This is a genomic window from Psychrobacter sp. CMS30, assembly GCF_904846565.1.
GTDB classification, from domain to species: Bacteria; Pseudomonadota; Gammaproteobacteria; order Pseudomonadales; family Moraxellaceae; genus Psychrobacter; species Psychrobacter maritimus.
In genome coordinates this window covers 1-57,671 of the sequence record NZ_CAJHBF010000005.1, presented here as the reverse complement: position 1 = coordinate 57,671, position 57,671 = coordinate 1, and the positions used below count along the sequence as shown (strand labels likewise).

General features: G+C 44.2%; 42 protein-coding genes and 2 pseudogenes (1 of these 44 running past the window's edge). 23 read left to right on the top strand and 21 right to left on the bottom strand.

Translation table 11 applies throughout. The features are described 5' to 3' along the window. From JMX94_RS04000 to JMX94_RS03985, 4 genes are all read left to right on the top strand, one after another. Window positions 1–950, top strand: the 3' portion of a protein-coding gene (locus tag JMX94_RS04000) for an acyl-CoA dehydrogenase family protein (RefSeq protein ID WP_374220396.1). Its footprint begins 301 nt before the window's first position; 950 of the gene's 1,251 nt are visible here — the last part of the coding sequence; its start codon lies beyond the left edge, outside the window; it ends in the stop codon at window positions 948–950. A gap of 111 nt (window positions 951–1,061) precedes the next feature. After that, window positions 1,062–2,345 carry a phosphotransferase family protein gene (locus JMX94_RS03995; protein ID WP_201563434.1) on the top strand — a complete coding sequence of 428 codons (1,284 nt, stop codon included), beginning with the start codon at window positions 1,062–1,064 and terminating at the stop codon, window positions 2,343–2,345. Between the two features lie 91 nt (window positions 2,346–2,436). Then, window positions 2,437–3,192, top strand: a complete 756-nt coding sequence (locus JMX94_RS03990; RefSeq protein ID WP_201563432.1) for a histidine phosphatase family protein — start codon at window positions 2,437–2,439, stop codon at window positions 3,190–3,192. A gap of 263 nt (window positions 3,193–3,455) precedes the next feature. Next, window positions 3,456–4,325 carry an SDR family oxidoreductase gene (locus JMX94_RS03985; protein WP_201563430.1) on the top strand — a complete coding sequence of 290 codons (870 nt, stop codon included), beginning with the start codon at window positions 3,456–3,458 and terminating at the stop codon, window positions 4,323–4,325. Window positions 4,326–4,579: 254 nt separating this feature from the next. On the opposite strand, the gene JMX94_RS03980 is transcribed toward JMX94_RS03985, so the two are convergent. The 5 genes from JMX94_RS03980 to JMX94_RS03960 form a co-directional block, all read right to left on the bottom strand. Continuing rightward, window positions 4,580–6,280: an AMP-binding protein gene (locus JMX94_RS03980; RefSeq protein WP_201563428.1), complete on the bottom strand. Its 1,701-nt coding sequence runs from the start codon at window positions 6,278–6,280 to the stop codon at window positions 4,580–4,582. A 749-nt stretch (window positions 6,281–7,029) separates the two neighbouring features. After that, window positions 7,030–8,727: an AMP-binding protein gene (locus JMX94_RS03975; protein WP_201563426.1), complete on the bottom strand. Its 1,698-nt coding sequence runs from the start codon at window positions 8,725–8,727 to the stop codon at window positions 7,030–7,032. Window positions 8,728–9,132: 405 nt separating this feature from the next. Beyond that, window positions 9,133–9,921 (bottom strand): iron export ABC transporter permease subunit FetB, encoded by a 789-nt coding sequence (gene fetB / locus JMX94_RS03970; RefSeq protein ID WP_227673509.1) that lies wholly within the window; start codon window positions 9,919–9,921, stop codon window positions 9,133–9,135. A gap of 26 nt (window positions 9,922–9,947) precedes the next feature. Continuing rightward, on the bottom strand, window positions 9,948–10,745 hold the full coding sequence (locus JMX94_RS03965; protein WP_201563424.1) for an ATP-binding cassette domain-containing protein: 798 nt from the start codon (window positions 10,743–10,745) through the stop codon (window positions 9,948–9,950). A gap of 20 nt (window positions 10,746–10,765) precedes the next feature. After that, the gene (locus JMX94_RS03960; RefSeq protein ID WP_201563422.1) at window positions 10,766–11,359 is read right to left on the bottom strand and encodes a hotdog domain-containing protein; all 594 of its coding nucleotides are present in this window, start codon (window positions 11,357–11,359) and stop codon (window positions 10,766–10,768) included. 319 nt (window positions 11,360–11,678) lie between these two features. Between JMX94_RS03960 and xthA the strand changes: the two genes are divergently transcribed. The 3 genes from xthA to JMX94_RS03945 all read left to right on the top strand — a co-directional run bounded on the left by xthA (window position 11,679) and on the right by JMX94_RS03945 (window position 14,749). Then, the gene (xthA, locus tag JMX94_RS03955) at window positions 11,679–12,503 is read left to right on the top strand and encodes an exodeoxyribonuclease III (protein WP_201563420.1); all 825 of its coding nucleotides are present in this window, start codon (window positions 11,679–11,681) and stop codon (window positions 12,501–12,503) included. Window positions 12,504–12,644: 141 nt separating this feature from the next. Further along, on the top strand, window positions 12,645–13,868 hold the full coding sequence (gene argJ / locus JMX94_RS03950; RefSeq protein ID WP_201563572.1) for a bifunctional glutamate N-acetyltransferase/amino-acid acetyltransferase ArgJ: 1,224 nt from the start codon (window positions 12,645–12,647) through the stop codon (window positions 13,866–13,868). 482 nt (window positions 13,869–14,350) lie between these two features. Then, complete coding sequence (locus JMX94_RS03945) at window positions 14,351–14,749, top strand: DUF4377 domain-containing protein (protein WP_183617989.1); 399 nt, start codon at window positions 14,351–14,353, stop codon at window positions 14,747–14,749. 88 nt (window positions 14,750–14,837) lie between these two features. Here JMX94_RS03945 and JMX94_RS03940 read toward each other — a convergent pair whose 3' ends face one another. Beyond that, on the bottom strand, window positions 14,838–16,271 hold the full coding sequence (locus JMX94_RS03940; RefSeq protein WP_201563418.1) for an L-serine ammonia-lyase: 1,434 nt from the start codon (window positions 16,269–16,271) through the stop codon (window positions 14,838–14,840). A 650-nt stretch (window positions 16,272–16,921) separates the two neighbouring features. On the opposite strand from JMX94_RS03940, the gene JMX94_RS03935 reads away from it, so the two are divergent. Further along, window positions 16,922–18,241 carry a solute carrier family 23 protein gene (locus tag JMX94_RS03935; protein WP_374220395.1) on the top strand — a complete coding sequence of 440 codons (1,320 nt, stop codon included), beginning with the start codon at window positions 16,922–16,924 and terminating at the stop codon, window positions 18,239–18,241. Window positions 18,242–18,319: 78 nt separating this feature from the next. After that, window positions 18,320–18,490, top strand: a complete 171-nt coding sequence (locus JMX94_RS03930; protein ID WP_201563414.1) for a hypothetical protein — start codon at window positions 18,320–18,322, stop codon at window positions 18,488–18,490. Window positions 18,491–18,525: 35 nt separating this feature from the next. On the opposite strand, the gene JMX94_RS03925 is transcribed toward JMX94_RS03930, so the two are convergent. Further along, window positions 18,526–19,458 carry a DMT family transporter gene (locus JMX94_RS03925; protein WP_201563412.1) on the bottom strand — a complete coding sequence of 311 codons (933 nt, stop codon included), beginning with the start codon at window positions 19,456–19,458 and terminating at the stop codon, window positions 18,526–18,528. Window positions 19,459–19,774: 316 nt separating this feature from the next. Between JMX94_RS03925 and JMX94_RS03920 the strand changes: the two genes are divergently transcribed. Beyond that, window positions 19,775–20,809: a WG repeat-containing protein gene (locus tag JMX94_RS03920; RefSeq protein WP_227673508.1), complete on the top strand. Its 1,035-nt coding sequence runs from the start codon at window positions 19,775–19,777 to the stop codon at window positions 20,807–20,809. Window positions 20,810–20,938: 129 nt separating this feature from the next. Here JMX94_RS03920 and JMX94_RS03915 read toward each other — a convergent pair whose 3' ends face one another. Next, on the bottom strand, window positions 20,939–21,985 hold the full coding sequence (locus tag JMX94_RS03915) for an alpha/beta fold hydrolase (RefSeq protein ID WP_201563410.1): 1,047 nt from the start codon (window positions 21,983–21,985) through the stop codon (window positions 20,939–20,941). Window positions 21,986–22,013: 28 nt separating this feature from the next. After that, the gene (locus tag JMX94_RS03910) at window positions 22,014–22,178 is read right to left on the bottom strand and encodes a rubredoxin (RefSeq protein ID WP_183618001.1); all 165 of its coding nucleotides are present in this window, start codon (window positions 22,176–22,178) and stop codon (window positions 22,014–22,016) included. Window positions 22,179–22,521: 343 nt separating this feature from the next. Between JMX94_RS03910 and JMX94_RS03905 the strand changes: the two genes are divergently transcribed. Further along, the gene (locus JMX94_RS03905; RefSeq protein WP_201563408.1) at window positions 22,522–23,091 is read left to right on the top strand and encodes an adenine phosphoribosyltransferase; all 570 of its coding nucleotides are present in this window, start codon (window positions 22,522–22,524) and stop codon (window positions 23,089–23,091) included. A gap of 86 nt (window positions 23,092–23,177) precedes the next feature. Here JMX94_RS03905 and JMX94_RS03900 read toward each other — a convergent pair whose 3' ends face one another. After that, a complete protein-coding gene (locus tag JMX94_RS03900) occupies window positions 23,178–23,672 on the bottom strand; it encodes a hypothetical protein (RefSeq protein WP_201563407.1) in 495 nt (164 codons plus the stop codon). A 154-nt stretch (window positions 23,673–23,826) separates the two neighbouring features. Then, on the bottom strand, window positions 23,827–24,768 hold the full coding sequence (locus JMX94_RS03895; RefSeq protein ID WP_201563405.1) for a transaldolase: 942 nt from the start codon (window positions 24,766–24,768) through the stop codon (window positions 23,827–23,829). A 572-nt stretch (window positions 24,769–25,340) separates the two neighbouring features. Between JMX94_RS03895 and pheA the strand changes: the two genes are divergently transcribed. The 6 genes from pheA to JMX94_RS03865 all read left to right on the top strand — a co-directional run bounded on the left by pheA (window position 25,341) and on the right by JMX94_RS03865 (window position 32,574). Then, on the top strand, window positions 25,341–26,522 hold the full coding sequence (pheA, locus tag JMX94_RS03890; RefSeq protein WP_201563403.1) for a prephenate dehydratase: 1,182 nt from the start codon (window positions 25,341–25,343) through the stop codon (window positions 26,520–26,522). Between the two features lie 124 nt (window positions 26,523–26,646). Next, complete coding sequence (gene hisC / locus JMX94_RS03885) at window positions 26,647–27,789, top strand: histidinol-phosphate transaminase (RefSeq protein ID WP_201563401.1); 1,143 nt, start codon at window positions 26,647–26,649, stop codon at window positions 27,787–27,789. A gap of 119 nt (window positions 27,790–27,908) precedes the next feature. Further along, window positions 27,909–30,251: a bifunctional prephenate dehydrogenase/3-phosphoshikimate 1-carboxyvinyltransferase gene (locus JMX94_RS03880; protein ID WP_227673507.1), complete on the top strand. Its 2,343-nt coding sequence runs from the start codon at window positions 27,909–27,911 to the stop codon at window positions 30,249–30,251. 344 nt (window positions 30,252–30,595) lie between these two features. Then, window positions 30,596–31,558 carry an EamA family transporter RarD gene (rarD, locus tag JMX94_RS03875; protein ID WP_201563399.1) on the top strand — a complete coding sequence of 321 codons (963 nt, stop codon included), beginning with the start codon at window positions 30,596–30,598 and terminating at the stop codon, window positions 31,556–31,558. An 82-nt stretch (window positions 31,559–31,640) separates the two neighbouring features. Then, complete coding sequence (gene folB, locus JMX94_RS03870) at window positions 31,641–32,051, top strand: dihydroneopterin aldolase (protein ID WP_201563397.1); 411 nt, start codon at window positions 31,641–31,643, stop codon at window positions 32,049–32,051. Then, window positions 31,999–32,574 (top strand): 2-amino-4-hydroxy-6-hydroxymethyldihydropteridine diphosphokinase, encoded by a 576-nt coding sequence (locus JMX94_RS03865; protein ID WP_227673506.1) that lies wholly within the window; start codon window positions 31,999–32,001, stop codon window positions 32,572–32,574. The genes folB and JMX94_RS03865 overlap by 53 nt, the downstream gene beginning before the upstream one ends. A gap of 104 nt (window positions 32,575–32,678) precedes the next feature. Here the strand turns inward: JMX94_RS03865 and JMX94_RS03860 are convergent, their stop codons facing one another. After that, window positions 32,679–33,413: a glucose 1-dehydrogenase gene (locus JMX94_RS03860; RefSeq protein ID WP_201563395.1), complete on the bottom strand. Its 735-nt coding sequence runs from the start codon at window positions 33,411–33,413 to the stop codon at window positions 32,679–32,681. Between the two features lie 159 nt (window positions 33,414–33,572). On the opposite strand from JMX94_RS03860, the gene JMX94_RS03855 reads away from it, so the two are divergent. After that, a complete protein-coding gene (locus tag JMX94_RS03855) occupies window positions 33,573–34,118 on the top strand; it encodes a DUF924 family protein (RefSeq protein WP_201563393.1) in 546 nt (181 codons plus the stop codon). 108 nt (window positions 34,119–34,226) lie between these two features. Here JMX94_RS03855 and cysE read toward each other — a convergent pair whose 3' ends face one another. From cysE to JMX94_RS03815, 8 genes are all read right to left on the bottom strand, one after another. Beyond that, on the bottom strand, window positions 34,227–35,132 hold the full coding sequence (gene cysE / locus JMX94_RS03850; protein WP_201563391.1) for a serine O-acetyltransferase: 906 nt from the start codon (window positions 35,130–35,132) through the stop codon (window positions 34,227–34,229). Between the two features lie 161 nt (window positions 35,133–35,293). Continuing rightward, window positions 35,294–35,737, bottom strand: coding sequence for a YtoQ family protein (locus tag JMX94_RS03845; protein ID WP_201563389.1), 444 nt, complete (start codon window positions 35,735–35,737; stop codon window positions 35,294–35,296). 149 nt (window positions 35,738–35,886) lie between these two features. Further along, window positions 35,887–36,804, bottom strand: coding sequence for an RNA methyltransferase (locus tag JMX94_RS03840; RefSeq protein ID WP_201563387.1), 918 nt, complete (start codon window positions 36,802–36,804; stop codon window positions 35,887–35,889). Next, complete coding sequence (locus JMX94_RS03835) at window positions 36,804–37,181, bottom strand: Hpt domain-containing protein (RefSeq protein WP_201563385.1); 378 nt, start codon at window positions 37,179–37,181, stop codon at window positions 36,804–36,806. Before JMX94_RS03835 ends, JMX94_RS03840 begins: the two co-directional genes overlap by 1 nt. 55 nt (window positions 37,182–37,236) lie before the next feature. Beyond that, window positions 37,237–40,956, bottom strand: coding sequence for a DNA polymerase III subunit alpha (dnaE, locus tag JMX94_RS03830; protein WP_201563383.1), 3,720 nt, complete (start codon window positions 40,954–40,956; stop codon window positions 37,237–37,239). A gap of 321 nt (window positions 40,957–41,277) precedes the next feature. Further along, window positions 41,278–42,525: an FAD-binding oxidoreductase gene (locus tag JMX94_RS03825; RefSeq protein WP_201563381.1), complete on the bottom strand. Its 1,248-nt coding sequence runs from the start codon at window positions 42,523–42,525 to the stop codon at window positions 41,278–41,280. A gap of 214 nt (window positions 42,526–42,739) precedes the next feature. Then, window positions 42,740–44,704 (bottom strand): gamma-glutamyltransferase, encoded by a 1,965-nt coding sequence (ggt, locus tag JMX94_RS03820; RefSeq protein ID WP_201563379.1) that lies wholly within the window; start codon window positions 44,702–44,704, stop codon window positions 42,740–42,742. A 266-nt stretch (window positions 44,705–44,970) separates the two neighbouring features. Further along, complete coding sequence (locus JMX94_RS03815; protein ID WP_227673505.1) at window positions 44,971–45,519, bottom strand: Spy/CpxP family protein refolding chaperone; 549 nt, start codon at window positions 45,517–45,519, stop codon at window positions 44,971–44,973. A gap of 342 nt (window positions 45,520–45,861) precedes the next feature. On the opposite strand from JMX94_RS03815, the gene JMX94_RS03810 reads away from it, so the two are divergent. The 5 genes and pseudogenes from JMX94_RS03810 (at window position 45,862) to JMX94_RS13525 (ending at window position 56,115) form a co-directional block, all read left to right on the top strand. Next, window positions 45,862–46,563: a response regulator transcription factor gene (locus JMX94_RS03810; RefSeq protein ID WP_201563377.1), complete on the top strand. Its 702-nt coding sequence runs from the start codon at window positions 45,862–45,864 to the stop codon at window positions 46,561–46,563. A 14-nt stretch (window positions 46,564–46,577) separates the two neighbouring features. Beyond that, complete coding sequence (locus tag JMX94_RS03805) at window positions 46,578–48,119, top strand: cell wall metabolism sensor histidine kinase WalK (protein ID WP_227673504.1); 1,542 nt, start codon at window positions 46,578–46,580, stop codon at window positions 48,117–48,119. A 313-nt stretch (window positions 48,120–48,432) separates the two neighbouring features. Beyond that, window positions 48,433–51,135, top strand: a pseudogene (locus JMX94_RS13535) (ESPR-type extended signal peptide-containing protein); the annotation flags it as partial. A 540-nt stretch (window positions 51,136–51,675) separates the two neighbouring features. Further along, window positions 51,676–51,763, top strand: a pseudogene (locus JMX94_RS13530) (hypothetical protein); the annotation flags it as partial. Between the two features lie 50 nt (window positions 51,764–51,813). After that, window positions 51,814–56,115, top strand: a complete 4,302-nt coding sequence (locus tag JMX94_RS13525; protein ID WP_374220394.1) for a YadA-like family protein — start codon at window positions 51,814–51,816, stop codon at window positions 56,113–56,115. Between the two features lie 261 nt (window positions 56,116–56,376). Here JMX94_RS13525 and JMX94_RS03795 read toward each other — a convergent pair whose 3' ends face one another. Continuing rightward, complete coding sequence (locus JMX94_RS03795) at window positions 56,377–57,240, bottom strand: universal stress protein (RefSeq protein ID WP_201563371.1); 864 nt, start codon at window positions 57,238–57,240, stop codon at window positions 56,377–56,379. Window positions 57,241–57,671 lie beyond the last annotated feature (431 nt).

The window sequence follows — 57,671 nt, the reverse complement described above, 5'->3', positions numbered from 1 at the left end:
ACTGTAATGCGCCTGATAGCGGCAACATGGAATTGCTATGGCGTTATGGCACACAGGAGCAGCAAGACAAGTGGCTCACGCCGATATTAGAAGGTAAAACGCGTTCAGTATTTTGTATGACTGAGCCTGATGTTGCCTCAAGTGATGCGACCAATATGCAAGCGACTGCTGTCGTCGATGGTGACGAGATTATCATTAATGGTAGCAAGTGGTGGTCATCAGGTCTGGGTGACCCTGCGGTTGATGTCTTGATTGTCATGGCCTATACCCCTGATGACACTAAAGACCGTCATCATCAGCACTCGATGGTTTTAGTGCCAGCTAAAACGGCAGGCGTCAATATCGAGCGTATGCTAAAAGTATTTGGTGACTATGATGCACCGCACGGGCATGGTGAAGTTAGCTTTAATGATGTACGTGTGCCCGTCAGTCACTTTATCGGTGGACCGGGCATGGGCTTTGAGATTGCGCAAGGTCGCTTAGGGCCAGGTCGTATTCATCATTGCATGCGTTGTATTGGCGCTGCTGAGAAGTCGCTAGAGCTGGCCGTCAAACGCGGCATGGAGCGTACAGCTTTTGGTAAGCCACTGCTACAATTGGGCGGTAACTTTGAGCGTATCGCTGAGGCGCGTATTAAGATTGATCAAGCACGCTTATTGACACTATACGCGGCGCAGAAAATGGACGCCCAAGGTACCAAGGCAGCACTCACAGAAATCTCTGCGATTAAAGTCGTTGCACCAACGGTATTACAAGAAGTGGTCGACATGGCGATTCAAATCCACGGTGGTATGGGCGTTTGCCAAGATACCATGTTGCCGTCCTTTTATGCTCAAGCTCGAGCGCTACGTCTAGCCGATGGTCCTGATGAAGTACATAAAACCATGATTGCGAAACTAGAGCTTAAGCGTCAAGGTTTTAGTCGTTCGTCGAAACCTGCTAAATCGTAATATAACGTTAAAATACCATCTCTAAAAATTCACTATTAATCAGTTAATAGTGAATTTTTCATCACTGTAATTATTGATAAAAATAACTGACCACACGATAAGGAACATCTTATGGCAACTGACAATCATGCCAACAATACTGACAATGACGATCAAACACTTAATAAAGTCTTAGATAAAGGCGGCGAAGTGCGAGAGGGCGAAGAGCTTGATGCACAAGCAGTCAGCAATTGGCTACGCGAGCAAGGGGTTGATATAGAATGCGAGCCAACGGTTACTCAATTCTCTGGCGGTGCTTCAAACTGGACTTACCGGCTGCAATATGAAGGCGAAGGTAAGAGCCAAGACCTTATTTTACGCCGTCCGCCAAAAGGCACCAAGGCTAAGTCAGCGCACGATATGGTACGTGAATATACCGTGCAAAAAGCCTTAAAAGATGCTTATCCTTATGTGCCAAAAATGGTCGCGCTATGTACTGATGAAAATGTCATCGGTGCGGACTTTTATGTCATGGAGCGCATGGAAGGTATCATTCCTCGTGCCAATTTGCCAAAAGGCATCGATTTAGATGTAGAGCAGACGCGCGCTTTATGTACCAATGTCATTGATGCGTTGGTTGACTTACATCAAGTCGATTATAAAAAGCATCCTGACTTGGTCAACCTTGGACGCGGTGAAGGTTACTGCGAGCGCCAAGTAACTGGTTGGGATAAGCGTTATGTCAAGGCCAAAACGCCAAATGTACCAAGCTTTGGCTTAGTTCGTCAATGGCTAGGCAAGCACACACCCGCTGATAGTAAAACCTGCTTGATTCACAATGACTGGCGCTTTGATAATGTGATTTTGGATGCTGCTGATCCGACTAAAGTCATTGGTGTACTCGATTGGGAAATGGCGACTTTGGGCGATCCTTTGATGGATTTGGGTAGTGCATTGGCTTATTGGGTCGAAGAAGATGACAATATAATCATGCAGCAGTCACGCCGTCAGCCAACACATTTAGAAGGTATGATGACCCGTGATGAAGTGGTTGACTACTACCTGGAGCAATCGGGTCTTAAGATAGACAATTGGACGTTTTATGAAGTGTTTGGTCTGTTCCGTTTAGCAGGTATCGTGCAGCAAATTTACTATCGTTATTATAATAAACAAACCACCAATCCAGCGTTTAAGAACTTTTGGCTCATCGTCCATGTACTACACGCCAAATGTCTCAAGCTGATTGCGCAGTACGAAGGTGAGGCGTTATTCAATACTTATGTACAGCCACAATTAAAAGAGATTGGTATCGACGCTGCTACGATTGAGCAATTGCCAGCTCCAGTACAAAAAGTGGTCAAAGGTATTTTACCAAAAGGCTATTTTGCTAAAGCGCCGCAATCATCAGATGAGTAACTGTTTATTTTTTATAAATAAACTGTAGAGAATCTGTAGAAAACGGCAGGTTAAAACGGCATGTAAAAATTATGATAAAAGGCAGTGTTTTATGACAACCATCCTTCTGGCCCGTCATGGTCAGGCGTCCTTTGGACAAGAAAATTACGATCAGCTCTCAAAGCTTGGCGGTATGCAAGCGCAAATGCTCGGTCAACACTATGCAAGCACGCAGCGCCGCATCGATGCGATTTTCACTGGTAGCTTGGTCAGGCAACAAGACTCTGCACGGCATTTTTGGGAGCGTTATCAGTCGTCTGTGGCTGATACTGAAAAGCCTTACACGCCTGCAATCGATATGAATCAGCCTGATAGCTATGTACTGCCACAATTTGATGAATTTAATCATAAAGATGTGTTAATAAAATCCAATCCGGCTTTTGGCAATCGCGCGGCAATCGCGGCTGAGATTGCGCAAGCAGAAGTGCCTGCTACGCGGCTAGCTGAGCTGTTTGATACCGCGATGCAGCGCTGGCATGCAGGTGATAACGATAGTGACTATATCGAGAGCTGGGTGCAGTTTAGTGAGCGAGCAAAGCAAGCGCTTGAGCAAGTGCGTCTGCAAGTTGCTAACTTACAGTTGGGTCGTGATGATACAGTGCTGGTCTTTACCTCGGGCGGTATCATCGCTGCTATCACCGCGCAGTTATTGCAACAAGGCAGTTCAACCGCTTATCAAATCAATAAAAGCTTGGTCAATACTGGTGTGACGTCTCTTACGCTTAAAAATGAGCGTACGCGCTTATTGTCTGTCAATGAATATAGTCATCTGTTTTCTGAAGGCAAGCGCTTTGTGACGTGGCGATAAAAAAGAAATGGGTAAAATATTAAAGCCATCAGTAAAAAGCCAATTAAAAACATCATAAAGCGGTTACTTTAAATAGGTAGTCGCTTTTTATGACTTGGATTTAAAATCATTAAGTAGCATCGTTAAAATGCTTTAGTTTTATGGCGCTGTAAATTGATTGCGTGTTTGGTTTACGGTATAAGTGCTAAACTTATTATATAAATTTACGCTATGATAGACAATTGACGTCATTTTGTATTGATACCAACAGGATAGGATAGTCCATGAAAAATACCTTGATAAATTTGGTCACCAACAGCGCCAAACAAAGTAAAAATCAGCTATTTAGTGCGATTCAACCAGCTCGTTACTTAAAAGGCTTGAACGAGCAGCAAGTTGGACGTGGTAAAACGATTTTAATCACCGGTGCCAGCTCAGGATTGGGCGAGGGCATGGCAAGATTGTTTGCTAAACTCGGTTATAACCTTGCGATTTGTGCCCGCCGTACCGAGCGTTTAGAAAATTTAAAAGCAGAATTATTGGCTCAATATCCTGATATTCGTGTCGAATATCGAGTCTTAGATGTCAGCGATTACGATGCAATTTTTACAGTGTTTGATGCCTTTGCAGCGGATTTTGGTCATATCGATCGCGTGGTGGTGAATGCCGGTATCGGCGACAGTCGCCGTATTGGTAAAGGGCGCTTTGATACCAACCGCCGTACCGTTGAGATTAACTTTGTCTCTGCGCTCGCGCAATGTGAAGCGGCGATGAATATCTTCCGTGCACAAAATAGCGGTCATTTAGTGGCGATATCAAGTATGTCAGCGATGCGCGGCTTGCCTAAGCATTTGACCGCTTATGGCGCAAGTAAGGCGGGCTTGGCGCATTTAGCAGAGGGTATCCGGGCTGATATGCTCTTAACCAAGCTGCCGATTCAAGTGTCCACCATTTATCCAGGCTATGTGCGCACCGAAATCAATGAGAATGCCAAACCTTTACCGTTTGAAGTCGATGCAGAGACAGGCACGACAGCAATCGTTGCCGCGATTGAGGCAAGAGTAAACGAAGCTTGTGTACCAAGCTTACCGTGGTCGATTGTCGGTCAAGCCATGAAGCATTTGCCCTTACAAGTGGTTAATAAGGTCAGCTGATATCAGTTATAGTGAGTGAAAAGTAATATAGATACGTCAGGCACTGCTGATATCAATTTTTCTTGCTTGCTGTGCCTGCGCAGACAGAGGCTACAAAAAATTGATATCAGCAATACCGTAGCGTTTTTAGAATATTTTGACTATATTTTGCTAGTTATGCTAGAAACAGTACAGACAGAATTAAAACAACAAAAAGCCCGCTATATTTTATATACCGGGCTTTTATTACTGTTGAAAATTTTAAGTCTTCAGTGCTACAAGGTTTGTGGATTGTCTAGCATATGTTTTTCACGCAGTTTTTGGCGTAGTATTTTGCCAACATTGCTCTTTGGTAGCTCGCTGACAAATTCGATATGGCGTGGGCATTTGTAGCCCGTTAAATTGTCAATAGCGAACTCTTTGATGTCACTTTTGGTGACATTTTTATCAGCAGGCACGATATAGATTTTAACCGCCTCACCTTGGTGATCATCAGGAATGCCGATGACTGCACATTCAACAATCCCTTTACAATCAAGCATAACTGACTCGATTTCATTAGGGAAAACGTTAAAGCCTGAGACCAAAACCATGTCTTTTTTGCGATCAAGTAGGGTGATATAACCCTTTTCATCCATACTCACAATATCGCCCGTACGGAAGTAACCATCTTTGGTAAAGTCATTGGTATTGTCTTTATTAAAATAGCCTGACATGACGTTCGGACCTTTGATACACATATCACCCGCCTGATTGTAGCCGACCGGTTCATCATTTTCATTGACCACGATAATGTCGACGCTAGGACCCGGGATACCAATAGTGCCATTAAACTTGCGGTCAGTAATGACGTTGTTGGTGCCAACTGCCACACACTCCGTCATACCCCAACCTTCAACCATTGGACAGCCAGTCACCTCTAACCAGCGCGCTGCTGTTTGTTCGGTCGCTGCCATGCCGCCTGCCTGCGAGATACGTAGCGAGCTAAAATCTAAGTCTTTAAAGTTCGGCTGATCAAGCAATCCTTTAAACAAGGTATTAACCGCAGGAAAAATATGGAACGGTTGTTTTGATAAAGTTTTGATAAACCCAGGCATGTCACGTGGATTGGGTACCAATATAAAGGTATAACCTGAACGCATACCGAGTAGGCTCAGCATAAAGGCAAAAATATGATATAGCGGTAACGCCATCACCATATTGATATAAGCCTCGTTAATATCTGAGGTAATCGGGCGATACCAAGCTTCCGACTGCATCGCAGCGGCAACGACGTTGCGCTGAGTTAATATAGCACCTTTAGACAAGCCTGTCGTACCGCCGGTATATTGCAAAATAGCTTTGTGTTGCAAAGCCGTTTTTGGTGCTTGGAAAGGTAAGTTTTTGCCTTTTTTTAGCACATCAGGGAATTTGGTGACGTTGTATTTAGGATCGTTAAGATTGTACTTCGGCACCAAGCGTTTGACCTGACGGATAACGGTATTCACCAAAATACCTTTTAAACCCATCATATCGCCCATTTTTGATAGGACAATACGCTTGATATCTGTCTCTTCAATGACTTGCTCAAGCGCTTGCGCAAAGTTATCAACCACAAAGATAACCTGAGCGCCAGAATCATTTAATTGATGGCGCAGCTCACGACCGGTATAGAGAGGGTTGATAGGCGTACAAACGTAGCCTGCACGCAAAATACCAATCATCGTTGGCAGATATTGCGGCACGTTTGGCATCATAAGTGCCACGACACTGCCTTTAGGAATACCTTGCCCTTGTAGCCATGCGGCAACGGCAAGCGAGGCTTGATCAACATCACCATACGTGTGGGTCACACCCATACAGATCGTCATAGGGTGCATACGAAAGCGATTAAAGCACTCTTCATAGAGCTCTATAAGACTTTCGTATTGATCAGGATTGATGGTATTTGGTACGTTTTCTGGATATTGAGCAAGCCAAGGCTTATCAGTGGTCATACTTAGCGTCCTTAAATGTGCGATAAGTTAAGGTTCTATAAAAAAGTAGTCACGTCCCTGTCAACAATACCATCATCGCCCTATCATCGATGGATTGCCGAGTGTTATCCTATTTATTCACAGACTGCTAAAATACGGTGGCCTTTATACAAATATCATGAATTACAAGATTATTTAATTAAAAAATATTTAACTACCAAGCATTAGCTCCTAAGTAGATTAAATGGCTAGTGAGTGCTGTTGATGCTAAAGGTAGTACTGCAAAAGGTAGTACTGAAAAAATATCACATCCAGACAAGGTTAGTCGATTAACCTCAGTTGAAGAGACTATCAATATCATTTAACAAGACCATTTAATAAATAATAGCGTAACATATTTTCGCAATACATTAACATAACTGCAATTGAGTCTGTTATTCCTATACAAGAACTTGTTAGTTTATAATTCAGTTTGATAAAATAAAAAAACTGTGTTGCAAGCTAAAATAGACAAGTGGTTGTTAATATAAGATGAAAGGGCAGTCAAATAATATAATACATAGTACTACAAATATAAGTCATTAATTTTACTAAAAACGTCCTAAAAACATTCTTAATGTCATCTTATTTTAGCTAACTGAACAGTTACAAAGCGTAAGGTCTTAGTAGTAAAGAAGAATAATTAAAGCATAAAAAAAGCGCCCTATAGTGAAGATAGGGCGCTTTTTTTATGACTTTTTTATGACTAAGATATTGAACTTTTACCTTAATTAGCGCTGTGGATTATCAGCGATATGTTTCTCACGCAGCTTTTGACGCAGTACTTTACCCACATTACTTTTTGGTAATTCAGTCACAAATTCGATATGACGCGGGCATTTATAACCCGTCAAATTATCTAAAGCAAACTCTTTAATCGAGTTTTTAGTGACATTGTTATCAGCAGGAATAACATAGATTTTGACGGCCTCGCCTTGACGCTCATCAGGAATGCCAATCACAGCGCAATCAATAATCCCTTCACAATCCAGCATGACGGATTCAATCTCGTTCGGGAAGACATTAAATCCTGAGACCAAAATCATGTCTTTTTTACGGTCTAATAGTCTAAAGTAGCCTTTGTCATCCATGCTGACGATATCGCCAGTACGGAAATAGCCATCTTTCGTAAAGTCATCACTACTATCTCTATTCAGATAGCCTGAGGTGACATTGGGCCCTTTGACGCACATCTCGCCAGCTTGGTTGACGCCAACACGATTGCCTTCATCATCGATGATGATGACATCAACGCTCGGGACAGGAATGCCAATCGTGCCATTAAACTTACGGTCAGTAATGACGTTTGCAGTACCAACGGCCACGCCTTCAGTCATACCCCAACCTTCAATCATGGGGCAGCCGGTCGTTTCGAGCCAGCGTGATGCTGTTTGTTCGGTCGCCGCCATACCACCTGCTTGCGAGATACGCAGTGAGCTAAAATCAAGGTCTTTAAAATTTGGATGATCGAGTAACCCTTTAAACAAGGTATTAACCGCAGGGAAGATATGGAACGGCTGTTTTGATAAGGTTTTGATAAATCCGGGGATATCACGTGGATTGGGTACTAGGATAAAGGTATAGCCTGCACGCATACCAAGCGAGCTCAGCATAAAGGCAAAAATATGATATAGCGGTAGTGCCATCACCATATTAATATAAACCTCATTAATCTCTGAGGTAATAGGACGCGTCCAAGCTTCTGACTGCATGGCTCCTGCGACGATATTACGCTGAGATAAAATGGCACCCTTAGATAAGCCCGTCGTACCACCGGTATATTGCAAAAAGGCTTTTTGATCCAATGACATCTTTGGCTTTTGGAAGGGCAGGTTTCGGCCTTTCTTTAGCACATCAGGAAACTTGGTCACTGCATGCTTAGGGTCATTGAGCTTGTATTTGGGCACCAAGCGTTTGACCTGACGGATAATGGTATTTACTAAAATACCTTTTAGACCCATCATATCGCCCATTTTTGATAAGACAATATGTTTGATATTGGTCTCATCAATGACTTGCTCGAGTGCTTGCGCAAAATTATCGACGACAAAGATAGCTTTCGCACCGGAATCATTTAGCTGATGGCGGAGCTCGCGCCCAGTATAGAGAGGGTTGACTGGCGTACAGACATAACCTGCGCGCAAAATACCAATCATCGTTGGCAGATATTGCGGCACGTTTGGCATCATCAGTGCAACCACGCTCCCTTGAGGAAGTCCTTGCGCCTGTAGCCAAGCGGCAACCGCAAGCGATGCTTTATCAATGTCATCATAAGTATGGGTCACACCCATACAGATACTCATTGGATGCAGACGAAAGCGGTCAAAGCACTCTTCATAGAGCTCCATGATGCTGCCATATCTATCTGGATCGATAGTTTTAGGCACACTCTTAGGATATTGGGCAAGCCAAGGTTTATTCAACGTCATAGTCAGCGTCCTGGAAGTTCAATTAGGTTTCTATCGTTAAGCAGTCATATCCGTGTCAATAAAAAAATCAGCGCTGACTTAAAACAATTGCCGCTGAGTTCGATAATATCCTTATCTATTGACGGACTACCAATTTCTGTTACTGTTGTTCAGTTTTGATGAATGATAAAAGCATTGGTCTTAAATAAATATGGTCATCTTAAAAAGTGACACTCAATTTTAAAGCGTTTTTACCAATTATTCGCAACTAAAAAATAATGTATCGTCCATATAATGATACATTTAAGCAATACATTAGCATGAATCTAAGTAAAGGTAATATTAGCATGAGCGTACTGGCCAGTACATATAAAATGCGGATAAATAAATTTATTCATTATGCAATAAAAGGATGACCAACGGTCGTTATGGTAGGATGAACTGCTGTTTTTTATTAAAAAATCGCCGATAAATGAGTAAAGCGCTTATCGTACAGCCAAGGGTGCTACTGACGCAGATTAAAAACATCGTTACAATCTGATAACGCACAGCTTGGGTGGGGTCGGCACCGGCAAGTATTTGCCCAGTCATCATACCCGGTAAGCTGACAATACCGACAACCAGCATCGAGTTTAGGGTGGGCGTCATGCCATTGATGATAGCCGCTCGTATTTGTTCGTGCACCGCTTCAAATGGTTTGGCAGAAAGGCTTAGCATCATCTCGATGCGCCCTTGTTGCCCATGGAGGTTTTCGATAAGCTGATTGCTGGTCAGGGAGATGGCGGTTAAAGAGTTACCGAGTATTAAGCCCAGTATAGGAATGATAAATTGCGGTGTATACCAAGGTCGCACTTGCAAAATCAGACTAATAGCGGTGACCGTAACCAATACTGCTGATGTACTGACAGCGATTAACGTATCAACTAACAAGCCTTTATACGTGCGTTTGACTCGATTTTTGGCAGCGCTACCGGCAATCAAAGTCATGATGGCCAAAATAATAAGGACTTCGTACCATTGTTCCCGAGCGAAAATCCATGCCAATATCAGGCCGATAAAGCTAAGCTGTATCACCGTACGGACAGCAGCAATGACAAGTGTTTTGGTCAATCTTAGACGTAAAAACCATGACACGACCAGCACGATAATAATCAAGCTGCTGGCAAGCGCAATATCAGCATAAGTCAGTACGATTTGCATGTTATCTATACTCATCACGGGAGCTCGTTATAAAGGCAAGGTTAATCTACTTTGGTTAAAACGCCGGCATCCATATGCCAATGTTTATCTGCTAATGGCATAATATCCTGCGTGTCATGAGTTACCCACAATAATGTGCGCGTCGGCTCACGACGTAACCAGTTGATAAGCAAATGCACGAGTTTCGCTGACGTATCGACGTCTAAGGCTGCAGTAGGTTCATCCAATAACAATACTTGCGGGTTTAATTGCAATAAACGCAGAGTATTGACCAGTTGCCGCTCGCCACCTGATAAAGTGTTGGCGTCTTGTTGTAAGAAGTCAGAGGTACGCTCTAAATTCTCAAGCTGCTCGATGTGCCAGTCAATATTAAAATGCTTGTGCTGATGGCTTGCCAAGCGGTAGGGCAATTGCAAGTTATCAATAACGCTGCCTTCTAGCAATTGTGGCTGCTGCGCGAGAAGGGCGACCTGCGAGCGCCAATGCATGGGTGCTAATTCATGAATGCTATTACGAGTATCCCTATTTTGCGCATCGCTTTGTAGCCAAACGTCGCCTGTCGTCATAGGCAGCAGCCCTGCTAGTACGCGCAATAAGACAGACTTGCCACTGCCAGAAGCGCCCGTCAAAACCGTCACTTGCCCAGCCAGTAATATACCACTGGCACCGCTTATCAATGCACGGTTATTAATGGATAAAGCATCGTCGGAAGCTGAACTCTTCTGTCTTTTTGTGAACCATCGGCGGTAAGTAGGGAGCGGAGTCACGCGCTTGCTATGGACCCAGATATCTTCAAATGCTAGCATAAAAGCCTTATTATCCGTCTTATTGGCGCTCATAGCCTAGTCGTTCAATCATTTTACTTGCCAGCGTGTTGTATGAGCGCTTGCTCAATGGTCTCGCGTAATTTTTGCGGTACGCGAATAGGACGCATAGGTGCACTATGGTTGGCAGTCGCATCAGCACCAGAATCAGATATAGAAGCTGGCGTGATTTGATTTTGTACGCAAGCGATAACGATTTTAGTGCTGCTTAACAAGGTATTGTTAGAATAATTGCTGTTTGAAACAGCAGTGTTTGCCTGAGTGTCATCATTTGCATCTACAGTTGGCATTGAGCGATGAATGCTTTGATAAAATACAATGCTGGCAGGTTTTAATTCGACCTTATCGATACGTACATTAATGACTTCATCTAATAGAATGGCTTTTTTGTATTGCAGGTCTGCTTGGCTGACGACAAAATGCTGAATTTCACCATCATCGGTCTGCAAAAAATAGCCATTTAAACCAAGCTTGGTAAACCAGTCACGGCGACAGTTTTCAAAGAATACTAAATGATTGGCATGGTAAACTATGCCGCCTGCATCAGTATGGTTAATATATACATTATAATCAGTGGCAAATAACGGTGTGCTTGCGCTAATAGGTGGTGTATGGGTATTTTTATTCATAATTGTCATAATGTTGCTCAGTAAATTTACTTAATAATTTATTTTTAGGGTTTAAACATTTATAGATATGGTTATAAAAATAAGAAAAAGTCGATAACGCATCTGTGGCTGCTTTTAACAGCTACTCTATCGTAAGAGATAAGGGCGCGCAACAGATAGCCTTGCCGATGTCTGTTATCATAAACCTTTATATATTGCCGCTCTGCTTTATTTTATAGCCGCACTATTTAATGGTCGCACTTTTAAAGTGTCGGTCGTTTAAATAGCAATACTCGTTTATAGCAGTATTTTGTTTTAATTCATTAGTATAGGACAGTTTATGACCCGTTTTGTCAGTTTTAATATCAATGGTATCCGCGCTCGTCAACATCAGCTAGAGGCGGTGCGAGAGGTAATCGACCCTGATGTGATGGGTCTACAAGAGACCAAGGTGCATGATGAGCAGTTTCCGCTCGAAAATGTCGAGAGCTTGGGTTATCACGTCGAGTACTTCGGTCAAAAAGCGCATTATGGCGTGGCGTTATTATCGAAAGTTGCGCCTATTTTTGTGCAAAAAGGCTTTCCTGGTGAAGATGCCGAGGCGCAAAAACGCTTTATCCATGCGCGCTATGTGTTCGATGGACGTGAAGTGGATGTGCTTAACGGTTATTTCCCGCAAGGTGAGAGCCAAGACCATCCGACCAAATTCCCTATGAAGCGTGCTTATTATGCAGATTTGATGACCTATATCGATACGCTAAAAGCAGAAGGGCGCTCGCTGATTATCATGGGTGATATGAATATTGCCCCAGAAGATGTCGATATTGGTATCGGCGAGGTCAATGCCAAGCGTTGGCTGAAAAATAGAAAAACCTCGTTTTTACCTGAAGAGCGTGAATGGTATAGTGACTTGATGTCACGCGAGCTGACCGATACTTATCGTCTGCATTATCCAGAGAGTACCGAATTATATAGCTGGTTTGATTATCGCAGTCGCGGTTTTAATGATGAGCCGAAACGTGGTCTGCGTATCGACCACATTTTATGTACGGCGGATTTAATAGAGCACTGCGTTGATGCGGGTATTAGCTATGAGTTACGCGGCATGGAAAAACCCTCTGATCATGCGCCAATTTGGGCAGCGTTTGACTTAAATAAAGTATAATAATTTGATTATTAACAGCAGGTTTTAATCACCAAGTTTTATATCTAAGACTGTAAAACTAAGAGCGTATAACTAAGATTTTATAAAGATAACTTATAACCAATAAATAATGCATCAGCATTGATGAATAAGGATTGAATGATGGCTGTCGGCAACGTTGCAATACCCAATACGATTTATCCTATTGATGGGATTAAACTAAGCGCCACCGCTGCAGGCGTACGCTACAAAGACCGCGATGATTTGGTGGTGATAGAGATTGCTGATAGCGCCACCACTGCGGTTGTGACCACAAAAAATACCTTTTGTGCCGCACCGGTACGTGTTTTACGTGAACACTTTGCTAAAGCCAGCCCGCGTTATTTAATCACAAATACCGGCAACGCCAATGCTGGTACGGGCGCTGATGGTAAACGCCGCGCGGTTGATATCTGTAGCGCTCTAGCTGCTAAAGCTGGCGTGGATGTTAGTACTGTTTTACCATTTTCGACAGGCGTGATAGGCGAGCCACTAAATAGTGATGCTGTCATCGCTGGCTTAGACAATGCCTTAGCCAATCTGGCTGCTGATAATTGGCTGGCCGCGGCCAATGGTATTCGTACGACGGATACGATTCCAAAGCTTGCCAGTGAAAAGGTTGACGTCGATGCTATCAGCTATCATATTACGGGTATGTCAAAAGGCTCGGGAATGATACGCCCCAATATGGCGACTATGCTTGGCTATGTGGCCACTGATGCCAATATCGCCGCTGACTTATTGCAAGAAATGCTGAGCAAAATTAATGAGCAATCCTTTAACCGCATTACTGTCGATGGTGATACCTCAACCAACGATTGCTGCGTTTTGATTGCAACAGGGGCAGCGAGCTCGGAAGTCATTGATAGCCCAGAGCATCCGCATTATCAGCCGATATTTGAAGCCTTAACGGCAGTGTTTGTACGGTTGGCACAATTGATTGTACGAGATGGGGAAGGTGCCACCAAGTTTATGACGGTAAAAGTCACGGGTGGCAATACCACGCAAGAATGTTGCGATGTGGCGTATGCGGTCGCCCATTCACCACTGGTCAAAACGGCGTTTTTTGCCAGTGATGCCAACTGGGGTCGTATCTTAGCAGCGGTTGGTTATGCCGGTATCGACGACCTTAATACCGAGCAAGTCGATGTTTATCTAGATGAAGTGATGATTTGTGAAAATGGTGGTGTGGCTCCGACTTATACGGAAGCGGCTGGCAAAGAGGTTATGAGTCGTCCTGAGATTACCATTCATATTGATTTGGCACGTGGTGATGCTCACGATACCGTTTATACCTGCGATTTATCTTACGATTACGTCAAAATAAACGCCGATTATCGTAGCTAAAAATCATTTATATTTTTATACAAACGCTCAAAGCTGAAATGGTTTTGAGCGTTTTTTTATGTTCAATACTAAATAATTCAATACCAAATTATTCAATACTGCGATATCTCCTATTGATAAATCACTGTTAATAAAAGACCGGTAATAAAAGACCGTTAATAAAAAACCATGAATAAAAACCGTTGATTAACATCAGTTGCAAAAGCTGACGTTACGTTACAAAGCAGTTATAGAGGCTAAGGGGTTCGACGACCTATACTAGCTGCAGTAAACAATAGACGGTACTGATGGAGGTTGGGTCATTTGACCTAAATTGAGTTTATCTCGATTTTATAGTTTTGACTTTATAGTTATAGTAGATTCAAAACCGAACCTTTTATTCACAGTATCTTCATAAATGCCTACTACCTTTTGAATAATGACAATTGATTAAAATGAGTTCAAAAGGTAATGATTAATACTAATAAACTGAGGATTTAATAATGAAAAAATTAGCAATTGCTGCATTGATGACGACTTTTGTTTTATCAGGTTGTTCTACCATGGGTATGAATGATGAGCGTACTATGGTGGTTGAAGGCGAAGCGATGAATGTCAAAGTGGTTAACATTCCAAGCTTTAAAATAGAAATAGCACCACTAAAAGCAGTTTGTGAGCTGCCAGATGCTAATGGCAATAAAATTGAGTCAGAGTGCTTGCAGTATCGTCAGACTTATCAGAAAAACTACACCCCTTTAAACGGTAATATTCAAGGCTTCACTTATGAGCCAAATTATCGCTATATTTTAGATGTGCGCCAAGAAGCGGTTATGAATGAAGCAACTCAGGTGGTTAAGCCAGTTTGGATTCTAAACGAAGTTGTTTCAAAAACAGCTGAATAATTTTAGTTGTAGATTATTATAGAAAAAGCCTCTAATCGTTAGAGGCTTTTTTTGGTTTTGCTTTAAACGATTAAAAATATTGTGTAGATTAACATTGACTGTAATTAACACTAACGCCGCGGGTAGCCGTGGGGATGCGATTGTCAGCATAAATGGCAAGACCGCCGCGTGCGGTTTCTTTATATTTATCAGACATATCCGCGCCTGTCTGCTTCATGGTTTCAATGGCTTTATCTAAAGAGACAAAGTGCTGACCATTGCCGCGGCAGGCAAGACGAGCGGCATTAATGGCTTTTACCGCGCCCATCGCATTACGCTCGATACAAGGGACTTGTACCAAGCCGCCAATCGGGTCGCAAGTCAGACCTAAATTATGCTCGATACCAATTTCGGCGGCATTCAAACACTGGGCTGGCGAGCCGCCCATAATCTCTGCCAATGCCGAACCTGCCATGGCACAGGCTGAACCGACTTCGCCTTGACAGCCCACTTCAGCCCCAGAGATAGAAGCGTTTTGTTTAATTAAGCTGCCAATGGCGGTGGCATTTAATAAAAACTTACGGACGCCATCTTGGTTATAATTGGGTAAAAAATCACGATAATAGTGCAAGACCGCAGGAATAATACCCGCCGCACCATTGGTCGGTGCTGTGACAACTTTACCGCCATTGGCATTTTCTTCATTGACGGCAAGTGCATACAAATCAACCCAATCCATCGCTGCGAGCTTATCGGTTTTGGCGATAGGCAAGTCTTTTTCAGCGCATAGTTGATTATGTAAATCGTGAGCGCGGCGTTTAACATCAAGTCCGCCCGGTAAAATACCACTGTTTTTACAACCTTGAGTCACACAGTCCTGCATCACCTCCCAAATCGTATCTAAATAGCTAAAGATATCTGCTTGATTGCGATAGTGACACTCGTTAGCGAGTACCAGCTCACTGATACTTAACCCATGCTCACGGCATTGTTCAAGCAACTCTGCGGCAGTATTAAACGGGTAGGGAACGATATCAATCGTTGGGCTGGCATGATCCTCATCGGGATTGTTTGCGTCATCTTCGTTGATAACGAAACCGCCACCAACCGAATAATAGGTTTGCTGGTACTTGCTACCATCGGCCAATAACGCGCGGATGGTCAAGGCATTAGGATGATAAGGCAATACCGTATCATCGTACCAATACATATCGCGCTCGCTATCGAAGTCGATAATATGTTTGCCTGATAAATTAAGCTGTTTATTAGCAAAAATAGGCGCTAGATATTCGCCAGTCAAGCGGGTATCAATGGTACTCGGCGTATGTCCAAGTAAACCCAAATATATCGCCGTATCGGTTGCATGTCCTTTACCGGTAGCGGCTAAAGAGCCATAAAGCTCGATTTCAATATTTTTAATCGTCGTTAATGGGCTTTGCTTAAGCAATGACGTCAAAAATAAATTGGCCGCCACCATGGGCCCGACCGTATGAGAGCTCGACGGTTCAATACCAATTTTAAATAAGTCGAAAACACTAATCATATAAATACCAATAAATTGTCAGTGCATCAGCGTATGTGATAAATAGGCTTAAGTACTGGTGTGAAAAAAGATAATAGATAACGGCCCCAAAAGCCTTGATAAATACAGCACAATGACAAGGGCAGGCATTTATTTAAATGCACACTTTAATAAATGTGAGTATTTAAAAAACATGGGATATTATCTATAAATGTCTCCCAGTATAGGCGTACAGAGACCTGCTGAATAATAACTTTTATTTATCATAGAACTCCGTTATCATGCTCGCAGCCATTACCTGTGTAACATCCTGTAATCTTGCTAACACTATATAGTGAACAACGTCGCAGAAATCCTTAAACTACTTTTAATAGAACCTATTTGACGGTCTGCATTTGGTCAAAGTAAATGACTTTCCTGCTGTTATCGTTTTTTAATTCCTCTATAGTTGTTGATGATTGGCATGACTTAGTTGTTATCGTTTTGACTGAATTCATATCTGTATTCTCATAGTTGTATTTCTCATAGTTTTTTAGCTGACTAATATTCTCTCAGCTCAAATAGGACAGCGCATGACAACTCCCGAACCTCATTCTCCAAACCCCGAAAATAGCACCCAAGAATCTGCTTCGCACAATGCATTAGAAGCGGCTGGTATTGATGCAGCTGCGATGAGTTATCCGCACAATCCAGACTTTGATAATGGTCGTTGGTTTCCAACGTGGCGTCCGTATGGCGGTGATTTGGATCGTGATCCAGTCGGTATCAATGAGTATTTGCCGCCCGCAAAGAGCGTTTTGTTAGGTGTGCAGCATACTTTTGCGATGTTTGGGGCGCCGGTGCTGGCGCCATTATTAATGGGCTTTGACCCCAATTTGGCCATTTTGATGTCCGGTATTTGTACGGTGATGTTTTTTATGATTACCGGTGGGCGCATGCCTAGTTATTTGGGCTCAAGCTTTGCCTTTATTGGGCCGGTTATTGCGGTGACGGCTTATGCAGGCGTGGGATTTAATGACAATTTGAATGTCGCCTTGGGCGGTATAATGGCATGTGGCATCATTTATGCGCTGATAGGTCTATTGGTCATGAAGACGGGTACAGGCTGGATTGAGCGTTTGATGCCGCCCATTGTTACCGGTGCAATTGTGATGATTATTGGTTTGAATTTAGCACCAGTGACCATTCAAGGGGTATCTGCCAACCAGTTTGATGCATGGATGGCTACGCTGACGGTATTGTTTATCAGTGGGGTGGCGGTATTTACCCGCGGTATGCTGCGCCGTTTGCTGCTATTGGTTGGCTTGATATTGTCGTATATCGCCTATTTTTTCATGACCAATGTGCTCGGGTATGGCGTTCCGATTGACTTTACTAGTGTGTCAGCAGCATCATGGTTTGGTCTGCCAAGTATTCATTCACCGCGTTTTGAGATGAGTGCGATTATATTAATTGCGCCTGTTGCCTTTATTTTAGTTGCCGAAAACTTAGGGCACTTTAAAGCAGTCGAAGGTATGACTAAAGCGCGAGTAACGCCTTATATGGGTCGGGCATTTTTTGCTGATGGCTTGGCGACAACGTTTTCGGCAGGTTTTGGTGGTACAGGTGTGACCACTTATGCAGAAAACATCGGTGTCATGGCCGTAACCAAAGTATATAGCACGACGATTTTTGTGGTAGCAGGTCTGGTGGCTATCTTGCTTGGGTTATCACCAAAGTTTGGCGCAATTATTCAAACGATACCGGCGGCTTTATTGGGCGGCGCATCTATTGTGGTATTTGGTTTGATTGCGATTGCAGGGGCAAAAATTTGGATAGACAATCATATCGACTTTAGCAAAAACAGCAATTTAATCATTGCCGCGGTCACCGTAATCATGGGGACGGGTAATTTTAGCTTGCATCTAGGTGGCTTTGATTTGGGTGGTATCGGAACGGCTACTTTAACGGCTATTGTGCTAAATGCTTTATTTAATCTTCAAAAAAGTTAACTTATAACTTGGTTGTTAATAAAGCTATAATGTCGTTAACTAAGTTATAGGTTATTAATAAATTAGGGTAGGTGTTATATGAAAGAAAATATAAAGGTTGCTTTATTTACAGGTCTATTTGTAGTAATAGCAACATTATTATCTGAGTTTGTAATACCTAAATCAAGCTCACTCACAACACCTATTATAGCTGCTCTATCAGTCTTAATTGTTTGGCCTTTAGCAAAGAAGCTGTTTTCAAATAAATAGTAAGTCTGGATTTACTATAGTCTCATTATTAGCTTTTACTTGTATTTACGCTTATAAAACCGTGCAAAGAATCGGTAGCGTCTTAATGCGCGTGGTTTGGGTTTCAGTGAGCCTAGATAAATGGCAAACATGGTCAGCAGTGCGCCGCTCCATTGTAGAGTATTAATCGGTTTATCGAGCCAGCTATAATCAATCACCAAAGCGGCAATGGGCTCGGTCAATAACAGCAGCCCTGTCAATGCCAAGGACAGCTTAGGAATAGAGTAGGCGATAAGCCCCCACGCTAAGCATTGCATCACCGTGCCATAAATCAATACCCAACCAATCTCAGACCACGTATTGGGCAAAATATTGCCCATATCGAACACGAACATCGGGACAATCATTGCCACTACGCCGCCGATGCTAATCAGTTGCATAAGCATAAATATCGGCGTTGGCTCAGTATCGTGGGTTGTGCGGATAAAGATCATCGACGCGGCAAGCATGGCGACTGAGACGATGCCCGTGACGAAACCCCAAGTCGCGGCAGTATTTCGCGCAAACTCAGGTCTGCCTATCATTGCTACGCCTAGCATGGCTAAAAATAAACTGATAAGCTGCAAGATAGATTGGCGCTCATTAAAATATAAAAATCCAATGGCCGCTAAAAAGAAAATCTGCAAGCTATTAAGTAAGGTTGAGATACCAGGACCGACCGCATAAATACTCTCATGCCAGAGTGCCAAATCGAGTCCTAAAAATGCGCCCGATAATAAACCGTAAAAAATAGCACGCTTTGAGCGCGGTAATCGCTGCCCCGTTACTTTAGCCAATACAGCAAATACCACGCCTGAAATAGCCAGCCGCCAAAATGACATCGCCCAGCCACCGATATCGACATGAGCAACAATCAAGCTACCCAAACCAAAAATAACACAACCAATGACTAAGCCAGTAGCGGCAGAGCGTGAAGAGGCAGTAGCCATGCAATATCCTTATCTCATTACTATGATGCTTTTTTTAAGATGCTTTTTAATTGTTGTTTGCTAAAGCGGTGATTTAAATAAGCTATATTGTCAGTGTTTTGCACTCGAAATGGAATGGTTTAGGGCGATTTATTTTATAATGACTTATCACACACCATAAATAAATCAGTCATCTTCTTACAGGAATAACATTGGCGCAAACGTCGCTATTTGTTACTCTACTAGCTATCTGCATTTTAAAACCCTTAATGTTTTAGAATAACGACACGCTTTAAATTTTCAAATAGCCTCTATTACTTTTAGCCTAGGTTTGCTTATGCTGCTACGTTCTATATCAAGACGACAAAAACTCTCCCTCTCTAGATTACCGCTACAATTGTCACGCGGCAGTTTTGTGATGAGCCTGTTTGTGATGAGCGTTGTAACCGCTACGCCTTTTTTGATGTCAAATGCCCAAGCAGCCAGCTGTAAAATTCCCAAAAGTTATTATAAAAATGTCTCTTGTACAGCGAGTAGCGGCTATTTTTTAGCGATAAAAGATTTTGGCGCACCAGTTGCCTTGATTAATAAACAAGGTAAAAGCGTGGTTGATTTATCCCGCTATCAAAAAGTAGATGCCGATAAAATATCGGGCGGACTGCTACCGGTACTGCGTAACGGGCGGGTGGGTTACGTCAATATGCAAGGTCGCGAGACTATCCCTGCGATGTACGATATGCTCAAGGAGAGTCAAGGTTGGGCGCGTCCCGTGTCTGAAGGTCGCATCGTGGTCAAACAAAACGGTCATTATGGGGTCATCGATACCGCTAATAAAACAATCGTGCCATTTTCTGCCGCGATTAGTGATATCGATGATTATCGTGGCGGCATGACGCGCGTGCGTAAAAACCAAGCCATCAGCTGGTTGGATAAAAATGGCAAACCCACGCGTGACCCGAATTCGAACAGTAAGGCTGATAGCCAAACATCGACAACTAACGAAAACGCCAAGGAGATGCAACAATCAGCGCCGTCTAGTCCTTTTACCACGCTACAGCCACGTCAACAAGATGGTAGGTGGGGCTTTGTTGATGACAATAATGTCACGATGATTACGTATTCGTTTGATGAGGTGCGTCCATTTTCTGAAGGACTGGCGGGCGTACGCATCGATAACGAATGGGGTTTTGTTAATTTAGGCGGCGAGTTGGTAATTCCTTTCCGTTTTGATAAGAGCGGTGTGAGCGTAGGCGATAGTTATAAAGACCAGGCAGCATTTGTATTCACAAATGGCAAAGCATGGATTGGTAATTTAAAAAATGGGGCTAAGATGTGTATTGATAAAGAGGGTAGCAGTGTTGGTTGTGATTGATACTTAGCACTTATCATTTAATATCGCGCTTAATTTTGCAGGTAAAAAAAGAGTGTCAGAGCGATGGATAATCCATCGCTCTGACACTCTTTTTTATGGCTCATTAATCAAATTTGTAAGCTTAAAACATTACTTTTCTAACAGATGATTGCTAATCAAGTCGACCATATAAGGCTGATAGTATTCTGGAATATCGTGCGCCATACCTTCGATTAAATGGAATTTTGCATTGGGAATGGTCTTTGCAACCACTCGTCCTTGCGAGGCGGGTAACAGCCCATCTGCGCTACCATGCAGCACAATCGTCGGTGCTTTAACTTGCTTACTGTATTTGCTAATCGAGCCTGAAGCTAAAATAGCATTGAGCTGTTGTACGGTACCGAGTGGATGAAAATTACGCTGATAACGTATCTTAGCGATGTCACGCACCATGCGCACATTGACGTGTCCAGGCGTGCCGACAGTCTTCATAAACCAGACGCTATGACGCACAATATCACGCTCAGAATGGCTCTCAGGGCGATTGATGAGGGTATATAACTGCTTCGGCTTAGGCGGGTTTAAAAAGGCGCGGTTGGTGGTGGTAAACATCAAGGCCATGCGCTGTACTAGACTTGGATAACGCGCGGCGACGATTTGAGCAATCATACCGCCCATAGAAGCGCCAAGTAGGTGCGTTTTACTCAGGTGCAAGGCTTTGATTAAACGCGCCGTATCTTCCGCCATATCGGTTAAGTTATAAGCAACCTGCGCGCCTTTATTCGACAGACCTGTCTGCAGGCGCATCATCATTTTTAATTGACTGATACGTGGCAAACCATCAATCTGTACTTTAGATGACAAGCCGATATCACGGTTGTCAAAACGAATCACAAAAAAACCGGCATCGATAAGGCGCTTCATAAAGTTATTTGGCCAAAATATCATTTGTGAGCCAAGTCCCATAATCATGAGTAGTGGCGGATTGTTTGGATTACCACCCGCCTCAACGCACAGCTCGATACCGTCACCAATATCTATCATTGCTTGATGAAGATGCTCGCTTAAGTCGGATGCACGCCAATTATGGTTGCCAAATTGCTGCCATTCAGGGGTTGGGTAATTGCCATTTTCCTCTGAAATCTCAGGCGCTTCTAGAATCTTAGGCGCACTATTGATGGGGTTTGATTGTGTCATGAAGTATCCTATTTAAACGGTCATTGGCTTAAAGTTCGAGCATCTCAAAATCAAGCTTGCCAACGCCGCATTCTGGGCAAATCCAATCATCAGGGATATCTTCCCATTTAGTGCCAGGCGCGATGCCTTCTTCAGGACAGCCGAGCTCTTCGTCATATATCCAGCCGCAGACAATACATTCATAACGTTTCATAAATAGTCCTATCGATTATTGTCACTGTTATTAAAACCAGTGTTACTAGGTGTTTTTTTAAGGCTTATATTCACTACTATAGTCAATATTTAGACCGTAAAAACGCACGTAGTTTATCATATAACCGTAATTTTCATAGTTAAGTTTACACTTGTATATTGAGATTAACCAGCTTTTATCAAGTCGTAGAGTACCCACTTAATGGTTTTAGTAGTGCTAACTTCGCCAGTTTTATCTCCGCCATAAAGTCGATTATGCTATAATTCTTGCTACCAATTTTACCAATTGAGATATCGACCATCACTGTCATATCCTCTTCAAGTACTATACGCAAAGGGTTATCATGAGCGCTACTGCCGACGTTTCATCAGCTAATACCACAACCAAATCCTCGCCGACACTCAATACTGATCATCCATTTTGGCAAATCATTCGCACAGTACCAGACTTCCCAAAAGTTGGCATTGATTTTTATGATATTACGCCGTTACTGCGCAGTCATATTAATGCTGTGATTGATGAGATGCTAGCTGTACTGCCTGCGGGTCTGCTTGATGACGTCGATTGCTTGGGTGCAGTTGAGGCGCGCGGATTTGTATTTGCCAGTTTGCTAGCAGGTCGCTTGGGTAAGGGTATGATTTTGCTGCGTAAACCTGGCAAATTACCACCACCGGTTGCCAATAAAGCTTATGCTTTAGAATATGGTAAAGACACGCTTGAGATGCAAAATAATTTGCCACCTGAGCGCGTGTTATTGGTCGATGATATTTTGGCTACTGGCGGTACGCTGATGACTGCTTATGAGCTGTGCAAGTCTGCTAAGCACACCGTGGTCGGCGCATTGGTATTGTTAGACCTTGTTGATTTGCACGGCGAATTCCCCGTGCCGGTTTATACGGTTTTAAAAGCTTAGAGAAGAGTTTTTTAGCATAATAAAAAGCGCGCTGAATAGTTCAGCGCGCTTTTTAATGGCATGTATTTTGTTTGTCTTGACCTGCGTTACTTATCTTGCTGGTAACTTTTACAGGCCTGCTCTACGAGCATGCGACTAATTGTTTTCGGCTTGGTCACCTTAAAGTCTTTAGTCGTCAATATTGGCTTTTCTGATTGCCAAGATTTTAACACTTTATCGTCAGCAGCGTAGTTGACGTAAGCGCGCCGATAGTAGCTAGAATCCTTACAAGAGATGAGTAATTGCTGGTCGCTATGATGGATGTCGGTTTCTTTAGTCTGTTTGTCCTTACCTTCCTTGCTGTCTTTTTCTTTACTATCCTTTGTCACCACGGTTTTTGGTGCAGGATAGGTTCTACGAATCGAGACGGTAATATTTTCGACTGCTTTTTCGTCAATAATATGAATGTCTGAGCGTTCGATAGAATCCAAATCTAAGCTAAAAATAGAGCCAGTCTGACTTTTTGATACCTCTAACCAGTTTGCCGCATAGCCACTCATTGCAAGCGTACTACCTGCTAATATCACTGCTAGCCGTTTCATAATCGAGCCTTGCTTTTTGTTATATAAAGTCGCTCATCATAGCCAACTTAATAGGGGCAGGCAAATTTCTTTTATGACAAGCGGTTCACGCTGTGGCAATCTCAGCACTCGTGATTAGCAGGCAGAGACCTCGGACATATAGTCAGTTTGGTTGTTAATCACGCATGTCTGCTAGCATTTTCGCAAGCTCATCACGCGCACCGATGAAGCCATCGATACCCTTAGGTAATAAGTCTTGTGTGACCGTATCTTGTTGATAAGCGGCACTGAATTCGTCATGCGTTAAGCTGACTTTGGTCATGTCGGCCAAATCCATTGACATGCTTGGTGATAGCTGGCGCGTTACTTCAACATCCATCGCTGCCAGCTCATCGATGAGATTGGGCGCGATGGTTAACAGGTCACAACCCGCCAATGCCAATATTTGCTCAGTCGAGCGGAAACTGGCTCCCATCACTTGCGTTTTATAGCCATGCTGCTTGTAATATTGATAAATAAGCTTGACCGATTGCACGCCCATATCGTCTGAAGCGGGAACGTTTTGGCGGTTTTGCTGGCGTTTTTGCCAATCTAAAATACGCCCAACAAAAGGGGAGATCAGCGTCACGCCAGCATCGGCACAGGCAATCGCTTGATGCTGACCGAATAATAACGTCAGATTACAGTGAATACCCTGGGTTTCAAGATAACGTGCGGCCTCAATCCCTTGCCACGTTGCTGCCATCTTAATCAAGACGCGCTCTGAGTCGATACCTGCTTTTTGATAGGCTTCCATAAAGCTTAAGGCTTTATCAATGGTCGCTTGGGTATCATAAGATAAGCGTGCATCGACTTCGGTTGAAACGCGACCTTCAATCAATGCCAGAATATTACAGCCAATTTGAATGGTCAGCTCATCAATCACCGCATCGATATCACCGCGATGGCGACTCATGGTTTCTGACAGCATGGCTTCATTATCCGGATGAATGAGCGCTTTGGTAATGAGACTGGGATTGGTAGTGGCATCGATGGGTTTTAGGCGCGCAATGGCGGCAAGATCGCCCGTATCAGCGACAATAGTGGTCATGGTGCGAAGCTGTTGTAATGCGCTCATCAGATATCCTTGGTATGGTCAATTAACGTTGTTATGTTCTTATTTAGCGGTGTTATTTAAGTTTGTTGTCCATGATGTTTTTTTATTCATACAGCGGTTTATCATGGTGGTGTTGCTTGGGATTTTGCTTAGCAATAGCGTCTTAGCGGTTTTTTAAACTTAAACTTATTAAGCTTATACGCTATTAAAAATTAAGCATTATTAAAGCTTATACGCTGTTAAAACTATGCGCCTTTAATAAGAGTATTTAATTAAAACTATGCGCCTTTAGTAAGAGCCTTTAAACTGTATCATAGATTTAAGCGTCTGTAGCCTGATAGTTTCACAGAGCTTAGTCGTTATAGGGTATAACTGTGCTAAGATTTATAGCAAATTGACCGTTTACACGCATTTACGAATGGGCACTGTCGATAGTTTTTGCTATAGTAGAGCCGATCCGCTGTTTAGCGCGCGCGAAACATCAAAAGTAAGTAAGCATTTATTATTAAAACAAGCGTATTGCACAGACAGCCATAGCTAACAGATAACAGTTATAAACTTTAGTAACAACATTTGAAAAAGGATGGGCGGTAATGAGTGAGCAGTCACCAGAGCAAAATGTAGACAAGATAAACCAAACCCCTGCAAGCGTCAGCGAGGCTGCAACTGATAAAGCGTTTTTAAACACATTGCGCCAAAGTATTGATGCGGTAGACTGCGAAATTCAGACGCTGATTAACAATCGTGCCAAACTGGCTCAGCAAGTGGCGACCGTGAAGAAAAACCACGTTGCCAATAGTCCTGATGCTGAAAAGACCAATCCTATTTTTTATCGTCCTGAGCGTGAAGCGCAAGTCTTAAAAGCGGTAATGGAACGTAATACCGGACCTATTGCCGATGAAAAAATGGCACGCTTATTCCGTGAAATCATGTCGGTCTGCCTCGACTTAGAAGCGCCGCAACGTATTGCTTTCTTAGGCCCTGTTGGTACTTTTACCCATGCTGCAGCATTAAAGCACTTTGGTAAAGCTGCTGATACTGTGCCACTAAATACCATTACTGACGTCTTTCGCGAAGTCGAAGCGGGCACGGCGATGTATGGTGTGGTACCAGTTGAAAACTCATCAGAGGGCGTGGTTAACCATACCTTAGATGGTTTCTTATCTTCTACGTTAAAGATAATCGGTGAAGTTGAGTTGCCTATTCACCAGAATTTCTTGGTCGCTGAACATACCAAGATAGATGGCTTAAGCCGTATCTACTCGCATCAGCAGTCATTGGCGCAGTGCCGTCATTGGCTTGATGTTAATTATCCAAATGTCGAGCGCGTGGCAGTATCAAGTAATGGCGAAGCGGCCCGTCGTCTCAAAAACGAATGGCATTCAGCGGCGATTGCCGGTGATGTAGCTGCTGCAGAGTACGATTTACATAAGCTTTACTCAAACATCGAAGACAATCCAAGCAATACCACGCGTTTCCTAATTATCGGTCACGAGGCGATAGCGCCATCAGGACACGATAAAACCTCAATTATGGTTTCAGCGCATGATAAAGCGGGCGCCCTGATCGAAATCTTAAAGCCTTTGTCTTATCATGGCGTGTCGATGACCAGTATCGAGACCCGCCCTGAACGTCCGAATAAATGGGCTTACGTGTTCTTTATCGATATGGATGGACACATTGAAGACGCAAATGTGAGTGCAGCGATTGCTGATATCCGACCATTGGTCAAAGATTTGCGTATTCTAGGTTCTTATCCAAAAGCCGTGCTATAAAGCTGGCTTAGTTAAAGTATTTATCAAACCGCTAGCAATGCTTAATAAGCAGATATTAACAAGTAGATATTACTAAACAGGTATTAACCAGCAACAAATGCGTTATCACCTTTAAGGATAAATCATGCAGTCATCTCATTCGACAGAGTCAAATTTATCACCGCTAATGCCTGCTTATGACAGTATTTTAGAGCTGGCGCCTTATCAAACGGGAAAGCCGGTTGAGGAGTTGACGCGTGAATATGGCGTCTCAGACGTGGTAAAGCTTGCCAGTAATGAGAATCCACTGGGCTGCTCACCGCACGTTACGCTCGCGATTACCGAGCAATTGGGTGAGTTGGCACGTTATCCTGATGGCAATGGTTATTATCTCAAGCAAGCGCTTGCTGATGTCAATGATGTCAGTGTCGAGCAAATTACCTTGGGTAATGGTTCTAGCGATTTATTATATATTCTAGCGAGTAGTTTTGCCGGTAGTGATGATGCCATCATTTATAGCCAATACGCCTTTATCATTTATCCGATGCTGGCCAAAATGCAAGGAGCGACAGGCATAGAAGTACCTGCCAGTCGCTTTGGTCATGATTTAAAGGCGATGAGTCAGGCGGTAGCGGACAATCCTAATACCAAGATGGTGTTTATCGCCAATCCTAATAACCCAACCGGCACCCAGCTTGCGCATGAAGAGCTACGTGCGTTTGTCGCTAGTGTGCCAAGCTCGGTATTGGTCGTGTTAGATGAAGCTTATATCGAATATAGCCCTGAGAGTAACAATAGGTCGCTGCTCGATGAATTTGATAACGTGATTATTGTACGTACTTTTTCCAAAGCCTACGGATTGGCGGGTTTACGTGTTGGTTATGCGCTTAGCTCAGTGCCGGTCGCAGATTTACTCAATCGCATTCGTCAGCCATTTAATGTCAGTAGGGTGGCACTCGCCGCTGCCGCCGCCGCGCTTGCTGACCAAGACTTTATTGAAAAATCGAGGCTCAATAACCAAGAGCAAATGCGCTGGTTAGAAAAGCAGTTTGACGCATTAGGGTTAGGGTTTATCAAGTCGCATGCCAACTTTATTATGGTTGAAATAGAAGTTGAGATGGAGGATATAACCGCTGCTTCTATTCATCAAGCATTGCTAGAGCAGGGCGTGATAGTCCGTCCACTAGAGAGTTATGGCTTGCCTAACTGGCTACGTATCACGGTAGGGGTTGCAGAAGATAATATGCGCCTGATTGATACCCTACGTTCAATCTTGACTGATGACTGATAAAAACTCAGCTATCTGTCGTTTAATAAGCAACTGATTCAATTAATTATTCAATTTTATGACGCTAATATCAGCTTGCTTTACGCTTACTGATGTTGGTTTGTTGAAAGAGAAACGCCGTGAGTCGCCAGAAAAATAATATTAGCAATATCCATAGTCAGCCGCCGTTATTTAAGCAAGTTTGTGTCATTGGTCTCGGGCTTATTGGTGCAAGTCTTGCCCAAGCCATCAAAGACAATGGTTTAAGTGAGCGCTTGGTGGCGGTTGATAGACATGCACCGAGCATCGACGAAGCCATTCAGCAAGGTTTGCTAGATGCGGGTAGTGCCGTCTTAAGTGAAGTGGTATCAGGCAGTGACTTAATTGTCATCGCCGTGCCAGTGCAAGCAGTAGAGGCCGTGTTTGTTGATATCAAAACCGCGATGGATAACGGACAGCTTGCTAATGATTGCATGATAACCGACGTCTGTAGTACCAAGGTTAATATCATTGAGGCGGCAAAAGCGGTCTTTACCTCATTACCAACGGGCTTTGTACCCGCGCATCCGATTGCTGGTGCTGAAAATTCAGGGTATCATGCCAGGCGCGCCACTCTATTCGTCAATCGTAGCGTCATTATCTGCGAGCTACCAACGACCAATGATAGCGCCATTGCTAAGCTACGGCAGTTATGGGAAGCGGTAGGTGCGACTGTCATGCCGATGGCAGCTGATCATCATGATGCGATATTGGCGCATACCAGTCATTTACCGCATTTGCTGGCGTTTAATTTGGTTGAGCAGCTGGCGAGTCATGATGATAATTTAGATATGTTTCGTTATGCAGCGGGTGGTTTTCGAGATTTCAGCCGCATTGCTGCCAGCGACCCTAAAATGTGGCATGATATATTTTTTGCCAATCAAAGCGCCATTGTGAGCGCCCTTGATGAGTATGGCGTTTATCTACAGACCATGCGCCAGCTTATTATTGATAAAGATTCAACCGCCCTGATGGGACTTTTGGGCCGCGCGCAAGCCGCACGGCGACATTTTGGCCATATGTTAGCCAGCACCCCTTATACGGATACTTCTGCCATGTCAGCTTCTTATAATATTACCCCTAGCAACACCGTCTCTGGCACCATTACCATTCCTGGTGATAAGTCGATCTCGCATCGCAGTATTATGCTTGGTAGCCTTGCGACAGGTGTCACCAATGTTACTGGATTTTTGGAAGGTGAAGATGCGCTTGCCACTTTGCAGGCGTTTCGTGATATGGGTGTGAGCATTGAAGGCCCTGATAAAGGCAAGTTGACCATCCATGGCGTTGGTATGAATGGTTTAAAGCCAAGCAAAACACCATTATACATGGGCAACTCAGGCACCAGTATGCGTCTGCTAGCGGGTATCTTAGCGGCGCAGTCATTTGATAGTGTATTAACAGGCGATACCAGTCTAAACAAGCGCCCGATGGAACGTGTGGCCGCGCCGTTACGTGAGATGGGTGCGGTCATTCAAAGTACCGGTCATAATGGTACTGCGCCGCTGAGTATTACGGGTCGTGCGAATGTTGGTGAGCCTCTCCAAGGTATGGAATATGATATGCCGGTCGCGTCTGCACAGGTCAAGTCTTGCTTATTGCTGGCTGGACTTTGGGCAAAAGGTACTACGACTGTCATTCAACCTGAAGTTAGCCGCGATCATACCGAGCGTATGCTATCAGCCTTTGGTTATCCTGTGACTGTTGATGGCAATCGCGTCAGCGTCGAAGGTGGTGGCACGCTCACAGGTGGTGATATTGCTGTGCCTGCTGATATCTCATCGGCGGCATTCTTTATGGTCGCTGCGGCTATCAGTCAGGGTAGCGAGTTGACGCTAACGCAAGTCGGTATCAATCCCACTCGTACCGGTATCATCGATATCTTAAAACTGATGAATGCTGATATCAGCTTAAGTAATGAGACCCATGTCGGCGGCGAACCAGTCGCTGATATTACTATTCGTAGTTCAAACTTAGTCGGTATTGATATCCCAGAATATTTAGTACCTTTAGCGATTGATGAATTCCCAGTATTGTTCATTGCTGCTAGCTGTGCCCAAGGTCGCACAGTGTTAACCGGTGCAAAAGAATTGCGCGTGAAAGAGTCGGATCGTATTGCTGTCATGGCAGATGGTCTACAAACCCTAGGCATTGATTGTACGGTGACTGAAGACGGGCTGATTATTGAAGGTAAGGGCATCGAAGGTAAGGGCAGTAATGCTGATGTTAATGAAGTGAATAACAGCCAGCCAGTCTTTGGCGGCGGACATATCATCTCGCATCATGATCATCGTATTGCCATGAGCTTTGCGGTTGCCAGCTTACGTGCTTCTAAGCAAATTACCATCGAAGGTGTTGAAACCGTCAATACCAGTTTCCCAGGATTTGCTGAGCTTGCCAATCAAATTGGTATGTCTATTAAAGTGGATAATGGTGCAGCTTAATGCCATATTAAAATAGTAAGCCTTATTATTTGCTTTTAAAGTATTGGTTTTTGAATTTTGGTTTTTAAAGTACTGGTCTTTAAATTATAGAATCTTAAAGTGCTGTCTTTCGGGATTCAATAAAATCTAAAAGGTTACTTGTAAACCTTAATGTAAAAGTCGTTTTAAAGTCATTTTTTAACGTTGTTGTCGTGAGCAATGTGTTGATACTTAAATGGTATTAACGCATTGCTTTTTACTTTCTACCCTATATGTAGTAACCCTGCGCTCTTACCGCTAAGTTTTCATTATTGATAAACATTAGGTGAGGTCGCGCTTTGCTCTAATTTAAGTTGTCTTGCCTTATGACTACTCAAAATGTTGTCAAAAAACCAGTCGTTCCCATTAAAACCACACGAAGTGGTATCGTCACTGCGCTGATTGCTTTTTGTATATGGGGCGCATTTCCTTTATATTTTAAACAATTAGCCGCTTATAACGCGACAGAAATCATCGGTCATCGTATTGTTTGGACGTTTGCCTGTTTGCTCATCGTCGTGGTCGTGACCAAGCGCTGGCAGTGGATAGATACTTTAAAGCAAAATCCAAAGTGGATAGGATTGACGTTTTTGTCAGGTATTATTATTGCCACCAACTGGCTCACGTATGTATGGGCGGTCAATCACGATCAAATCCTTGAGGCGAGCTTAGGATATTTTATCGGGCCATTAGTTGGGGTGGCGCTATCGATGATTTTATTCAAAGAGCGTCTGCGTACCCTGCAATGGGTCGCGATTGGGTTTGCGCTATTGTCTGTGGTCATTCAGGTAGTCATGCTCGGTAGTCTGCCATGGTTATCACTCATTCTTGCTTTTAGTTTTAGTACTTATGGCACGATTCAGCGCCAAACGCCATTGACTGCGGTCGATGCGATGTTTGTTGAAACAACGATGCTGGTACCTATCTTTATTTGGTGGTTTTGGCAAGCGGATGTGGTCAGTAGCCAGCTGAGCTTTTGGTTTACGCCAAACATCTGGTTATTGATGCTGGCAGGTCCGATTACGCTGATACCGTTACTGTTATTTAATAGATCGACTAAACTGGTTGCTTATAGTATTTTAAGCTTTATGAATTATCTGACGCCGACCTTTATTTTCTTCTTGGCGGTATTTTATTATAAAGAGCCTTTTGACTTAAACCGTTTAGCCGTCTTTGGTTTGATTTGGCTCGGTCTGTTATTATTCAGCATAGACTTGTGGCGTCATCGTCCTAGTAAAGCATTAAAAGCCGAGCGCTTGCGCGAAGAAGCGTTGCAGCAAAGTAAGTAAAAAAAACAAAGTAAATAAAATTTTGGGCTAAAGACTTAAATTAAAAAGCTCAGTTAAAAAATTAATAAATAAGGATGAGCGCATGTTTCATACCGAATCTGATGTGGTATTTGTCAAAGGCTTAACAGTAGAAGCAGTCATCGGTGTTTACGCCTGGGAGCGCGCTATTACGCAGCCGCTCCTAATTGATATAGCGCTTGAAACAGATATTAGTAAAGCTGCTGTTTCAGACGATGTCCATGATGCGCTCAATTACAAAGCAGTCTGTGATGATGTCAGCGAATGGTGTCAAGCAATTAAGGCACAGTTGCTGGAGCATTTGGCTGGGCAAATTGCTGATAAGCTACTGGCAAAATACAACTGTCATAAAATTACATTAAGCGTTGCCAAGCCGACTGCTATTCAGCAGGCTGATGCGGTTGGGGTGCAAATCACACGCTATGCCAAAGCCGGTGCTGACAAGCCAATTGCAAGCAAAGGCGATGATGCGTAAGATGCATAAAAATCTGGCTAATTTGAATCTTGATGACTTAAAAAAGTGCGTGCCTGAACAGCTGCAAACGCATTCTGTGACGGCGGTGCTATTGGCTTTGGGTAGTAACTATCAAGCAGAAAAATACTTATCGCTCATTCGAGAGAAATTAGCCGATTTAGGCGAGATACAGCTATCAACGGAGTTTCAAAACCCTGATTTTACGGCGACATCTGAGTTGCCAAAACCTGATTATACCAATCAGTGTGTTTATCTAACCCTTACATCTGCCATGACCTTGCAACAGTTGCAGCAGACCTTTAAGCAGTTTGAAAGTGATTGCGGTAGACAGCGTTCCTCTGAGTCAATAAAAAATCCTATAAAAATAGTCACCATGGATATCGATATTTTACTAATAAAATTAGATGATAAGCAAAATAGCCTAAGCAAAAAATGGATAATAATGTCAGATCGATATCCATTTAAGGCCCATGAAAGAGCAGGGGTTGAAGAGTTAGTTTTAAATAGTTATTCAAAAGATTAAGAAGGGTTTATTAAAGGATAATGTTTTTCTTCAAGTGTCTCAAAATAAAAGCTAGGCAAAATGCCCAGCTTTTATCAAATTTACATGGTTCAGCCCAAAAATTATTATTGCGCCGTTAAACCACCATCAACGATAAACTCTGAACCTGTTGAGTAGCTTGAATCATCTGACGCTAAGAATAGCACCATGCCGCTGACTTCTTCTGGCTGCGCCACACGTCTCATCGGAATGGTTTTGGCAAAAGCCTCAACCGCGTCTTTGGTATCGCCTTGCATAATCATTGGTGTGGCGATGACGCCTGGATGAATGGAGTTCACGCGAATGCCGTGAGGGGCGCACTCTAATGCTGCCGCTTTGGTCATACCGCGTACCGCAAATTTAGAATCGGTATAACCGATAGCGCCGCCAACTAAGCCATTAATCGATGAGATATTGATGATAGAGCCTTGTTTGGCTGCTTTCATCGTTGGAATAACCGCTTTCATGCCTAAAAAGACCGACACTTGGTTAATCTCTAGAATCTTGCGGTAGTCTTCTACCGAGGTATCTAAGATAGATTTGTGCGTCGTGATACCTGCATTATTGACTAAGACATCGATTTGACCAAATTTTTCTTGGGTTGCTTTAACGACTTGTGCCCAATCATCTTCATTGGTGACATCATGCTTGATAAAGAGGGCGTTATCACCAAGCTCTTTTGCCAATGCATCGCCTTTATCAGAATTAATATCGGTCAAGACGACTTTAGCACCTTCTTCCATACATAAACGCGCATGAGTTTCGCCCATCCCTTGAGCCGCGCCTGTGATAATGATAACTTTGTCTTGTAAACGAGCCATGATACTTCCTATTTTTATTTATGGATAATGAAAAGTATAAGCCATGATGGCTGAATATTCATTAGTGGATATGAAACCATAAGCGAATATTCAATATTTTTAGACAATAATTTTAAATTTAGCCTGTAAATCATACCTTTAGATAATGAGTTTGAGAAAATGATGTATAAAGTGATATTAGATTTTTGTTTTAAAGAGGTCGGTAGCCAACAGTTTTTTGAGAAAGACGTAGATTTTGATAAGTTATTAATCGAGCGATACAGTGAATTGCTCGAGCAAGCAGCGGCGTCAGAGTTATATGAATGGCGATGTAGTGTTGAGGGTAGGTTGGCTGAGATAATCATTTTAGACCAGTTTTCGCGCAACATTTACCGTGATACGCCAGCGGCCTTTGCTCAAGATAGTATGGCATTGGCGCTCGCTCAAGAAGCGGTTACTGCTGGCGCATTAGAAATACTTGAAACCGTAGAGGCGCGTAAGTTTATACTTATGCCGTATATGCACAGTGAGTCAAAACTGATTCATCAACGAGCAGTCACCCTGTTTGAGCAATATACTAATGCCGATACCGTAGAGGCTGAGATGAAACATAAAGTCATTATCGATCGATTTGGTCGTTATCCTCATCGTAATGACATTTTAGGACGGGTTTCAAGTGGCGAAGAAATAGAGTTTTTGACGCAGCCTGACTCGTCATTCTTATAAATATTATCTGTTTAATAGCTAATAGATAAAACGCTATTTATCAATTAGTTAACATAAAAAAGAGGCTGTTTGGCCTCTTTTTATTTAGTATCTAAGATAGCTAGCAGCTTACTTCTGCTCAGCGCCTGCTGCATCTATATCAGACCGGCCAATTACATCTAAATCCTCTAAGCACAGCTTGTCGTATTCCTTTCGGCAAAAATTAGGATCGATTTTGCACATCGCGCTTTGCAATTGATCTAGGCGGTTTTCTGATTGCTGGATATGTTCAAGCATTTTAGCAAAGGCTTCTGCGACAGGGTCTTGAGAGAAAGGGTCAATACCGTAAGCCTGAAAGGTTGTGGTTCGTTTGGTATTCGATACTGTGTCTTTTACTTTGTCAGTACTGCCAGCTTGCGCGACTTTTTCTTGCTGTTTGGCATCTTGGACTTTGGTCGCAATGGGGTTGCCTTTTTCATCGTGATTGTCTGAGATCATACGTGCCGCGCTACCGACCATTGTCGCACCTGCTGGCACAGGTTTGACAACAACCGCATTTGAGCCGATTTTAGCGTTTTTACCGACGGTAAATGGTCCTAATACTTTGGCACCCGCACCAACTGTCACGCCATCTTCTAGCGTTGGATGGCGTTTGCCATTATTCCACGAAACGCCGCCAAGGGTAACGCCATGATACAGAGTGACATCATTACCAATCTCTGCAGTCTCGCCAATCACAACCCCGACGCCGTGGTCAATAAAGAAGCGCCTACCGATTTTGGCAGCAGGATGAATCTCGATACCAGTGACGATGCGCGAGCCATAAGAGATAACGCGCGCCGCCAGTTTCTGTTCATGATTCCAAAGATAATGCGCGCCACGATGTAAGACAAGCGCATGGATACCAGGATAGGTCAGGATGACTTCCAGACTATTCCGTGCCGCTGGGTCACGGTTGAATACCGCATCGATGTCTTCTTTTAGGTCTTTTTTGATGCTGGCAAGCGATTTGAATAATTTGGCTGGCAATGACATAAGGCGTCCTATCGTATTTTTGATAACAATCTTTTTAGTTATAGCAGTTTAACAGTACAAAATATAGCGATGAGTGATAAATTAAAACAGAGTATGCATAGATAAAACGCCAATCAGTGGTGATTTTTCTACAAACAATCCTATGTGACTATATATGCTAATTAATTATCACTCGTCACATATTTTAACAGCTCGACAACCTGTTCAGGCGTTTGCGCCCATGCCATTGCTGCCGCATCAACTTCTTTTAGCGGATGAATAATATCTTCAGCATGCAAGGTAATATAAGGCTTGCCCAAAGCGGCGCAGTAGCCGGCATCAAATGCGGCGTTCCATTGTTTGTATTTATCGCCAAAGCGAATGATAGCGATATCACATTTTTGAATCATATTTTTAGTACGAATCGCATTCACCTTTGATGACTGATGGTCACGCCAGAATCCATTGTCATTTTCACCCAACACATCACCAGCCGCGTCGCTGGCTTCATGGTCAGTCACAGCTGAGGTAAAGGTAATAGCAAGACCATGCTCTTTCGCGCCTTGCATAATTTTTTGTCGCCAGTCGCTGTGTATTTCTCCAGATAAATAAACCGTCCAATTCATTGTTCACTCCTTTTTATTATTAAATTCACTATTAAATCATAGCACTTACAAAATAGTAGCACTTACAAAACAGTAGAACTTACAAAACAGTAAAGCTACTACTGCTAATGCTAAAAGATCAACGCCCTAAAAACTGTGCATTAGAAGCTTTAATCTTTTGCAAGCTTAGCAATTAAAGCGCTTAATAGCTGATATTCTTTTTGATCAAGCTGTAAGCGTGAGCCCAGTCGTGATAGGCGCGACGGTAAAGACTTTAGGTTTTCACTATCGGCCAGTCCACGCTGAACCATCAATTCAGTCGTGCGCTGAGTCAGCTGCTGTAATTGCTGTTGGCTAATGGCTGGTTCATCCCATTGTTGCCGTAGATGAACGTCTAATGTTGGCTGAACCGTTGCATCTTTATCATTATCTAGACGGTTGGTAGTCGCTTGATTATGGGTCTGTGCATAAGCAAAGATAAAGCTGGCAATCACTTGCACGGCAGAGGCAACGTTGAGCACAGGATAAGCAGGATTGGCATCAATTTGAATATGATAATCAGCGTAAGCCAATTCTTCATTGGTCAATCCGCGGTCTTCACGCCCAAATAAGATAGCAATATTTGGCTTGCCTGCAAATTTAGCATTTTCACTCAATTTAGTGTTTTGATTATTATCAGCTACATAGAGAGCGGTTTGCTTATCGATAAAGTCAAACATGATTTTGGCAGCTTGCGTTGGCGTCACCACAGGGCGCGGTAAATGACGGCTACGACTGCTGGCCGCAAATACCAACTGGCAATCCGCTATTGCTGATTCTAACGTCGGCGCTATAGTCGCTGATGATAACAAGTCACTGCCACCGGCGGCATGAGAAACACTGGTTTCATCAATGGGCAGCTTAGGGTCAATGACAGTCAAACGCGATAAACCCATAGTGTGCATAGCGCGTGCTGCTGAGCCTATATTGGCAGGCAACGTGGTATTGACCATGACGATTTGCACACAAGACAAATAGTCGCTTACCGTATGGTTGGCGGTTTCGGTTTCGGTTGCGGCTGCTAAGGTTGAGAAAGAATCGTGATTCATTACAACCCCAGTCTTTGGTTTATTTCTTGCTCAACACGTTGCAACGCTACTGAAACCGCTTCAATAAGTTCCGCTTTGTCGCTGATAAGGCGCTCGCGGCAAGCCTCTTGCAACTGCCCACTAAGATGCATCAATTGGGTTGCGCCCAAATTGGCACTGGCGCCTTTTAGCGCATGAGCAATTTCATAGCCATTGGCGTTGTCATCTTTTTGCTGCGCGCTTCTTAAGTCGGCAATGCGCTGCTGACTGTCGGTAAAATACACTTGTATCAAGTCAACAAAGTCTTCTTCCAACAAGTCACGCATATCATCAAACTGCTCGTCATTGATAATTTCATTAAGTTGAGCATTCATATTATTATTTGGGTTTTCAGTCATGATCATGTGTCCAATAAAGTAAAAGTTACAGCAATTAAGTTAACTAATAATCAGGTTAACTATAATGAAAATGCAAATTGTCTTCGCTAACCATGCTCTTTAATTGCTGTAAGTTATCATCGTTAGGGTAGACGCGCCAATGCTCAGATAGTCCTACATTGGCAATGCCGTATTCTTCATAAATGCTCAACCCAAGCGGTAGGCAGTTATCATTAATAGAGGCATCGGTATTGCTAAGGGCATTATTGGCATAGCCATTGCTATTTTGATGTAGCGCATCTTGATGCATGTCATTTTCTAGCGCCAATAAATCATTGCCATCTTCATCATATAGGCTGCCACCCATCGATGGGTCATATGCGCCGTTACCGCCGCCATTATTGCCTTGCTCGTCCTGCTCATCGTTATAAGATAAGCGCGGCGCTGGTATGATGTCTGCTTGGGCGGATTTGAGCAGCGGCTGCATACGTGTCAGCAGATTAATATCACTGCCATGGACTTTGATGCTGATTTTTTTCAGCCAACGCAAGCGTGCATCAACCATGCTCATGGCATTATCAAGACGGGCAAACAGGCGTCCGTCACGCTCACGAATACTGCCTTTAATGATGACCACTTCATCTATTTTTAACTGCTCTTTGACACGGTTAAAGCGCTCGGCATAACAGCTGACCTCTAAGCGTGAGGTGCCATCGTCTAAGGTAATGACGTTACGCGTACCAAAATTGGCAATATCAATAATCAAACCGGCAAAGTAGCAGCTGCCGTTATAGCCGGTATCTGTCAGCTTATCGAGACGGGCGCCTGAGGTATAACGTTTCAGCTCCTCACGATATTCATCGATAGGATGTCCGGTTAAATAGAGACCTAACGTGTTTTTCTCCGCTTTTAGGCGGTGCTTATCACCCCAAATCAACTCCGGCGTCATAACGAGTGGCGGCGCAGCAACGACACCATCCATTTCACCAAATAAGTCCATCATACCGATTTCACGGTTTTGACGATCTTGCTCCGCCGCTTGTACGGCGCTTGGCAACTGACTCATCAGCGCACCGCGAATCTCGTACGCTTCATCGGCTGGCAAGTCTGGACGTAAGGTCGCGGCAAAGTCATCAAAGCAGCCAGCACTAACTAAGGCTTCAAGCGTGCGTTTATTGACCTTTTTGATATCGACACGGCGGCAAAAGTCGTATAAGTCTTTAAACGGGCCATCCGTGCGGCGTGCATCAACGATAGACTCGACGGCACCTTCACCAACGCCTTTAATCGCTCCTAAGCCATAAATAATATTGGTCGGCGTATCAGCAACGAAATGCCATTCACTACGATTTACCGAGGGATTAACGACGGTTAACTCAAAGTTTTCACGGCAGTCATTGATAAAGAAAACGACGTTATCGGTGTTGTTCATATCGGACGTTAGGACGGCTGCCATAAATTCGGCAGGGTAGTACTGTTTTAGATACGCGGTCTGATAAGCTAGCACGCCGTAAGCAGCAGAATGCGAGCGGTTAAAACCATAACCGGCGAACTTCTCCATTAAGTCAAAGACGCCGCCCGAGGTAACTTCATCAATACCTTGCGCCGTAGCACCAGTGACAAAAATATCGCGCTGTTTGGCCATTTCTTCAGGTTTCTTTTTACCCATGGCGCGGCGTAGCATATCAGCGCCGCCCAAGCTATAGCCGGCCATAACCTGCGAGATTTGCATCACTTGTTCTTGATAGACAATAACGCCGTTGGTATTTTCTAAAATCGGCTCAAGGTTTGGGTGGTCATAAATGACTTCCTCGCGACCATGTTTACGGTCGATATACATCTCTACCATGCCTGCATCGAGCGGACCCGGACGATATAGCGCGCACATGGCGATCACATCTTCGATATTGGTCGGTTGTAATTTCGCCAGATACTTTTTCATACCCATACTTTCTAGCTGAAATACGGCAGTGGTCTTAGCATCTTGCAGGAGCTTATAGGCTTTTTTATCATCTAACGGCAAATCTTCTAATACCAGCGGGTCTTTGCCTTCTTTGGCGCGGCGCAAGTTTATGTTCTCAACCGCAGCATTGATGACGGTTAAGTTGCGCAGACCCAAAAAGTCAAACTTCACTAGCCCAACGGCTTCAACGTCATCTTTATCAAACTGGCTGACACGGTGGCCATCGTCATCACAATAGATGGCGCTAAAGTCGGTAATTTTATGCGGGGCAATTAGGACGCCACCGGCATGTTTACCGACGTTTCGACACACACCTTCAAGCTTAATCGCCATCTCCCAAATCTCAATGGCATCTTCATAATCCATATTATCGGGATTGGAAATTAAGTCTTTAAGCTGCGGCTCTTGCTCAAGCGCCTGACTGAGCGTGATACCAGGTGTTTTTGGAATCAATTTAGACAATTTACTGGCAAGGAAGTACGATTTACTTTGTACCCGCGCCACATCTCGTACCACTGCTTTTGCTGCCATGGTACCAAAGGTAATAATCTGCGACACCGCTTCACGGCCATAAGTTTGCGCCACATAATCAATGACGCGGTCACGACCTTCAATACAAAAGTCAATATCGAAATCGGGCATTGAGACACGCTCGGGGTTTAAGAAGCGCTCAAAGAGTAAGTCGTAATGAATGGGGTCGAGGTCGGTAATATTTAGCGCATAAGCGACGAGCGATCCAGCACCAGAACCACGACCCGGGCCTACCGGCACGCCATTGGCTTTTGCCCAGCGGATAAAGTCCATCACGATTAAGAAGTAACCGGGGAAGCCCATGGATAAGATAACTTCAAGCTCGTATTCTAAGCGCTCATCGTATTTTTGGCGAAAGTCGCTCCAGTTGTCAGTACGTGCTTCAATCGGAAATAGCTTGTCCAGTCGATGATTAAGACCGCGTATTGATTCGGCGCGGAAAAACGATTCAATCGTTTCGCCTTCAGGTACGGGGAATTCAGGTAGGACGTTAATGCCGAGCGTCAAAGTCACGTTACAGCGGGTCGCTAAGCACAAAGTATTGTCAATTACCTGTGGAATATCGGCAAATAGTTGTGCCATCTGTGCTTGGGTTTTAAGATATTGCTCATCTGAATACAGTCGTGGACGATTGGGGTCAGCAAGTACATACGAGCCTGCGATACAAACGCGCGCCTCATGAGCATCAAAATCGTCTTGCTCTAAAAAGCGCACATCATTATGGGCAATAATAGGAATGCGATGCTTGGCACCTGAGTGAATAGCCGCTTTAATAAAAGCATCTTCGCCTGAGCGGTTGGTGCGCTTGATAGCAAAATACAAGCGATCATCGAACTGCGCTTGCCATTCGGTCAGCAGCTCGTCAGCTTTTTCTGGCATGGAGCTGACCAGTGCTTGCCCGACATCAGATTTTTCAGTAAATAAAACAATGACACCAGCCGCGTGCTCTAAAACATGGCGACGCTCAACGACGGGCACCCCATGATTGGCAGCATCGGCGCGCCCTTCGGTAAAGCCAAGCGATACGATGCGGGTGATGTTTTGATAGCCCTCATTGTCCATCGCCAGCAAAACCAAGCGCGTGTCTTCATTATCCATAATGATTTCACTGCCGATGATGGGCTTAATACCTGCACCTAAGCAGGCACGATAAAACTTCACCGTGGCATAAAGGTTGGATAAATCAGTCAATGCCAGCGCACGTTGGTCGTCTGCCGCCGCTGCTTTGATAAGCGGCTTGATGCGCACGATAGAATCGGTGATTGAATATTCGCTGTGGATGCCAAGGTGTACAAATGCCATAGAGGACTCTTACGGATGCGATCAAAAAGGGTGTGGTGCTAAGAGAAAAGGTTAGAAGACATGGCACATTGCAAGCTCATTTACAAAGCTTTAGCAGTATTGATGCGGCGACAAGCGATTAATCGCTTGGTTTGGGTCTTCTAATCTTAACGGATAATAATAGCATTCTTTACCCATAACAGCCACTGATTCAACGCCTAACAGCGAGGTGACCGACATTGAAAATAGGTCTGCTTAGCAATAAACTATTGTGCTCAAAACTATTATGCTTAAAGATAGGTCGGTAGGTTTTTCTTAATCGATAAGCCTTTCATAAGCTGTCTATGTAAAGCGGGCAAGTTGATAGGGTTTTGGGTCGATAGCGTGCGCTTCATCAAAATAGTATGCTGCGATTATTTGTGCGCTAACGACCGCTTGCGTCAAGCCTAAGTGCTGATGACCAAAGTTTAAAAACACCCGCTCAATATTATCGATAACTGGTAAGGAATCTGATGTCGATGGTCGAAAGCCCATCCATGGCACACTATCAGCCGAATTTAATGGCGTTTTTAACATGGGCTGTGCGTGTTGTAAGAGTATGTGTGCCCGCTGCATATTAGCAGGGGCATCAAGTCCCGCATATTCCACTGTACCCGCCAAGCGCAGCCCTTCTTGCATCGGTGTCATCACAAAGCGCCGATCTAGACTGGTTACGGGCATCTGTAAGCGTGCGCTTTCATGAGGTAACATTAAGTGATAACCGCGCTCAGTATCTAGCGGAACCGTGACGCCTGTTAGCTGTTTGGCCAAGGTTTTAGAATGCGCGCCTGCTGCTAACATCACTTTGGAAGCTACGATATCACCTTGATTGGTCGTTAAATGAATATCGTCGATATTGGTCTTCGCTTCAAGGACGCGGCAATGCTCGATAATGTGACCGCCTAATTGTCTAAAGGTGCTACTAAGCTGGTCGATGACCGCTGTTAAGTTGGTGATATGGCCTGTATTGGGGAAAAATAACGCCGCTAATTGGTTGTCTTGTAAGGCGGGTTCATATTCTAAAAGGCGCTCTTTTGTCAATAACTCATTAGCTACGCCGACATCATTAAGGCGTTTACCATGGGTCTTTAGAGAGTCTAAGCTACTGACTTTTTCGACTGTTAATAACGCACCTTTCACTTGTATCCAATCATCTAACTGCCACTGATGGGCAAAGTCTAACCATGCTGGTAGGCAATTATTATTTAAGCTTAATAGCGCTTGATGAATACGGGCAAATGGCTCAGGGCGCATATTCATCAGTAGCTGAATGGCCCAAGGCGTCAAGCGTGGCAGATAGCGCCAATCTATGTGCAGTGGACCTGTTGGATTCAATAACATGGCTGGAATATGACGCAGCATACTGGCATCGGCAATCGGAAACACATGCTCTGGGGCGATATGTCCTGCGTTACCAAATGACGCGCCTTTTCCGACTTCATTTGTCTCTAGTAGGGCGACCTTTGCCCCTCGTGCTTGCAAGGTTACAGCCGTTACCAGTCCAATAATACCGCCGCCAATAATATGTAAGTCGAAATTTGGGGTGCTCATAAAGGTTCTCGATGAATTTCTCGACTGAGATGACTGTTATTGAAACATCGCCGAACGGCGGCTATGGCTGGCATAGTGCCGTCAGCTAATGGTTCAAGTCATTTATAAAGGTGGTACTCATTTTATAAAGATGGTACTTATTCAGTTTCGCCAAACGCATTTAGCTTTTTTGCCAAATAGCATTTAGTATGGCAAATAGTATTGCAAAGCTAAATCAATAACCCACCACCGCAGCATCGACGATACGCGGGTCAGAAGCACCATAGACGCCATTTGGGGTAATCATAATCGACTGGGTTGAGCCCATGGCTGCTTGTGGATTGATCTTATGTCCCATTGACTCGAGCTTTTTAATCGTATCGATATTTAGCGCTTTTTCGATACGAATCTCATCGGGTAGCCATTGGTCATGAATACGCGGCGCATGTGTGGCTTCAGCGATATTCATATCGTGGTCAATGACGTTTGAGATGACTTGCGTGACGGTAGTGATAATGCGGCTACCACCCGGGCTGCCGGTAACGATATAAGGTTTGCTGTCTTTAAATACCAGCGTTGGGCTCATCGAAGACAACGGACGTTTATTGGCCTCGACCGCATTGGCATCGCCGCCGATTAAGCCATAACCATTGGGCACGCCGGGTTTCGCAGAAAAATCATCCATCTCATTGTTTAATAAAATTCCTGTACCTTCAGCGACAAGCCCAGTGCCATAAGAGAAATTCAGCGTATAAGTATTGGCTACGGCATTGCCGTCTTTATCGACGATAGAGAAGTGCGTGGTTTGGTCGCTCTCGTATGGTAGTGGGTTATTGGCTTTAATGGTTGCCGCTGGCGTGGCTTTATTGGGATTGATTAACGTACGTAGTTTATCGGCATAAGGCTGCGAGGTTAAACCGCTGGCAGGCACATCAATAAAGTCAGCATCTCCTAAATATTCTGCGCGATCGGCATACGCTAATTGCATGGCCTCGCTCATCAAATGAATGGTTTGCGCGCTGTTTTGACCGTAGTCTTTTAGCGGATAACCTTCCAAGATATTTAAAATCTGTACGATATGAATGCCACCAGAGGACGGCGGCGGCATGGAGACAATCTCATAACCACGATAATCACCTTTGACCGGCACGCGAGCAATGGCTTGATAATTGGCTAAGTCTTGCAAGCTCATATTACCGCCTGCTTCATTGACGGCTTCGACCAGTTTACGCGCGGTTTCGCCTTTATAAAATCCATCAGCACCTTTTGCCGCAATCAGTTTAAGGGACATTGCCAGCTCTGGCTGTTTTAAACGCTCACCCGGCTGATAGGCACTGCCGTCTGGTTTAAAAAATATCTTTTTTGTACTTGGCCATTTTTGTAAACGGTCACTTAACGCTTCTAGCGATTCGGACAACCCAGCGGTGACAGTTATGCCATCTTCAGCCAGTGCAATCGCTGGAGCCATGACTTGCCCGCGACTCATGGTGCCATGATCTTCCAATGCTTTGAGTAAGCCTGCTACGGTGCCCGGCACGCCAACCGCCAAGCCATGATAACGAGATAAATCACTAACGGCATTGCCATCGCTATCAAGATACATATCACGCGAGGCGCTACTGGGCGCTTTTTCGCGATAATCGAGCGCCACCGTTTTGCCTTGCTTGGCATCATAGACCATCATAAAACCGCCACCGCCGATATTGCCCGCACGCGGCAACGTCACGGCTAACGCAAAGCCAACGGCGACAGCAGCATCAACGGCATTACCGCCATCTTTTAAAATCTTTAAGCCGATATCAGAAGCCAGCGCTTCTTGGGTGGCGACCATGCCGTTTTTTGCCCAAACAGGGTGATGAATGGCGTCTTCAGAATAGATAGCTTGGTCGGTTTTGGCTGTCTTGCCACTAACGACGGCTGTGCCTGTGGCGGTAGTGGGCGCTAGGGCAGAGGGTTTCGATTTTGTAACGCGCTGAGTTTCGGACAATACAGTCGGATTATCAGCCATAATCGCTAAATTAATCGCACTGGTGTTAATCGAGGTTGGGTTAATAGTGGTTTTTGCGGTTGTAGGTTTTGTTTCTGCGGCGTGAGCAGAGACCGTTAGCAATAGCGTGCTAGTGATAATCAGCGCAGCAGATTTTAGTTTTTTATGGGTGAGCGTTTGGGTGCTATGAGAATGAGAAAACAAATTTGACATCGCAAAGTCCTTTTTACGAGGGTGAAAAAAATTGAGCTAAAAAGAGAGGTGAATCAATAAGGTTAAATAGTAACGAATATTGCCAGTAGTAGAAAGGGCTTTACTATTTTTGTTTTCAGATAAAGAAGCCCGTTATAAGGTAGTTAAGCTTTGGAAGTTTGAGAGATAAAAAAAGAGCCAAAAAAAAGCGCACCGGCTAACCGATGCGCTTTTTTAAATGTTCTTACTTTATCTAACTAATGCTTTTTAATTCCATGGCTTATATCTTACTGCGCTTGGTTATGCATCTGACGGTTTTTTGAACCATGATGACCTTTTGCTTTTCTTTCTGATTTTAATTGTGCCATTTTTTGACGTTGTTCAGGGGTTAGTACTTGTGAGATGGCATGCTCGGTTTGTACGCGCTCAATAAAGCGCTGCTTGGTCTTTGCCGCTTGTTGATCGGCTAGGCGGTTAACTGCTGCCGTGTCTAAGGTTTTGGCATTGGTCAACGCTTGCATTTGTTGTTGCATTTGCGCGCGTTCTGCTTGATATTTGCTACGGTCGTTTTTGTTACCACTGTATTTTTCTTGCATAATAGCTTTGATTTGCGCCTGCTGCGTCGCTGTCAAATCTAGCTGCGACATAGGGCCTCTCATGCCACCTTTATGCATGCCGTCTTTCATGCCGTCTTTCATGCCAGCTTTATGCTGCTTTTGCATGTTGGTCGTTGTTGCTGGCGTCGTATCTGTGGTGGCGTTGACACTGGTACAGCCCGTAACCGTTAAGACGCTAGATATCGCGAGTACTGAGCCTATCAATAATTTTTTCATCATTATTACCTTAATAGTTACCTTAAATTATGGAGCAAACGTTACTTGTGTTACAAAATTTATGTTACAAACTGCACTTATTACGAAAAGCGGTTTTTTTATCTGATAAGTAATGATTATCAAGTGTCCCGGATAGCCACTATGAACCATTATTTGCCATCAGTGTTTGTTGCTGATAGCGACTATCATACGACAGCTAGAAGTTGCGAACATTTATGAAATATTAAGAAAGGTAACGTTTGTGGCGCATTGATAGGTGCTTGCCTGATAATATCAGCCATACTATGGCATGCTTAGAATCATTTGACTGAGCGGCGAGAAGGTAGAAAGGAGTGGAGGATAACGATGCCAAACATTTTATTGGGTGACGATGATGAAGAGTTGACCCAACTGCTGCAAGAGTATTTGCATAATCATGGCATCCAAAGTGACTGTGTTCATGATGGCGAGGCGGTCATCGAACGCTTAAAATCAGCCATGCATGATAGTGCGCCTTATGATTTATTGGTGCTCGATATTATGATGCCAAAGATAGATGGGCTCAGTGTCCTGCGTCAGCTACCAGCGATTAGCGATATTCCCGTCATTATGTTGACGGCAAAAGGTGAGGAGATTGATCGTATTATTGGGCTGGAGCTTGGCGCAGATGACTATATTACTAAGCCTTGTAACCCACGTGAGCTGCTGGCACGTATTAACGCGGTGATTAAACGTAGCCGTCTTACCGCATCGGGTGCAACCACCTCAGAACATACCCCTTTGCCAGAGAGTCGCCTGCATTTGGACCAAAATCAGCGTATCTGTCAAATAGACGGTATTGAGCTACAAGTCACTGGTACAGAGTTTGATTTATTATTGGCGCTACTTAAACAAAAAGGCGAGGTGGTCAGTAAAGCATGGTTGTCACAAAATGTCTTACAGCGTGAACTGCAGCCGTTTGATCGCAGCCTTGATGTGCATGTGTCGCGCCTACGTAAAAAACTTCAGCCTTTTCACGATGAGTCTATCAAGGCGATTCGTGGTAAAGGCTATCAGTTAGTACTGTAATGACGGACGCATCGATGCCTACCTCTACATTTAAGCCGCGAATTACGCTATTTTGGCGGCTATTTCTCAGCCTGTTATTGACAGTGCTTATCACCTCTATCATCTCTGTCATGGTAGAACGCTGGCTCAATGGTAAAGAGCTCAGCGCTCGGATGGATGTGCAAATTGACAGTCTTTTACTCAAGCGGCAAGAAGTGGTTGCGGCGCTACAAGCTGGTGATTTATTGGCAGTCAGGCAGCTGTACCGGCAAGACCGTCGATTGATGAGTCAAATCAGAATCTATGATGAGCAGGGCGCTATTATTTTTCCGCGTTATCGTTATAGAGAAGAGCGTCAAACAAACGCTCAGGAAGTGGAGCGTGACTTGCCATCGCATGCTATGGCTGACAATCGTAGAGCGCATAATGATAAAAATGACAGCGCCTATGAAAAGCCTTCTTTCATTAATGAAATACTGCATCCAGCGATGCCGAATAGAGAAGTGATTTTTGACCCTAATAATCGCCCCGAACTGGCAGATTTAACCGTAGATTTGCCGGACGGGCAAACGGCCATTATACAATTGCGCCCGCATTTGCGTTTTGCTGATGTCTTGGCGCTGCAACGCGGTAATTTTACCGTGCGTTTACTGCTGATTATCCTCTTTAGTACTTTGGTCTGCTTTTGGCTCAGTCGTACGCTGACTCGGCGCATCGGTCAGGTGCAACATACCGTGCACCGTATGATTGATGGCGATTATCAATCCAATACCCATTTATCAGAATTAGGCTCTGATGAGCTAGGACTATTGGCAAAAGATGTGGCCCAATTATCAACCCGATTGGCGGAGAGTGAGCTTGCGCGCAAGCAGATGTTAAGTGATATCTCGCATGAGCTGCGTTCGCCACTGGCGCGCCTTGATGTGGCTACTGAGCTAACGCGTGACTTTGCGCCCGCTGCCAGCCGTTACCTTGACCGTATCGATAAGGAATCGGCACGTATGAATGAGCTGATTGAGCAAATCATTCATATTCAATCGTTACAAATGCAGCAATATACCATCGATAATTTGGAAAATGATGCCGTAGACATAGTTGAGCTGATCACTGAGATTGGCAAAGACGTTTGTTTTGAGTTTCAGCATAAAAATGTGCGCTGGCAGTGGACGCCGCCCGATGCTTTATCATCGTCATCTGATGCGTCTTTGACTGTGCTTGGCAATCAAGAGCAGTTGCATAGCGCTCTTGAAAACATCATTCGTAATGCTTTTATGCACACTCCTGCAGGCTCAACTGTCACGGCTGAAGTGACAAAAATACCGTTAAATAATAAAAAAGAGGCCATTACCATTAGCATCACCGATGAGGGTGGCGGGGTAGCGGAAAAAGAGGTAGAGCGTATTTTTCAGCCTTTTGTACGCCTTGATAGTGCGCGCCACAGGGAAACGGGCGGCTACGGATTGGGCTTGGCCATCGTTCATGCGGTCGTTATCGCCCATGAAGGTCAAATCACGGCTTATAATCGTCAAGACGGCAAAATGGGGTTAGTAATAAAAATAACGTTGCCTGCGAAATAAAAAAACCTAAATAATAACGTATTTACTTAACATATATTCACTTTTACGAATATAAAGGATAAGCGGTATTAAATCCCCGATGAGCGGCATTGTTACTCTCTGTATATTCGTTAATAATAATATACAGAGAGTAATAATGATTTTACAAAACAAGACGTACTGTTTGTTAAGTGTTGACACGAGTAACAATCCCCCAAATATAGCTTTCATCCTATGAATATATAACCCGTTTTATTTTGTCATATCAACTCTCTAAAAATGGATTTTAACTTTGATTTCTCAAATCTAATAAGTCTGTAAGGGAGTACATACCATGAATCGGAATTATAAAGTGATATGGAATGCGTCTTTAAACTGCTTTATGGCAGTTTCTGAGTACGCCAAAGCGCGTGGTAAGTCGTCAAAATCTAGCGTGAGCGCAAACGCTACTATCAATACCACATCCAATCTGTCATCTACAAATGCTTTTCGACTCACCGCTATAGGGCTGGGGTTAGGGTTGTTAGCTGCTGGTTTTTCTATTCCAGCAAGTGCTAATAATGGTACTTCGAATCACCATGACGGTACTTATAGCCATAGTCATGGAAGTCATGGCACCCACACTCATACCAATGGCAATAATAGTCATAATAACCCTAATGGTCCTGGTAATCCTGGGAGCTCAATAAGTCTAAACTTTGAGGGCGATAATCCTACAACGATTACACGCACTAATGGTCAGACACTTAATATTTTAGGTGGTGCAAGTGGAAATCTAACTACAAACAATATAGGTGTGTTTGGTAGTGGTGATAGCTTACATATTCAGTTAGCTGAGAACTTAACCGGTTTGACCAGTGTGACGACGGGTAATAGTCTACTCAATACCTCTGGTTTAGCCATCACAGGCGGACCGACCTTCACTAAAGCGCGTGTTGATGTTGCTGGTAATAAGATTACTGGCGTCGCAAGCGGTGTTGGTAACGACTCTAATGCAGCAAACATCGGTGATCTAAACAATGCAGTCGCAGCCAACAAAACTAAGTATTATAGTGTTAAAAATACTTCGGCTGCTGCAGCTACGGGTCCAGGCAGTAACGTTAATAACGATGGCGCAACCAAACCAAATGCCATGGCCATGGGTGTCAATGCCTCAGCGACTGGTGGACAAGCCATCGCCATTGGTAGCGGAGATAGTGGTCAGAATACTACAGCTAGTGGAGAGCAGTCTATCGCCATTGGTGCCAACACAGTATCCAAAGGTGCATCATCTATCGCCATTGGTGGTGATGATTTAGATGACGCCTCTAAAACCAACTACGATGGCAGCATATCTACAGGTGCTTTAAATAGTGGTGAAGTCAATAGGACTTTTCATGAATATGCTGGTCGTGACTTGTTAGAGTCATGGGATGCATATGGCGGACATACTGAAGCGAGTGGAGCTGCCTCTATTGCTATGGGTGCCAAAGCCCGGTCTGCTGGTAATCTAGCAACAGCGATTGGCATACATTCGAGCGCATCCGGTATAGCTTCATCAGCGTTTGGTGTGGGTTCATCCGCAGCAGCAAAAGGCGCACTCGCATTGGGTGCTGGTGCTCAGTCCATAATAGATGATGGCGTGGCTCTAGGTTCAAGATCAGTGGCTAACGTTGCAGGGGGTGCACTAGGCTTTGCGCCGACAAGCGCCAGTGCCATAGACAAAGATGCTATCACAGCGACTAACAGCACCAGCCTTGGTGCGGTCTCTCTTGGTAATGCTAAAGACGGCAATCGTCAGATCGTCAATCTAGCAGCGGGTACCAAAGACAGTGATGCGGTGAACGTGGCGCAACTGAAAAGTGTATCAAATACAGTTACCGCTAACAAAACCAAATACTACAGTGTGAATTCAGGTGCGGTTGGTAATGCTGATAACTTGGGTGCAACCAAACCAAACGCCATGGCTATGGGTGGCAATGCATCAGCGACTGGTGGACAAGCCATCGCCATTGGTAGCGGAGAGAGTGGTCAGAACACCACAGCAAGTGGTGAGCAATCTATTGCCATTGGTGCAAACGTTGTCTCATCAGGCGCATCATCTATCGCCATTGGTGGTGATGATTTAGATGACGCCTCAAAGGTGAATGGGGTTAATGCACTATTCAATACTTATACAGGCAGCACAGGCGGTCTTGTTACGGTAGGTGATTATAGTGATTACACTGAATCTGGTGGTGCGGCCTCTGTTGCCATTGGTGTCAAAGCGCATTCTAAAGGCAATCTCTCTACCGCTGTCGGCGTCCGTTCAAGCTCATCAGGTGATGCCTCTTCTGCCTTTGGTATGGGTTCTTCAGCAAGCCAAAATGGCTCAGTAGCACTAGGTGCAGGGTCAACTACACTCACTGATGCGACTTACCAAGACAAGCTTACTATTGGCAATAAGGACTATTTCTACACTGGTGCAACGAATGATAAAGGGGCACAGGTCTCTGTTGGTTCATCGGGACGTGAGCGCCAAATTAAGCATGTCGCTAGTGGTGATGTGAGTGCCGCCAGTACCGATGCGATTAATGGTAGCCAGTTGCATGCAACCAATGAGTCTGTTAAGGATTTAAGCACTACGGTTGTGGCTAACAAGACACATTACTATAGTGTCAATGATGGCAGCGTGCAACAAGATAACTACAATAACGATGGTGCTACGGGCAATAGCTCACTAGCAGCTGGTGTTAAAGCGACTGCTACAAATAATCGTGCAGTTGCCATGGGTGCCGAAGCTTCAGCCACAGGTTCTGAGTCAACTGCTTTAGGCTCAGCTGCACAAGCGTTTGCTGGTTCAGCTACCGCAGTTGGTTTTGGTGCACGAGCAGATCAGTACGGTGCAACTGCAATGGGTACAAACTCTCGTGCTCAAGGCATGTACAGCACGGCTGTTGGCCAAACGGCTAAAGCTACGGGTGAGAATTCCATTGCTATGGGTAAGGGTACAGAAGCAGATGGTGTAAATAGTATCGCCATCGGTACAGGTAACCACGTAACTGGCGATAACTCAGGCGCATTTGGTGACCCTAACATTATTAGTGGTACGGGTAGTTATGCAGTTGGTAATAACAACACCATCGCGGCTAACAACGCCTTTGTACTTGGCAATAACGTCACGATCAAAGCTGGTGATAACAACTCCATTGCTCTTGGCGAAGGAGCGAAGATCAACGGTGAAGACAGCATTGCAATGGGCCGTGGTGCCTCTGCCGGGGCTGGAACCAGAAACGGTTTGGCAATTGGCGTGAGGTCGCAGTCTGGTAATCATGCCGCATCCTTGGGTGACGACGCTAGGTCGGGCAACTACGCGGTAGCGCTTGGTTCTAAGTCTACAGCGTCTATTGGCGGTACTGCTATTGGTCAGGCCTCCCATGCCGTCAGTAACGCTACAGCTTTAGGTCGCGGTGCTATTGCAGGGCAGTCAGGTAATGTGGCTCTGGGGAATAGTTCCATTACTGGAGCTCAGCACACTGGAAGTTTTTCTATCAACAATCTACCAGTTGCGGGTTTGACCCGTGGTGCCAAGACAGTATCGGTAGGCGCTGTCGGTGCTGAACGACAAATCCAAAACGTCGCACCTGGTGTCGTGGATGCAACCAGTACGGATGCGATTAATGGTAGCCAGTTGCATGCCACGAACAATCAGGTTAACAAAGGCTTTGGCTTAAAAGCTGCCGATGGTCAAATTGTAATGAAACAACTAGGAGAACAGGTTGAGGTAGTTGGTTCTAATAGTAATATCGATACACGAGTTAACACGGTTAACGGCAACGTCGAAATTGAGCTCAATAACAATCTAGATTTAGGAAATAACGGTAGTGTTACCACAGGTAACTTATTAAGTAGCACTAATGTTAATCGCCTTGGCATGGTAACAGGTGGATTGCTAACGGGTGGCGTCACTACGGTCAGTGGTGCAGGTGTCACAGTAACAGGTTTAAATCCATTAAACCCCTCTAGTGCAGCTTTGACTAGTAATGGTTTGACCATCCTCAACGGTCCAAGCATCACTAAGAGTGGTGGTGTAGATGCTGGTAGCCGGCAAATCACTAACGTGGCTAGTGGTGGCACAACGCTTACCAACGCGGCCAACATCGGTGATATTCAAAGTACCGTCGCCGCTAACAAGACCAAGTACTACAGTGTCAACTCGACAGGTGGCACCAACGATGACAATCTAGGTGCAACGGGTCAAAACGCCATGGCCATGGGTCGAAACTCAGTCGCCTCAGGCATTCAAGCCATCTCAATTGGTAGTGGCGCAAGTGGTCAGAAAACCACCGCAAGTGGTGAGCAGTCTATTGCCATTGGTGCAAACGTTGTCTCATCAGGGGCATCCTCTATCGCCATTGGTGGCGATGATCTAGATGCAGCCTCTCAAGCCAATCTCACAGGAGCTGCTAGTGGTACCATCAACGGTGGTAGCGTTAACACCACCTTCAAAGCTTATACTGGTCGTGATTTGGTTGAAACACCGCCGTATCAAGTAAATACTGAATCGGGTGGCGCCGCCTCCATCGCCATGGGCGCAAAAGCATTGTCTCAAGGGGCATTGTCTACCGCCATTGGCGTACAATCTTCCTCAGCTGGTGTTGCATCCTCCGCCTTTGGCATGGGATCGTCAGCGAGTGCAAAAGGTTCAGTAGCGCTAGGTGCCGGATCGGTGGCTAGTGTTGCTGGTGGTGCAGTTGCCTATGTTCCAACAGGCGCAAGTGCAGCAGATGCTACTGCCATCACAAACACTCAAAGTGGCGCAGATTACGGTGCTGTTTCAGTAGGAACCGGCGCTAAAGGTGGCAATCGTCAGATCGTCAATCTAGCCGCTGGTACCAATGACAGTGATGCGGTGAACGTGGCGCAACTAAAAGGTGGCGTATCAAGTGTCGTTGATCTAGGTCTTAACTTTACTGGTGACAACACAACGACAACGGTTAATCGCAAACTTGGTGAAAAGCTTACCGTGAAAGGGGGAGCAACCACCCCATTATCGGACAACAACATCGGTGTGGAAGCGACCAGTCCTGGTACCTTAACTGTCAAACTGGCGAAAAATATAGATCTAGGCAAGACTGGTAGTGTGAAAATGGGTACAAGTAGTCTATATGGTCTCGGCCCTGTAACTACGATTGACCGTTTAGGTATTAGTACAGGTAATTCATTAGCTAGCACTGACGTAAATGGTTTAGGAGTGTTCGTAAATGGTCCCTTAGGTATTCCTAGTACTGCTTTGACTATGGATGGTCTTAATATTATTGGTGGTCCAAGTGTTACTAGAAGTGGTGGTGTAGATGCTGGTAGCCGGCAAATCACTAACGTGGCTAGTGGTGGCACAACGCTTACCAATGCGGCCAATATCGGTGATGTTAAGAGTGCAGCTGCCGGGTCTAGAACTGAGGTTGTTAAAGGCACCAACGTAACTAGTGTTGATAAAACCACCGGTTCTAATGGACAAGACGTATATACCGTTAATGCCAATGGCACGACCGCATCAGCAGGTTCAGCTGCGGTAACGGTTACCACTGGTATTAAAGATGCCAACAACGTCACTGACTACAAAGTTGACCTAAGTGACTCTACTAAAACAAGATTGAGCAGTGCAGATAGCGCCTTACAATCTGTTGTTACTCAGATTGATGGCACTGCTGTTAAAACCATCACTAAGAGCAACAATACTGCCAACTTCATCACAGGTGATAACATTCTGTTGACGCCTGAAAGCGGTGGTATCAAAGTTGCGACTGCTCAAGATCTGGTACTAAATAGTGTGAAAATGGGTAATACCACAGTTAGTCAGGATGGTATGACCATAGTGGCCCCAACTCTAGCTCGGACAGTCGTACTTAATAGTGCTGGACTTAACAACGGCGGTAATAAGATCATTAATGTTAAAGCGGGTGAGGCGGATACTGATGCTGTTAACGTTGGACAGCTGAATTTGGCCAATGCTACCATTGATAAAGGCTTAAACTTTGGTGGTGACAGTGGGACAGATGTCAATCGTAAGCTTGGTCAAAAGCTCACGGTTAAAGGCGGCGATACTATCAATGCTGATCCAGCAACGAAAAATATCAGTGTCACTGCTAATGGTGCTGACACTCTAACTGTCAGATTGGCTAAAGATATTAATCTTGGTAATACAGGCAGCGTTACCACTGGAAATACTCAGGTTAATAATGCAGGTATTACTTTATATAATGGTGATAATGGTCAAGTAGTACTTACTAATAATGGGCTTAACAATGGCAACAACAAAATCACTAATGTTGCTGATGGATTGTTGAGCCCTACTAGTAAGGATGCAGTTAACGGTAGTCAGTTGTTTAAGACTAACGAAGACGTTGCCAAAGGTATTAAAATTGGCGATGGTAATAGTGCCAATGATCAACAGTTTGCCTTAGGAGATACCATCAATGTGACGGGTGATAGTAATATCACTACCACTGCTTCGGCAACTGGTGTCCAAGTTAAACTGAATAACCAGTTGAACTTAGGCGACGAGGGTCGTATGCAAATGGGTAATAGCATCATGTATAACACCGGCTTCACCTTTGTAGGTAACGAGCCAGGTAGAACCGTTGTTCTAGGTGCTGGTGGTCTGAATAACGGTTTCAACAGAATCACAAACGTCGCGGCAGGTATTGATTTTACTGATGCTGCTACTGTTGGACAGTTAGAGGCTACCACCTTTGCGTTAAGTAAAGGCTGGAATGTCAGCGCTCAAGGTGCTAACGCTAGCAAAGTACTAGCTGGTGATAGCGTTGATCTAAACAACACTGACGGCAATATTACAGTGTCCAAAACAGCAGGCAATAATGATGTCAGCTTTAATTTAAACAAAAACCTTGTGGTAGATAGTGTGCAAACAGCTGATAGCACCCTAAACAACGAGGGCTTAACTATCGCAGGAGGACCTAGTATCACTAAAGCTGGCATTGATGCTGCTGATACTAAGATTACAAACGTTGTGAGTGGTGAGGTTGCTGCAGATAGTAAAGATGCTATCAATGGTGGTCAGCTCTACGCCCAAGGTATGGGTATCAGCAGTATTATAGGTGGTAACACAACTTATGATCCTGCAACTGGCACCTTTACCAATAACAATATCGGTGGTACTGGCGAAGGTAGTATTGATGGTGCGATTGCTTCTATCAAGCGTGGCGAGGTCGTCATGACTGAAAACATTCAAACCAACACTACAAACATTGCTACGAATACGACAAACATCGCAACCAATACCACTAACATTACTAAAAACACAGCTGATATCGTAACGAATACTGCGAATATCACTACCAATACCACCAACATCAAAGCCAACAAGGATAAAATCGATGCTGGTCTCAACTTTGGAGCCGATAGCGGTGCCGTCATCAATAAACCAATCGGTGATGGTAGCGTACTCAGCTTCAAAGGCGGTAATAACATTAAGACCACCGCTGAAGGCAGTAGCATCAAGTTTGACTTGAACGGTAATATCAACGTAGAGAGCGTGACGACTGGCAATACGACGGTTAATAATAGTGGTGTTACTATTAAAAACGGCCCAAGTATGACCGCCGCTGGCATCTATGCAGGTAATGCCGAAACGGCCCCTAGTATGACGGCTGCCGGTATCAATGCCGCTGGTACTAAGGTGACAAATGTTGCGGATGGCATGGCACCTAGAGACGCTGTGAACTTTGGGCAATTAGACGCTGTCAGCAGAGGTTTGGGTAACAGCATCAATGAGCTTGGCTATAAAATTGGCGAAGTCGAAGATGACGCCAACGCAGGTATCTCAGCCGCGATGGCCATGTCTTCATTGCCACAAGCGTTCATCAGCGGTAAACCCATGATAGGCGGCGGTATCGCAACCTATAATGGTGAAAGTGCTGTCGCTATTGGCTTCTCGAAAATGTCTAATGATGGACGTTGGGTGATGAAGCTAAATGGTACAGCGGACACCCAAGGGAACGTAGGTGCTGCAATCGGCGCAGGCTTCCACTTTGACTAATTGGTTAGCACGATAGTTCAGCTAAATTAAGCTGAACCAAGCTAAATAGTCATTGAATCACTAGGTAAAGTAAAATAGGTAAAACAAAAAAAGCAAGGCATCAGATGCCTTGCTTTTTTATGGATGGAAATTATCCTATAAAGTATAGGACACTAATAAGATATAGGATGCTAATAAAATATAGGATGTTGGATTAAATCAATAAAAATTAACGTTGTGATACTAAAGGTTGATGACATTAAAGTCTGTATTATCAAATGTCTAACGCACTAAAATAACAGGCGATAGGGTGCTAGCGATAATCTCTGTCGTGGTACTACCCAAAAATAAATGCTGGAGCTTAGAGCGTCCATAAGCCCCGACCACAATGATATCGATATTATTTTCAAGCTGAAAACTAAGTAAGCCATTAACCGCGTCAAGCTGTGGCAAATGATGGGATTCTACGCTAAAGCCTGCGGTTCTCATTTGGATTACAGCCTCTTCAAGGCTTTTTTTAGATGCTTCATTATCATGTCCGATCATCACGATATGACCTTGCAAGCCTTGTAAAAGGTTACTCTTTGCAAGCATTCGTATGGCTTTAATCGCGGTTTTACTGCCGTCAAACGCCACCATATATGATTGAGGCTCTTTAAATTTCTCTGAACAAATCAACACCGGTACGTTTGAGGCACGGGCAACCGTTTCGATTTGGCTACCGATATTGATGCGGCTGTTTTTATGGTCTTCCCCGCGGCGACCCATGACGATAGCACGGTTTTTTTCTTGAAAATGCTCAATCGCTGGCAGCAGCTTACCGCGGCGTTGATAGATACAGACGGTCACGCCTGCAAAGTTACTTTGGATATGGCTTTTTGCATCTTGTACCAACGCATTACTATAGCTGTTTACGACCTTTGCCCTTTGTTCATCGAGCTTTGATAACTCATCGAGCAAAGACTGGCGGCTGTTAATGCCGATGGCTCCTGATAAGTCGCGTCTGACCGATGCTGCCACATCGCTGACGTGCAATAATCCCACCGCTAAATTCAGCTTTTTTGCATACCACGCCGCATAATCGCATACTGACCCAGTCACTGCTGAGCCATCAATACAAGCCAAAACGTGCTCTTTCGTTATCATAATCTGTCCTTAGATTTGCATTTATACTTTGAGAAACGGGTTTATTGATAGAATGCTTTTTTAAGACAGGGTAAGCATCTACTTTTCAATTAAATCGCCAATCATTCATCTTTGACTACCATCTTACCTCAAATCGTATCATTGCAAAATCACAGAGCAATATCTTAAATGGTGCTTTGCTGACATAGATTCTCAGCTTACCGTGCGTTTTGTACTTTAAGCGTTTTGAAAAGCTGATCTCAGTGGCAACGTGCATGCTTAAAGCACAGCGTCTATATCGTCGCAACTTCTTATCAACGTTCTAGCAAAGGTATGGCTTGTAAACGATAAAAAATTTAAAGTTAAATAAAATAATTTTAAAGATAGAAAAATATTCCATTATTTATCATTTGTTAAATAACAATAAACTTTAGTATTTAATCAATAAAAGG

Bases quoted from the DNA above. Each gene is read 5' to 3' on its own strand.
- JMX94_RS03895 (WP_201563405.1), bottom strand. From the start codon at position 24,768: ATGAGCGCATTACAACAGCTTCGCACCATGACCACTATTGTCGCTGAT.
- JMX94_RS03855 (WP_201563393.1), top strand. From the start codon at position 33,573: ATGATGTATAAAGTGATATTAGATTTTTGTTTTAAAGAGGTCGGTAGC.
- argJ (WP_201563572.1), top strand. From the start codon at position 12,645: ATGGCTGTCGGCAACGTTGCAATACCCAATACGATTTATCCTATTGAT.
- JMX94_RS03900 (WP_201563407.1), bottom strand. From the start codon at position 23,672: ATGAAACGGCTAGCAGTGATATTAGCAGGTAGTACGCTTGCAATGAGT.
- dnaE (WP_201563383.1), bottom strand. From the start codon at position 40,956: ATGGCATTTGTACACCTTGGCATCCACAGCGAATATTCAATCACCGAT.
- JMX94_RS03805 (WP_227673504.1), top strand. From the start codon at position 46,578: ATGCCTACCTCTACATTTAAGCCGCGAATTACGCTATTTTGGCGGCTA.
- cysE (WP_201563391.1), bottom strand. From the start codon at position 35,132: ATGTCATTGCCAGCCAAATTATTCAAATCGCTTGCCAGCATCAAAAAA.
- JMX94_RS03845 (WP_201563389.1), bottom strand. From the start codon at position 35,737: ATGAATTGGACGGTTTATTTATCTGGAGAAATACACAGCGACTGGCGA.
- JMX94_RS03965 (WP_201563424.1), bottom strand. From the start codon at position 10,745: ATGAGCGCCAATAAGACGGATAATAAGGCTTTTATGCTAGCATTTGAA.
- JMX94_RS03995 (WP_201563434.1), top strand. From the start codon at position 1,062: ATGGCAACTGACAATCATGCCAACAATACTGACAATGACGATCAAACA.
- hisC (WP_201563401.1), top strand. From the start codon at position 26,647: ATGCAGTCATCTCATTCGACAGAGTCAAATTTATCACCGCTAATGCCT.
- folB (WP_201563397.1), top strand. From the start codon at position 31,641: ATGTTTCATACCGAATCTGATGTGGTATTTGTCAAAGGCTTAACAGTA.
- rarD (WP_201563399.1), top strand. From the start codon at position 30,596: ATGACTACTCAAAATGTTGTCAAAAAACCAGTCGTTCCCATTAAAACC.
- JMX94_RS03920 (WP_227673508.1), top strand. From the start codon at position 19,775: ATGCTGCTACGTTCTATATCAAGACGACAAAAACTCTCCCTCTCTAGA.
- pheA (WP_201563403.1), top strand. From the start codon at position 25,341: ATGAGTGAGCAGTCACCAGAGCAAAATGTAGACAAGATAAACCAAACC.
- JMX94_RS03975 (WP_201563426.1), bottom strand. From the start codon at position 8,727: ATGACGTTGAATAAACCTTGGCTTGCCCAATATCCTAAGAGTGTGCCT.
- JMX94_RS03910 (WP_183618001.1), bottom strand. From the start codon at position 22,178: ATGAAACGTTATGAATGTATTGTCTGCGGCTGGATATATGACGAAGAG.
- JMX94_RS03980 (WP_201563428.1), bottom strand. From the start codon at position 6,280: ATGACCACTGATAAGCCTTGGCTTGCTCAATATCCAGAAAACGTACCA.
- JMX94_RS03825 (WP_201563381.1), bottom strand. From the start codon at position 42,525: ATGAGCACCCCAAATTTCGACTTACATATTATTGGCGGCGGTATTATT.
- JMX94_RS03835 (WP_201563385.1), bottom strand. From the start codon at position 37,181: ATGACTGAAAACCCAAATAATAATATGAATGCTCAACTTAATGAAATT.
- JMX94_RS03860 (WP_201563395.1), bottom strand. From the start codon at position 33,413: ATGGCTCGTTTACAAGACAAAGTTATCATTATCACAGGCGCGGCTCAA.
- JMX94_RS03990 (WP_201563432.1), top strand. From the start codon at position 2,437: ATGACAACCATCCTTCTGGCCCGTCATGGTCAGGCGTCCTTTGGACAA.
- JMX94_RS03925 (WP_201563412.1), bottom strand. From the start codon at position 19,458: ATGGCTACTGCCTCTTCACGCTCTGCCGCTACTGGCTTAGTCATTGGT.
- JMX94_RS03810 (WP_201563377.1), top strand. From the start codon at position 45,862: ATGCCAAACATTTTATTGGGTGACGATGATGAAGAGTTGACCCAACTG.
- xthA (WP_201563420.1), top strand. From the start codon at position 11,679: ATGACCCGTTTTGTCAGTTTTAATATCAATGGTATCCGCGCTCGTCAA.
- fetB (WP_227673509.1), bottom strand. From the start codon at position 9,921: ATGAGTATAGATAACATGCAAATCGTACTGACTTATGCTGATATTGCG.
- JMX94_RS13525 (WP_374220394.1), top strand. From the start codon at position 51,814: ATGAAACAACTAGGAGAACAGGTTGAGGTAGTTGGTTCTAATAGTAAT.
- JMX94_RS03865 (WP_227673506.1), top strand. From the start codon at position 31,999: ATGCCAAAGCCGGTGCTGACAAGCCAATTGCAAGCAAAGGCGATGATG.
- JMX94_RS03815 (WP_227673505.1), bottom strand. From the start codon at position 45,519: ATGATGAAAAAATTATTGATAGGCTCAGTACTCGCGATATCTAGCGTC.
- JMX94_RS03840 (WP_201563387.1), bottom strand. From the start codon at position 36,804: ATGAATCACGATTCTTTCTCAACCTTAGCAGCCGCAACCGAAACCGAA.
- JMX94_RS03795 (WP_201563371.1), bottom strand. From the start codon at position 57,240: ATGATAACGAAAGAGCACGTTTTGGCTTGTATTGATGGCTCAGCAGTG.
- JMX94_RS03905 (WP_201563408.1), top strand. From the start codon at position 22,522: ATGAGCGCTACTGCCGACGTTTCATCAGCTAATACCACAACCAAATCC.
- JMX94_RS03915 (WP_201563410.1), bottom strand. From the start codon at position 21,985: ATGACACAATCAAACCCCATCAATAGTGCGCCTAAGATTCTAGAAGCG.
- JMX94_RS03945 (WP_183617989.1), top strand. From the start codon at position 14,351: ATGAAAAAATTAGCAATTGCTGCATTGATGACGACTTTTGTTTTATCA.
- JMX94_RS03940 (WP_201563418.1), bottom strand. From the start codon at position 16,271: ATGATTAGTGTTTTCGACTTATTTAAAATTGGTATTGAACCGTCGAGC.
- JMX94_RS03930 (WP_201563414.1), top strand. From the start codon at position 18,320: ATGAAAGAAAATATAAAGGTTGCTTTATTTACAGGTCTATTTGTAGTA.
- JMX94_RS03960 (WP_201563422.1), bottom strand. From the start codon at position 11,359: ATGAATAAAAATACCCATACACCACCTATTAGCGCAAGCACACCGTTA.
- ggt (WP_201563379.1), bottom strand. From the start codon at position 44,704: ATGTCAAATTTGTTTTCTCATTCTCATAGCACCCAAACGCTCACCCAT.
- JMX94_RS03985 (WP_201563430.1), top strand. From the start codon at position 3,456: ATGAAAAATACCTTGATAAATTTGGTCACCAACAGCGCCAAACAAAGT.
- JMX94_RS03935 (WP_374220395.1), top strand. From the start codon at position 16,922: ATGAGTTATCCGCACAATCCAGACTTTGATAATGGTCGTTGGTTTCCA.